The organism is Kluyvera huaxiensis (assembly GCF_040149365.1).
Lineage (GTDB): Bacteria > Pseudomonadota > Gammaproteobacteria > Enterobacterales > Enterobacteriaceae > Kluyvera > Kluyvera intermedia_A.
The window spans coordinates 288,358-346,028 of sequence record NZ_JBEFLV010000002.1 but is presented as its reverse complement, the minus strand read 5'-3'; the positions used below and the strand labels follow the sequence as shown (position 1 = coordinate 346,028).

At 54.0% G+C, this 57,671-nt stretch carries 48 protein-coding genes and 1 tRNA gene (2 of these 49 only partly in view); 20 read left to right on the top strand and 29 right to left on the bottom strand.

Annotation, left to right across the window (positions count from 1 at the left end):
- Positions 1–29, top strand: partial view of a microcin C ABC transporter ATP-binding protein YejF gene (gene yejF, locus ABOC97_RS03765; RefSeq protein WP_349594245.1) — the end only. It extends 1,561 nt beyond the left edge of the window; 29 of the gene's 1,590 nt are visible here — the last part of the coding sequence; the start codon falls outside the window, past its left edge; the stop codon is at positions 27–29.
- 3 nt (positions 30–32) lie between these two features.
- On the opposite strand, the gene ABOC97_RS03760 is transcribed toward yejF, so the two are convergent.
- The 3 genes from ABOC97_RS03760 to rsuA all read right to left on the bottom strand — a co-directional run bounded on the left by ABOC97_RS03760 (position 33) and on the right by rsuA (position 2,613).
- The gene (locus ABOC97_RS03760; protein ID WP_234504183.1) at positions 33–374 is read right to left on the bottom strand and encodes a YejG family protein; all 342 of its coding nucleotides are present in this window, start codon (positions 372–374) and stop codon (positions 33–35) included.
- Positions 375–689: 315 nt separating this feature from the next.
- On the bottom strand, positions 690–1,886 hold the full coding sequence (locus ABOC97_RS03755) for a Bcr/CflA family multidrug efflux MFS transporter (protein WP_349594242.1): 1,197 nt from the start codon (positions 1,884–1,886) through the stop codon (positions 690–692).
- Between the two features lie 19 nt (positions 1,887–1,905).
- Positions 1,906–2,613, bottom strand: a complete 708-nt coding sequence (gene rsuA / locus ABOC97_RS03750; RefSeq protein ID WP_349594239.1) for a 16S rRNA pseudouridine(516) synthase RsuA — start codon at positions 2,611–2,613, stop codon at positions 1,906–1,908.
- Between the two features lie 153 nt (positions 2,614–2,766).
- Here rsuA and ABOC97_RS03745 point away from each other — a divergent pair, with 153 nt between their 5' ends.
- The gene (locus ABOC97_RS03745) at positions 2,767–4,524 is read left to right on the top strand and encodes a DEAD/DEAH box helicase (protein WP_349594236.1); all 1,758 of its coding nucleotides are present in this window, start codon (positions 2,767–2,769) and stop codon (positions 4,522–4,524) included.
- Here the strand turns inward: ABOC97_RS03745 and ABOC97_RS03740 are convergent.
- Complete coding sequence (locus tag ABOC97_RS03740) at positions 4,521–5,054, bottom strand: lipocalin family protein (protein WP_349594233.1); 534 nt, start codon at positions 5,052–5,054, stop codon at positions 4,521–4,523. The genes ABOC97_RS03745 and ABOC97_RS03740 overlap by 4 nt on opposite strands.
- Before the next feature lie 113 nt (positions 5,055–5,167).
- On the opposite strand from ABOC97_RS03740, the gene ABOC97_RS03735 reads away from it, so the two are divergent.
- Together ABOC97_RS03735 and rplY are read left to right on the top strand one after the other, a co-directional pair.
- On the top strand, positions 5,168–6,127 hold the full coding sequence (locus tag ABOC97_RS03735; RefSeq protein ID WP_349594231.1) for a YbgA family protein: 960 nt from the start codon (positions 5,168–5,170) through the stop codon (positions 6,125–6,127).
- Between the two features lie 186 nt (positions 6,128–6,313).
- Positions 6,314–6,598 carry a 50S ribosomal protein L25 gene (gene rplY, locus ABOC97_RS03730; protein ID WP_061279436.1) on the top strand — a complete coding sequence of 95 codons (285 nt, stop codon included), beginning with the start codon at positions 6,314–6,316 and terminating at the stop codon, positions 6,596–6,598.
- Positions 6,599–6,651: 53 nt separating this feature from the next.
- Here rplY and ABOC97_RS03725 read toward each other — a convergent pair whose 3' ends face one another.
- Both ABOC97_RS03725 and yejK read right to left on the bottom strand, forming a co-directional pair.
- Positions 6,652–8,616, bottom strand: coding sequence for a glycosyl hydrolase family 28 protein (locus tag ABOC97_RS03725; RefSeq protein ID WP_349594226.1), 1,965 nt, complete (start codon positions 8,614–8,616; stop codon positions 6,652–6,654).
- Positions 8,617–8,895: 279 nt separating this feature from the next.
- Positions 8,896–9,903, bottom strand: a complete 1,008-nt coding sequence (gene yejK, locus ABOC97_RS03720) for a nucleoid-associated protein YejK (protein ID WP_234504206.1) — start codon at positions 9,901–9,903, stop codon at positions 8,896–8,898.
- A gap of 183 nt (positions 9,904–10,086) precedes the next feature.
- On the opposite strand from yejK, the gene ABOC97_RS03715 reads away from it, so the two are divergent.
- The 3 genes from ABOC97_RS03715 to ABOC97_RS03705 all read left to right on the top strand — a co-directional run bounded on the left by ABOC97_RS03715 (position 10,087) and on the right by ABOC97_RS03705 (position 12,239).
- On the top strand, positions 10,087–10,314 hold the full coding sequence (locus ABOC97_RS03715) for a YejL family protein (RefSeq protein ID WP_234504208.1): 228 nt from the start codon (positions 10,087–10,089) through the stop codon (positions 10,312–10,314).
- Between the two features lie 18 nt (positions 10,315–10,332).
- On the top strand, positions 10,333–12,087 hold the full coding sequence (gene yejM / locus ABOC97_RS03710; protein ID WP_349594221.1) for an LPS biosynthesis-modulating metalloenzyme YejM: 1,755 nt from the start codon (positions 10,333–10,335) through the stop codon (positions 12,085–12,087).
- A gap of 75 nt (positions 12,088–12,162) precedes the next feature.
- Positions 12,163–12,239: transfer RNA gene (locus ABOC97_RS03705), tRNA-Pro, on the top strand.
- Between the two features lie 94 nt (positions 12,240–12,333).
- Here the strand turns inward: ABOC97_RS03705 and ABOC97_RS03700 are convergent.
- The 4 genes from ABOC97_RS03700 to ABOC97_RS03685 form a co-directional block, all read right to left on the bottom strand.
- Positions 12,334–12,972, bottom strand: a complete 639-nt coding sequence (locus ABOC97_RS03700) for a CatB-related O-acetyltransferase (RefSeq protein ID WP_349594218.1) — start codon at positions 12,970–12,972, stop codon at positions 12,334–12,336.
- A 323-nt stretch (positions 12,973–13,295) separates the two neighbouring features.
- On the bottom strand, positions 13,296–13,928 hold the full coding sequence (locus ABOC97_RS03695; protein WP_349594216.1) for a hypothetical protein: 633 nt from the start codon (positions 13,926–13,928) through the stop codon (positions 13,296–13,298).
- A 360-nt stretch (positions 13,929–14,288) separates the two neighbouring features.
- Positions 14,289–14,621 carry a hypothetical protein gene (locus tag ABOC97_RS03690; protein WP_349594213.1) on the bottom strand — a complete coding sequence of 111 codons (333 nt, stop codon included), beginning with the start codon at positions 14,619–14,621 and terminating at the stop codon, positions 14,289–14,291.
- 36 nt (positions 14,622–14,657) lie between these two features.
- A complete protein-coding gene (locus tag ABOC97_RS03685; RefSeq protein ID WP_349594210.1) occupies positions 14,658–15,158 on the bottom strand; it encodes a phospholipase D family nuclease in 501 nt (166 codons plus the stop codon).
- Positions 15,159–15,337: 179 nt separating this feature from the next.
- Between ABOC97_RS03685 and eco the strand changes: the two genes are divergently transcribed.
- The gene (gene eco, locus ABOC97_RS03680) at positions 15,338–15,829 is read left to right on the top strand and encodes a serine protease inhibitor ecotin (protein WP_234504219.1); all 492 of its coding nucleotides are present in this window, start codon (positions 15,338–15,340) and stop codon (positions 15,827–15,829) included.
- A gap of 78 nt (positions 15,830–15,907) precedes the next feature.
- On the opposite strand, the gene mqo is transcribed toward eco, so the two are convergent.
- Positions 15,908–17,560: a malate dehydrogenase (quinone) gene (mqo, locus tag ABOC97_RS03675; RefSeq protein ID WP_349594206.1), complete on the bottom strand. Its 1,653-nt coding sequence runs from the start codon at positions 17,558–17,560 to the stop codon at positions 15,908–15,910.
- Positions 17,561–17,833: 273 nt separating this feature from the next.
- Here mqo and ABOC97_RS03670 point away from each other — a divergent pair, with 273 nt between their 5' ends.
- On the top strand, positions 17,834–19,063 hold the full coding sequence (locus ABOC97_RS03670; protein ID WP_349594204.1) for a SulP family inorganic anion transporter: 1,230 nt from the start codon (positions 17,834–17,836) through the stop codon (positions 19,061–19,063).
- Here ABOC97_RS03670 and mgtE read toward each other — a convergent pair.
- From mgtE to ABOC97_RS03640, 6 genes are all read right to left on the bottom strand, one after another.
- Positions 19,026–20,462, bottom strand: coding sequence for a magnesium transporter (gene mgtE / locus ABOC97_RS03665; RefSeq protein WP_349594201.1), 1,437 nt, complete (start codon positions 20,460–20,462; stop codon positions 19,026–19,028). The genes ABOC97_RS03670 and mgtE overlap by 38 nt on opposite strands.
- Before the next feature lie 128 nt (positions 20,463–20,590).
- Positions 20,591–22,234 (bottom strand): multidrug ABC transporter permease/ATP-binding protein, encoded by a 1,644-nt coding sequence (locus ABOC97_RS03660; RefSeq protein WP_349594199.1) that lies wholly within the window; start codon positions 22,232–22,234, stop codon positions 20,591–20,593.
- Between the two features lie 84 nt (positions 22,235–22,318).
- The gene (gene alkB, locus ABOC97_RS03655) at positions 22,319–22,960 is read right to left on the bottom strand and encodes a DNA oxidative demethylase AlkB (RefSeq protein WP_349594196.1); all 642 of its coding nucleotides are present in this window, start codon (positions 22,958–22,960) and stop codon (positions 22,319–22,321) included.
- Positions 22,960–24,015, bottom strand: coding sequence for a bifunctional DNA-binding transcriptional regulator/O6-methylguanine-DNA methyltransferase Ada (gene ada, locus ABOC97_RS03650; RefSeq protein ID WP_349594193.1), 1,056 nt, complete (start codon positions 24,013–24,015; stop codon positions 22,960–22,962). The genes alkB and ada overlap by 1 nt, the downstream gene beginning before the upstream one ends.
- Positions 24,016–24,088: 73 nt before the next feature.
- Positions 24,089–25,141, bottom strand: coding sequence for an FAD:protein FMN transferase ApbE (gene apbE / locus ABOC97_RS03645; protein ID WP_349594190.1), 1,053 nt, complete (start codon positions 25,139–25,141; stop codon positions 24,089–24,091).
- Positions 25,142–25,242: 101 nt separating this feature from the next.
- The gene (locus ABOC97_RS03640) at positions 25,243–26,412 is read right to left on the bottom strand and encodes a porin OmpC (RefSeq protein WP_349594187.1); all 1,170 of its coding nucleotides are present in this window, start codon (positions 26,410–26,412) and stop codon (positions 25,243–25,245) included.
- Between the two features lie 832 nt (positions 26,413–27,244).
- On the opposite strand from ABOC97_RS03640, the gene rcsD reads away from it, so the two are divergent.
- A complete protein-coding gene (gene rcsD, locus ABOC97_RS03635; RefSeq protein WP_349594184.1) occupies positions 27,245–29,920 on the top strand; it encodes a phosphotransferase RcsD in 2,676 nt (891 codons plus the stop codon).
- Positions 29,921–29,935: 15 nt separating this feature from the next.
- The gene (gene rcsB / locus ABOC97_RS03630; RefSeq protein ID WP_061284000.1) at positions 29,936–30,586 is read left to right on the top strand and encodes a response regulator transcription factor RcsB; all 651 of its coding nucleotides are present in this window, start codon (positions 29,936–29,938) and stop codon (positions 30,584–30,586) included.
- Between the two features lie 128 nt (positions 30,587–30,714).
- Here rcsB and rcsC read toward each other — a convergent pair whose 3' ends face one another.
- Together rcsC and gyrA are read right to left on the bottom strand one after the other, a co-directional pair.
- Entirely contained in the window at positions 30,715–33,561 is a 2,847-nt protein-coding gene (rcsC, locus tag ABOC97_RS03625) for a two-component system sensor histidine kinase RcsC (RefSeq protein ID WP_349594180.1), read from the bottom strand.
- 187 nt (positions 33,562–33,748) lie between these two features.
- A complete protein-coding gene (gyrA, locus tag ABOC97_RS03620; RefSeq protein ID WP_234502628.1) occupies positions 33,749–36,385 on the bottom strand; it encodes a DNA topoisomerase (ATP-hydrolyzing) subunit A in 2,637 nt (878 codons plus the stop codon).
- A gap of 160 nt (positions 36,386–36,545) precedes the next feature.
- On the opposite strand from gyrA, the gene ubiG reads away from it, so the two are divergent.
- From ubiG to glpC, 7 genes are all read left to right on the top strand, one after another.
- Positions 36,546–37,274: a bifunctional 2-polyprenyl-6-hydroxyphenol methylase/3-demethylubiquinol 3-O-methyltransferase UbiG gene (gene ubiG / locus ABOC97_RS03615; protein ID WP_349594176.1), complete on the top strand. Its 729-nt coding sequence runs from the start codon at positions 36,546–36,548 to the stop codon at positions 37,272–37,274.
- Between the two features lie 447 nt (positions 37,275–37,721).
- Positions 37,722–40,007 (top strand): class 1a ribonucleoside-diphosphate reductase subunit alpha, encoded by a 2,286-nt coding sequence (gene nrdA / locus ABOC97_RS03610; protein ID WP_349594173.1) that lies wholly within the window; start codon positions 37,722–37,724, stop codon positions 40,005–40,007.
- Between the two features lie 216 nt (positions 40,008–40,223).
- Complete coding sequence (gene nrdB, locus ABOC97_RS03605; protein ID WP_234502623.1) at positions 40,224–41,354, top strand: class Ia ribonucleoside-diphosphate reductase subunit beta; 1,131 nt, start codon at positions 40,224–40,226, stop codon at positions 41,352–41,354.
- Entirely contained in the window at positions 41,354–41,608 is a 255-nt protein-coding gene (yfaE, locus tag ABOC97_RS03600; RefSeq protein WP_052285100.1) for a class I ribonucleotide reductase maintenance protein YfaE, read from the top strand. Before nrdB ends, yfaE begins: the two co-directional genes overlap by 1 nt.
- Positions 41,609–41,823: 215 nt before the next feature.
- Entirely contained in the window at positions 41,824–43,452 is a 1,629-nt protein-coding gene (gene glpA, locus ABOC97_RS03595) for an anaerobic glycerol-3-phosphate dehydrogenase subunit A (protein ID WP_349594168.1), read from the top strand.
- Complete coding sequence (gene glpB, locus ABOC97_RS03590; protein WP_349594165.1) at positions 43,442–44,701, top strand: glycerol-3-phosphate dehydrogenase subunit GlpB; 1,260 nt, start codon at positions 43,442–43,444, stop codon at positions 44,699–44,701. Before glpA ends, glpB begins: the two co-directional genes overlap by 11 nt.
- Complete coding sequence (gene glpC / locus ABOC97_RS03585) at positions 44,698–45,888, top strand: anaerobic glycerol-3-phosphate dehydrogenase subunit GlpC (protein ID WP_349594162.1); 1,191 nt, start codon at positions 44,698–44,700, stop codon at positions 45,886–45,888. The genes glpB and glpC overlap by 4 nt, the downstream gene beginning before the upstream one ends.
- A gap of 157 nt (positions 45,889–46,045) precedes the next feature.
- Here the strand turns inward: glpC and ABOC97_RS03580 are convergent, their stop codons facing one another.
- From ABOC97_RS03580 to ABOC97_RS03535, 10 genes are all read right to left on the bottom strand, one after another.
- A complete protein-coding gene (locus ABOC97_RS03580) occupies positions 46,046–46,570 on the bottom strand; it encodes a hypothetical protein (RefSeq protein ID WP_349594159.1) in 525 nt (174 codons plus the stop codon).
- Between the two features lie 321 nt (positions 46,571–46,891).
- Positions 46,892–48,088, bottom strand: a complete 1,197-nt coding sequence (locus tag ABOC97_RS03575; RefSeq protein WP_349594156.1) for a nicotinamide mononucleotide deamidase-related protein YfaY — start codon at positions 48,086–48,088, stop codon at positions 46,892–46,894.
- 95 nt (positions 48,089–48,183) lie between these two features.
- Positions 48,184–48,726 (bottom strand): YfaZ family outer membrane protein, encoded by a 543-nt coding sequence (locus tag ABOC97_RS03570; protein ID WP_349594153.1) that lies wholly within the window; start codon positions 48,724–48,726, stop codon positions 48,184–48,186.
- Positions 48,727–48,904: 178 nt separating this feature from the next.
- A complete protein-coding gene (gene menE / locus ABOC97_RS03565) occupies positions 48,905–50,263 on the bottom strand; it encodes an o-succinylbenzoate--CoA ligase (protein WP_349594151.1) in 1,359 nt (452 codons plus the stop codon).
- Positions 50,260–51,225 (bottom strand): o-succinylbenzoate synthase, encoded by a 966-nt coding sequence (menC, locus tag ABOC97_RS03560; RefSeq protein ID WP_349594148.1) that lies wholly within the window; start codon positions 51,223–51,225, stop codon positions 50,260–50,262. Before menC ends, menE begins: the two co-directional genes overlap by 4 nt.
- A complete protein-coding gene (gene menB, locus ABOC97_RS03555; RefSeq protein ID WP_234502605.1) occupies positions 51,225–52,082 on the bottom strand; it encodes a 1,4-dihydroxy-2-naphthoyl-CoA synthase in 858 nt (285 codons plus the stop codon). The genes menC and menB overlap by 1 nt, the downstream gene beginning before the upstream one ends.
- Before the next feature lie 14 nt (positions 52,083–52,096).
- On the bottom strand, positions 52,097–52,858 hold the full coding sequence (gene menH, locus ABOC97_RS03550) for a 2-succinyl-6-hydroxy-2,4-cyclohexadiene-1-carboxylate synthase (RefSeq protein ID WP_349594145.1): 762 nt from the start codon (positions 52,856–52,858) through the stop codon (positions 52,097–52,099).
- Positions 52,855–54,525 carry a 2-succinyl-5-enolpyruvyl-6-hydroxy-3-cyclohexene-1-carboxylic-acid synthase gene (gene menD, locus ABOC97_RS03545; RefSeq protein ID WP_349594142.1) on the bottom strand — a complete coding sequence of 557 codons (1,671 nt, stop codon included), beginning with the start codon at positions 54,523–54,525 and terminating at the stop codon, positions 52,855–52,857. The genes menH and menD overlap by 4 nt, the downstream gene beginning before the upstream one ends.
- Before the next feature lie 79 nt (positions 54,526–54,604).
- Positions 54,605–55,897, bottom strand: coding sequence for an isochorismate synthase MenF (gene menF, locus ABOC97_RS03540; protein WP_349594139.1), 1,293 nt, complete (start codon positions 55,895–55,897; stop codon positions 54,605–54,607).
- Positions 55,898–56,088: 191 nt separating this feature from the next.
- Positions 56,089–56,550 carry a GNAT family N-acetyltransferase gene (locus tag ABOC97_RS03535; protein ID WP_349594135.1) on the bottom strand — a complete coding sequence of 154 codons (462 nt, stop codon included), beginning with the start codon at positions 56,548–56,550 and terminating at the stop codon, positions 56,089–56,091.
- 43 nt (positions 56,551–56,593) lie between these two features.
- Between ABOC97_RS03535 and rnz the strand changes: the two genes are divergently transcribed.
- The gene (gene rnz, locus ABOC97_RS03530) at positions 56,594–57,514 is read left to right on the top strand and encodes a ribonuclease Z (RefSeq protein ID WP_349594133.1); all 921 of its coding nucleotides are present in this window, start codon (positions 56,594–56,596) and stop codon (positions 57,512–57,514) included.
- Positions 57,515–57,578: 64 nt separating this feature from the next.
- Positions 57,579–57,671 carry the 5' end (the start) of a chemotaxis protein gene (locus ABOC97_RS03525; RefSeq protein ID WP_349594328.1) on the top strand. It continues 903 nt past the right edge of the window, so 93 of the gene's 996 nt are visible here — the first part of the coding sequence; the start codon lies at positions 57,579–57,581; its stop codon lies beyond the right edge, outside the window.

Sequence of the window (57,671 nt, the reverse complement as noted above, 5' to 3'; positions counted from 1 at the left end):
ATACGCGTCAGCTCATTGCATTGAGCTGACGGTTAAAACGGGTTGTTGCCAGAAAATGGTTCGGCTATTGCCACACCAAAATTCTTCAGTCGACAGGTTGCCGCAAACTCGTCCTGGCGCTTTACGAACAGGCACGGCTCGCCTTCGCACTCGAGCACCGAGCAGTCGACGGAGATATCGGTTAATGCCTGGCTTAACGAGTGCATTACCGGCCACGCCTTATCGCCGTCTGGGCTCAATAATTTAAGCGCCACCAGCGTGTTGTCATTTGACGTGCCGTTTTGCGGAATCGGTTCAACCTTCGAACCTGCAAAACCCGCAGACCAGCGATAGTCCTGCGGCAGTCGATGTACGATTGAGAGCTGAAATGTCATTACGTTCTTTCCCCGGAAGCAAAGGTGCTTCACAATTATTTCACATCCATATTAACACATTGTTGACAAATCGTCCTGTATCCCGAAAAAAAACGCCAGCATTCAACATTCTTCCTACGACATAGTTCGGTGTACTGATGCGTTTTCGCGCTATATGTACCCGTTTCTGTGATCTAACACAACCTTTTTATCTACAACAATGTGACTTTTTACACAAATGGATTTTACATAAAAGAAACATTACACCCTATCGGAAATGCAATTTCTGTTGATGTTTATCAAAAAAGGGACGTAATTCGCCCCTGGGATGAGGGATTATTGCGCGGTTTTTCGTGGGCGGCTGGCGTAGCGGTAGAAGAAAATCGAGCCGGTGGCACATAAAGCAATGGAAATGAGCATTGGCCAGGCGGTAGTAAAGGTCGCCATAGAGAGTAATGCGCCAACAATCGCGCCGATACCGAAGCGGAAGGTGCCTGCCAGCGACGACGCCGTCCCGGCCATATGCGGAAACTCATCGAGGATCACCGCCATTGCGTTGGAAGAGACCATCGACACGCAGCCGATAAATACCGCAATTCCCAGCACCAGCGACCAGAAGCCGACGTCCAGCAGCGCACACGCCACCATCCACACCGCCATTAAAAACTGAATCGTCAGCCCGGCACGGAACATCCACAGCGCTCCCATCCGGCGAACGAAGCGGCTGTTAATGGTGGTCATGATAAACAGGAAGACAATATTCAGCGCAAAGTAATAGCCAAAATGCTGTGGCGAAACGTGGTTCAGTTCAATGTAAACAAACGGGCCGGCGCTTAAAAACGAGAACATGGCGGCAAAGCTGAAGCCGCTGGCGAGCATGTAGGAGAGGACACGTTTATGGCGGAACAGCGAGGCAAAGTTGCCCAGCGTGGTGCGCAGGTGGAACGGTTGGCGTTTTTCGACGGCCAGGGTTTCATCAATAAAGAAGTAAACCATCGCCGAAGCTAATAGCGCCGCCACTGCCAGGATCCAGAAGATGGCGTGCCAGCTAAACCACACCAGCACCGCCCCACCGACGATAGGCGCAACCAGCGGCGCAATGGTGGTTACTAACATCACGAACGACATCATGCGCGAAAACTCTTCTTTCGGATAGATATCGCGCATTAAGGCGTTGATTACCACGCTTGCTGCCGCGGCCGCCAGGCCGTGGAAGAAGCGGGTCACGATGAGGTAGTCGATGGTCGGCGCCAGCGCACAGGCCGCCGCAGCGGCGGCGAATATCAATGTACCGCCGAGAATAACCGGCTTACGCCCAAGGCTATCCGCCATCGGCCCATACAGCAACTGACCGACAGCAAACCCAAGAATATAGGTGCTGAGGGTCATCTGTGCGCTGCCTGCCGGTACGCCGAATTGTGTTGAAATAACCGGCAGCGCCGGAAGGTACATGTCTATCGATAACGGCATCAACATGGCCAAAAGACCAAGGATAAACACGATACGTAACGATGAGCGCGGCCTGGACGTCACAATCTACCTCTGTGGTTTGTTAGCGCTCTGGCGCACCAACGCTGGCAATTTCTTCTTCGGTTAACGGGCGGTATTCCCCCGGTTCCATGTCTGAATCAAGAGCAATCGCACCGATACGTTCACGGTGTAAACCAATCACACGGTTGCCCACGGCGGCAAACATGCGTTTCACCTGGTGATAACGCCCTTCGGTAATGGTTAGACGCACTTCAGTCGGGGTGATAACTTCCAGCACCGCCGGTTGGGTCAGATCTTTCTCGTTGTGCAGCTGAACGCCTTTCGTGAACTGCTCGGCGGTATCATCGCTGACCGGGTTCTCCAGCGTCACCAGATAGGTTTTCTCGCAGTGATGGCGCGGCGAGGTGATACGGTGCGACCACTGGCCGTCATCGGTCATCAGGACCAGACCGGTAGTATCAATATCTAAACGCCCGGCGGCATGAAGCTTGTACGCAACCGGCTCATCAAGGAAATAAAGCACCGTTGGATGATCCGGATCGTCGGTCGAGCAGACGTAACCCTGAGGTTTGTTCAGCATAAAGTAGCGTGGGCCGTTCTGCTGCGTCAGCGAGTTACCTTCATAGGCAACCTCGTGTTCAGGTAGCAGTTTAAATGCCGAATCGCGCACCACTTCGCCGTCGATGGTCACGTGGTTGCCGCGGATCTGACGCCCGGCAATAGCACGGCTGACGCCGAGTTGCTGAGCGATAAACTTATCAAGTCGCATGAAGTATTTTTAGCCTGTAATAGTGCCGGGTGTCGGACTCAGCGTCCGAAAAAAGGGGTAGTAACAACCGGTAAGTATAACGGGCTTGTCATGTCACTCAAGTGAAAAGATTCATGGCATACTATTTGGCAGTTAAGGACAATCATCACGCTAATGACTTTTACACTACGCCCATATCAACAGGAAGCGGTTGACGCCACCCTGACCTATTTTCGTCGCCATACCCAACCGGCGGTTATCGTTCTGCCGACGGGTGCGGGAAAGAGCCTTGTTATTGCCGAGCTGGCGCGGCTGGCACGCGGCCGCGTGCTGGTGCTGGCACACGTCAAAGAGCTGGTTGCACAAAACCATGCGAAATACCTCGCGCTGGGTCTCGAGGCCGATATCTACGCCGCGGGTCTGAAACGCAAAGAGAGCCACGGTAAAGTGGTGTTTGGCAGCGTGCAGTCCGTCGCCCGGAATCTTGACCATTTCCAGGGAGAATTTTCGCTGCTGATTGTCGATGAGTGTCATCGAATCAGCGACGACGATGACAGCCAGTATCAGCAAATCCTGACTCATCTGGGGAAAGTAAACCCTCACATCCGCCTGCTGGGTCTGACGGCCACGCCGTTCCGCCTGGGCAAAGGGTGGATTTATCAGTTCCACTATCACGGCATGGTGCGCGGCGATGAAAAAGCGCTGTTCCGTGATTGTATCTACGAACTGCCGCTACGCTATATGATCAAACACGGCTATCTCACGCCGCCGGAGCGTCTGGATATGCCGGTGGTACAGTATGATTTCAGCCGTTTGCAGGCTAACAGCAATGGCTTATTTAGCGAAGCAGACCTCAACCGCGAGCTGAAACAGCAGCAGCGCATTACGCCGCATATCATCAGTCAGATTATGGAATTTGCCGAGGCGCGCAAAGGGGTGATGATTTTTGCCGCCACCGTCGAGCACGCCCGCGAAATTACCGGCCTGCTGCCCGCCAACGATGCGGCGCTGATAACCGGTGAAACGCCCGGCCCGCAGCGCGATGAGCTGATCGAAGCGTTCAAGCAGCAACAGTTCCGCTATCTGGTTAACGTTTCTGTGCTGACCACCGGTTTCGATGCCCCGCACGTCGACCTGATTGCCATTCTGCGTCCGACCGAGTCCATCAGTTTGTATCAACAGATTGTCGGCCGAGGTCTGCGTCTGGCACCGGGGAAAACCGACTGCTTAATTCTCGATTATGCCGGTAACCCGCACGATCTTTACACGCCGGAAGTCGGCTCGCCGAAGGGCAAAAGCGATAACGTCCCGGTGCAGATATTTTGCCCCGGCTGTGGTTTTGCCAACACCTTCTGGGGAAAAACGACCGCCGACGGCACTCTTATTGAACACTTTGGCCGCCGCTGTCAGGGTTGGCTGGAAGATGACGACGGCCACCGCGAGCAGTGCGACTACCGGTTTCGCTTTAAAAACTGCCCGCAGTGTAATGCCGAAAATGATATTGCCGCCCGCCGCTGCCGCGAGTGCGACACGGTGCTGCTGGACCCGGACGATATGCTGAAAGCCGCGCTCAAGCTAAAAGATGCGCTGGTATTACGCTGTAGCGGAATGACGCTTCAGGACGGGATGGATGAGAAAGGCGGCTGGCTGAAAATCACCTACTACGATGAAGATGGCGCCGACGTTAGTGAGCGCTTCCGCCTGCATACCCCCGCGCAGCGAATGGCCTTTGAGCAGCTATTTATCCGCCCTCACACCCGCACACCGGGTGTGCCGCTACGCTGGATTACCCCGGGCGACATCATCGCTCAGCAAGCGCTGCTGCGCGCCCCTGATTTTGTCGTCGCCCGCCAAAAAGACAGATACTGGCAGGTGCGCGAAAAAGTGTTCGACTATCAGGGGCGCTTTCGCCGTGCGGGCGAGCTACGCTAGCCGCCGGACTGTTTCACCCACAGCAGTTTGTCGGTCGGGAAGCCGAGACCCCGTGCGATGCTCAGGTAATTCTGCCGCACCTGGGGCGGCAGCGTTGGCGTGCGCGCTAAGATCCACAAGTAGTCGCGATTCGGCCCGCTAACCAACGCGTACTGATAGTCATCATCCAGCGCAATGACGTTATAGCCTCCGTAAAACGGCCCGAAAAATGAGACTTTTAGCGCGGCGGTGGTCGGTTCGCCGGTGAAATAAGCCTTGCCTTCGCTCTCTTTCCAGACGCCTTTTTGCGGGTCAAAACCACGATTTAACACCGAAATACCGCCATCCTGACGCTTACCGTAGGTAGCCGTCACCTGCTCTAGTCCCCGCTCGAAACGATTCTCCAGACGTGCAACTTCATACCATTTACCTAAATAGCGGCTGGCATCGAAATGGTTTATCGGCGTGACGCCTTTCGGCGGCGTGGGCGCACGACAGGCCACCAGCGCCAGTGAGATAGCAACCCCGGTCACAACGGGCCATAACTTCATGTAACCTCCCCTGCGGATTATTAATTTGTTAAGTGTAGAGGATAAAAAACTGACGCTAGCAGAAACAGAAGAATCTATGCTGTAGATATCACGCACGGTAAACGGAAGGGATCATGAACAATAAACCGACACTCGGGATTAGCGGTTGCCTGACCGGCGCGGCGGTGCGCTTTGACGGTGGGCATAAACGAATGGGATTCATCATGGATGAACTCGCCGAATGGGTGACATTCAAACCAGTCTGCCCGGAGATGGCTATCGGCCTGCCAACGCCTCGTCCGGCTCTAAGGCTCGTCAATACGACTGCCGGGGATACCCGATTACGCTTTAGCCTCGACCTGGATAAAGATATTACCGAGAAAATGCAGCATTTTACTGACGGCTACCTACCCAATGCCGCGGATTTTTCCGGCTTCGTGGTTTGCGCCAAATCCCCGAGCTGCGGCATGGAGCGGGTGCGGCTCTATGATGAACAAGGAAATCGGGGAGCCAAAGAAGGCGTTGGCTTGTTTACTGCGGCTCTGCGCCAGCGCTACCCGTGGCTCCCCATTGAAGAAGACGGGAGACTTCACGACCCTATTCTGCGCGAGAACTTTGTGGCGCGCATTTTTGCCCTGCATGAACTCAATGTGCTACGCCAGGATGGCCTGAGCCGCGGCGCCCTATTGGCGTTTCACAGCCGCTATAAACTGCATCTGCTGGCACACAGCCAGCCGGGATATCGCAAAATCGGTCCGTTTATCGCGCGTATTCATGAGTGGGATGATCTGGAGGCTTTTTTTGTCGTGTACCGGGAAAAGCTGATGGAGATTTTGCAGCAGCCCGCCTCGCGCAAAAACCACACCAACGTGCTGATGCATATTCAGGGGTACTTCCGCGAGCAGCTAAATGTGCGCCAGCGGGCCGAACTGCGCGATGTAATTGTGAACTACCACGCAGGGCGTCTACCGATCCTCGCTCCTTTAACGCTGCTACAGCATTATCTGGCTGAGCATCCCGACGATTACCTGCTGACGCAGAAGTATTTCGCACCTTATCCCGATAGCCTGCGGTTGCGCTTAACGGCCAACTGACCCACCCTACGCAAGCTATATCGCTGCCCAGCCTTTACTGGGCAGCCTCTCCTCCCGGCCAATTCGATGTTTTCATTGCCCGACAGGCAATTGGAGGCTATAATGCCGCCCGCTTTCACATCCGTGAAGCAGATCAATTGCCTGCTGCTGGGTCGCCTGTAGCAGGATTTATATAGAGAGCTATCAATGTTTACTTTCAATGCAGAAGCACGTAAAGAGCAGGGTAAGGGTGCGAGCCGCCGCCTGCGCGCAGCTAACAAGTTCCCAGCTATCATTTATGGTGGCGAAGCAGCTCCGGTTGCTATCGAACTGGATCACGACAAGCTGTGGAACCTCCAGAACAACGCTGAATTCTACAGCGAAGTTCTGACCATCGTTGTTGATGGTAAAGAAGAAAAAGTTAAAGCTCAGGCTGTACAGCGTCACCCGTTCAAGCCAAAGCTGGCTCACATCGACTTCGTTCGCGCTTAATCGCAGACGAGTCGACGTGACGGAAGAACGGCTCCTTACGGAGCCGTTTTTTTTTACCTTGTTGCCGCCTCCCGCACTACCGTTTCCTTCCCTGTTGCCGAAATTTTCTCGTTATTCACGCTGTCTGAAAGCGTCACTCCGCTGACCTGTGCAAAATTCCAGGCTTTGTCGGTATTTTCAAATGTGACGTGGTTAAACGGGCTATCGTGCAGGAACGTTATGTTGCTCGCCTGCACGTTACGGAACTTCACGTTACTAAACATCAGATTCTGATGATACGCATCGCGCGAATAGGTCATTCCGTACGCTGCCGTCATCTCCTGCATCGTCATCCCATCGACCATAATGCTCTTCTTCGCCGCCGTGCCATCGACGCTCACGTCCTGCACGGTAACATCGCGAAACTGCGCCGGTTCAGCCGCAGGCGTCGTATCATTGACGTCCGCGCTGTACTTGATGGTGAAGACAAACGGCTCCTTGGCCAAATCTTTCATCGCATTACTGCGGAACACCACGTCACGCGCGCCGCCGCCGTAGTAAGGACGACTTTTCATGCGCAGGCCAACGTCGGTGAGGTACATGACGTTATCTTCGGCGATGATCTTTTCGATCCATGCACCGGTATGGCTACCGGTCACTACCGCGCCGTGCCCTTTACGGAAATAGTTATTGAAGATCCACGCGCCGCTTTGCGCTTTCTGGCCAAAGGTTTCCACGCCTTTGCCAAAACCTGCCGCAAAGTTCATGCCGTCATCACCGGTATCAAAGAAGTTATTGAATATCAGGCCATTCTGGCTGTTGCCCAGCTCAATACCGTCGGCATTGTTGCCATCGAAGGTTTTATGCACCAGCGCATTCATGGTGATGTTTTCCGACTCTAGTACCATCACGCCGTGGAACGCCGGGTTGAGAATGGTCAGTCCTTCGATGTAGAGGTTGCTGACGCCACGCAGGGTCATCAGGCTGGAGCGGCGGTTTTTATAGGCGCTATCGCGGTCCATACCCTCAGCTACCGCCAGTTCAGTTTGGTTTTTCGCCAGAATGCCGTCATCGCCAACCTTTTTGGCGTTACTGGCGCGATACTGTGGCAGCGAGTTACCTAGCTCGTCGACAATAGACTCGGCTCCGCCATGCTTCACCCCGCGCGTCCAGCCATTACCATCGATAGTGCCTTTACCTACGATCCGAATATTACGGAATGTTCCTGCGTGCGAGCTCCCCTTATCATCGTCAGCCAGGGCGTTGATAAGCGATGGCGGACGCTTCGGCAGCGGGTTATCGGTATAAGGATAGAGATAATAGCCTTTGTTCAGCGGATACTGCGCGGGGTCTTCTGAGCCGAGCAGCGTTGCGTCTTCAGCAATTTCTAGCGTCATATCGCTGTGCAGGAACAGCGCGCCGGTTTTAAATACGCCGCCCTGTACGCTAACCTTGCATCCCTGCGGGTAACTGGCAATCGTACAGCTATCAATCGCTTGCTGTAAGGCAGCGGTATCGAGCGTTTTCCCGTCACCCACGGCGCCGGTCGTTTTCACATCCACTACATGAGGTTCCTGAGTGGTATGGAGAGTCACCGGCACACTGTCAATGGACTCATTACCATCGGAATACACCGCCCGCACGGTAAATTGATATTCGCTATCCGCCTTCAGGCCATCCACCGTAAAGGTGCGCAGATCGACTCTGTGCTGCCAGTTATCGCTATCCAGCGTCTGGTAGAAATTGTCGATATAGGGTTTGGCGGGGGAAAAGCTATCCTGATTATCCCGCGCGCTGCCAAGAAGCTGCCCGCTACGGTAGACATGGTAATCCACCACCTTATCAGCCTCCGCTAGCGGTTTTTCCCACACCAGCACCACTCTGTCGTCATCGGCGGATAGTACCGGTGACTGAACATTTTGTGGCGCAGCCGACGCCTCGCGCTGTGCGGCTGCACTATCATCGCAGCCGCTTGCGGCTCCTGCGAGCATGACCGTGGTTGCCAGCATAAGTCGGGAGGGTCTGAAGGTATTGTGCATATTTTATTTTTCCTCTCTGTTATTCGCGGTCGCCTGCAAATACCGCGTCCATGAGCCTCTTCCAGCAAGGTTCAGCTCTCTATTAAAAAATCAAAATATTTTTGCATTTAAAATGAAACGCATTTTTATTTATTTTTATAAGGAATAACTGAGAGTCAGGTCAAGATTTGACCCGTGTAAAAAATAGTCGATAGCAGAAATGAGAGTGGCGTCACCCAAAACAGGCGATAGCGCTGATAGACAAAGCCCGCTCAGTGCTGAGCGGGCTTTAGCGGTAAGTTAGCTTTTACCGGAGGTGCGGCGCTGCAGCTGGTCGCGTAGATTCGGTGGCGTACCTTTGATGGTTAAGGTATCAGTGGCCGGATCCCAGTAGATTCGTTCGCCCAGCAGCATGGCATCGAAATTAATCGTCAGCCCGCCACCGCTACCGGCAAATTTGGTCAACTGGCGCAGCGTGCTGCGGTCTGCCGGGAAACTCTCTTCCAGCTCGTAGCCTTTCTCTGCGGTAAACTCGCTGAAGCTCACTTCGCTGACGCCGGAAAGTTCCTTCGACAGTGATTCCAGTTCAATCTCTTCACCCGCCTGTAGCTGTTCGTTGCAGTAGCTGTAAACCTGCTGGCGCACGTTCTGGCGTTCGTTTTTATCGAGCTGGGCTTCGGCTGCAAAGTCATCGACGGCCTGTAACAGGCCTCGGTTTTGCACCTTGGCGTTCAACCCTTCGCTTGCGCCGAGGAAGTCCATAAAGAAATCAGCCACTTTGCGCCCAACGCGTCCTTTCAGGAAGGTCAGGTAACGGGTTGATTCCGGGTTGGTTTCCCATTCGGTGAGGTCAATACGTGCCACAATATCCGCATGGTTGATATCCAGATAGTGGGTGGCGCTGATATCTAATTGCTCATTCACACGCATGCTATTGAGGTTGTTTAGCACCGCCACCAGCAAATATTCGACTGCCAGATAGCGGTAGTGGCAGAACAGAACGATACCGCCGTCAGCAAACGGGTATTTCGCCAGCTCATCGCGTAGACGACCCGTCGCCGCACGGCTGAACGCGAGGAAATCTTCCTCGCCCTGACGCTGCAACTTAAGCGCCTGCGCCAGTTCACTCTCTTCGGTAAACAGACCGTACGCTTTGTTTTTCGCGCTATACACCCGATGTAGCTCAGCCATCATTTCTTCAACCGGCGCGGTGGGCTCCAGCAACGAATCGCGCAGCACAACATCCAGGTTTTGCTCGTCGCGTTTGACGAGCTGATGCAAAGCAATCTGGTCGATATCCAGACTCATGTTAAACTCTCCTTTAAGATCGGGTGTATTCAACCACCCCCGATGCAACAGTGCAACTCGCACATTACCGCGGTGGTGGCAGTATAATGGCGAAAGGATAACGCGTTACGCTGAAAAAAAGCGGAAAAAATACTGCTGCTACGGTAATATACTGCCCTTTAATGAACGGACCGATTTCGATTTATGCCACAACAATCCCGCTATAGTGATGAACACGTCGAACAGCTGCTGAGCGAGCTCGCCAACGTACTGGAAGAACATAAGACCCCAACCGACCTGTCGTTGATGGTGCTGGGTAATATGGTCACCAACCTGATTAACAGCAGCGTAGCTCCGGCTCAACGCCAGGCTATCGCACGTTCTTTCGCCCAGGCGCTGCAGTCTTCTATTGACAGCGATCCTGCGCACTAAGGGTACAAGCAACAGTTTATGGTGACACATCGTCAGCCTTATCGAGAAAAAGTCTCCCAGATGGTTAGCTGGGGGCACTGGTTCGCCCTGTTCAACATGCTGTTGGCTATGGTGCTCGGTAGTCGCTATCTTTTTGTCGCCGACTGGCCGACGACGCTGGCAGGTCGGATCTTTTCCTACATCAGCCTTGTCGGGCATTTCAGCTTTCTGGTGTTCTCCACCTATCTGCTGATCTTGTTCCCCCTGACCTTTATCGTCATGTCCCAGCGCCTGATGCGCTTCCTGTCAGCCATTCTGGCGACAGCGGGCATGACTTTGCTGCTTATCGATAGCGAGGTCTTTACCCGTTTCCACCTGCACCTCAACCCGGTGGTGTGGGAACTGGTGATAAACCCCGACCAGAATGAAATGGCGCGCGACTGGCAGCTGATGTTTATCAGCGTGCCGGTGATTTTGCTGGTCGAGATGCTCTTTGCCACCTGGAGTTGGCAAAAACTGCGCAGCCTGACGCGCCGCCGCCACTATGCGCGGCCTGTCGCCTGGTTCTTCTTCGCCTCATTCATCGCCTCGCACGTGATGTACATTTGGGCGGATGCCAATTTCTATCGTCCGGTGACTATGCAGCGCGCCAACCTGCCGCTCTCTTATCCAATGACGGCTCGCCGTTTTCTGGAAAAACATGGTCTGCTTGATGCTCAGGAGTATCAGCGCCGCCTGATTGAACAAGGCGATCCTGAAGCCGTTACCGTCCAGTATCCGCTAAGCGATCTGCGCTACCGCGATATGGGTGCCGGGAAAAATGTGCTGCTGATTACCATCGACGGGCTGAACTACTCGCGCTACGAGCAGCAGATGCCGTCGCTGGCGAGCTTCGCCAATGACAACGTGAATTTCACCCAGCATATGAGCGCCGGTAACACCGCGGACAACGGCATTTTTGGCCTGTTCTACGGCATTTCTCCAGGCTATATGGATGGTGTGCTCGCTGCGCGTATGCCTGCGGCGCTAATTAGCGCCCTCAACCAACAGGGCTATCAGCTGGGTTTATTCTCCTCTGACGGCTTTACCAGCCCAATCTATCGTCAGGCGTTGCTATCCGATTTCTCATTGCCGCCAAGCAAGTCACAGAACGATACGCAGACTGCCAGCCAGTGGATAAGCTGGCTGAATAATAATGCTCAGGATGAAAACCGCTGGTTCTCATGGGTTTCGTTTAACGGCACCACGGTCAACAATACTGAGCTCAGCGATCGCCAGTACTCCCGTGCAGCAGCTGACGTCGACACGCAGATTGGTCGCGTGTTGGATACGCTGCGTGAGTCCGGCAAGCTTAACGATACGGTGGTCATTATTACCGCAGGCCACGGCGTTGCGCTGAACAACCAGAAGAGCAATTCCGACTGGTCGCGCGCGCGACTGCAGGTTCCGCTGGTCATCCATTGGCCGGGTACACCGGCGCAGCGTATCGATATGCTGACCGACCATAAAGATATTATGACCACCCTGATGCAACGCCTGCTGCATGTCAGCACCCCGGCGAATGAGTACTCTCAGGGTCAGGATCTGTTCAGCGCCACCCGTCGGCACAATTGGGTCACAGCGGCGGATAACAGCACGCTGGCGATTACGACGCCGACCATTACTGTGGTGCTAGACCACAACGGCCACTATAAAACGTGGACCGCCGCGGGTGAGAAGGAACACGATCCAAAACCGCAGCTCAGCTTGCTGCTACAGGTACTGACTGAAGAAAAACGCTTCATCGCTAACTGATTGATTAATTGTGAATCAGTCGACAGTTGCCCGCTTGCAATCAGCGATAAAAGCAGTAGTATTTCTGTCATATGTCGGCACGTAGCGCAGCCTGGTAGCGCATCGTCATGGGGTGGCGAGGGTCGAGAGTTCAAATCTCTCCGTGCCGACCAAAAGTTAACAGAAACCAGCCTTTTCGGGGCTGGTTTTTTTATGTTTGCTGATCTGTGCATCAAGACCGATATGGCGCATTGATTCGCTGAAATTTTAGTCAGGATATTTTCGTAGCTGCTGTACTGCTTTTTCAAGCCCGTTAATATCGGTACTGGAGAGCAGTGGCTGAAGGGAAAGGATTTCATCTTCGTTCAGTTCATAGAGATTTAATGCCCGTATACGTGCAACGTCCGGTTCCGCGAAACGATATTTAATAAACCTTGCCGGATTTCCGCCATATACCGCATACGGCGGGACGTCTTTAGTGACCACCGCCCCTGCGGCAACAACCGCGCCCTCACCTATCGTGACGCCAGGCATGATCATGGCGCGCATACCAATCCAACATCCATCTTTTAGCACGGTATTACCGCGCTCCTGATAACACGCTTCAATGGACTCCGCAAAAGGGTAAAGGCTAATCCAGTCCATCCGATGAGTATGATTTCCTCCCATCAGGATAACTGCCTCGGCCGCAATACAGACAAAATTACCGATTATCAATTGGTCCACGGGCCCTAATGGCGGCCACTGCTGACTCAACGCGCTGCCGTGCAGGTAACGCACGACTGAGCGTTCAAAGCCGTGATCCCAACAGTCGCTGTAGTAGCTGCGAGTCCCTTTAATAATAATGTTTGGATTGGTGACTGTTAGGTGCAAATACTCAACTTCTGTCCAGTGTTTATCATTCATTTTTTTTCGTAACTCGATGAATTGAGGTTAGTTTGTCGTCATGAAGGGGTATTTTACTCTTAAAGGTAGAGAGGCGGTCAACCTGAAGTTTTCACAATAACTATTGATACGTTCACTCATACAGTCAAATATCAATCCAGATTCGTTGAGAATGACTTTCATGCGATTTGAGTCGTTTGATTATTTTTACGTTAACTTAACAGACATGAAGCAATCAATAATAATTATTGCCTTTATTGTTTTACAGAATAGATATATCCGGCATGAAAACAAAAATAAAAAAGGAGCTATCAAAGCCCCTTAATATTTGAAATAGTTCTCAATTAATAGTGATATCCACCACCGCTACGACCACCGCCGATATGGTCGCCGCCACCTAAACCATGCGCACTGTTAGAGTTAGCCGCATTATTTTCGCCGTTACCTGTGCCAGCGTGTTCATGAGTTCCATTATTATGGTTGTTATGGTTACTCCATGCATCACCAGCAAAAGGAGGATGCTTAGTAACAACATAGCCTGGAACATTAACACCAGTCGCAGGACGTGTCGAAGTACCGGAATAGATAGGTGTCTGAGTATTGTTAGTTGGGTTCACCTGTGAAACTAAACCGGGGTTATTTTTGGTTCCGTAATTATTCACTTGTGAAGTCAGGCTAGGGTTTCCCTTAGTGCCGTAGTTAGCAACTGACTGAGCAGCAGCATTAGCAGCCGCTTGTTCTGCACTGTTTAAATCAGCACTAGCTTGAGCACGTTCTGAATCGATACCATTAACCGTATCGACCATTGAATCAGCATCACGGCCTTGAGAATTTTTAGCATCTTCATAACCATTATTAACAGCATCGCCGTAACGATCCATATGGGCCGCATGTTCTTGAGCCTGAGACAAATCAACAGCACTAGCAGTAAAAGAAGACGCTGTTAAAATAATTAAAGAAACGATTGAAAGTTTCATATGAAATACCATCACCCAGAGTTAAATATTTGTATAAATATAAAATAAATTAGAGAGCTATCAGCAGGGGAAAGGAATCTATTACTACTTATAAAGAATTACAATAGTTAAAACAAAATTCACTCTGTTTTTATGTTGAGGTAATACCACTTACTCCTTGTTATAAATTCAAAATGATTATTTTAGATTTAATTTTTAATAATATGTATCACTATTGTTTTTTAATAACAGTTGATACGTAACGTATACTTTATGAACAGTATGCAAGTACGCTGTAGAAAGAGGCGCAGAGGTTTCTCCAGCAGAGACTTATCTTAAGGCGGTAAACTGCAGGGCATATCCTGGCTGCCCTGCTGCCCTTTATTCCTTCACCTTTTGGAAAACATCGACCCAACCGGTTGAACCAACGTGATGTACCTCAACCACGTCACCTTTAAATAACAAATAGTTGCGATCATTACTGATGATTTTATAGCGGCCGGGCTTCACTTTCTCAGCAACGTCATAAATGCTGCGGCTACCCTTGTCGTCGACAAACCAATAGCGGATGCGGTTTTGGAAGGTGTCAGGACCAACCACCAGCGTCTTGAAGCTGTACTTTGTCTCCACTGCTTTGTAAGTGCCTTCATAGCCGTTGGCATAGGCGGTTGCACTACAAATAAATAGGCATAACAAAAAAAGAAGACGTTTCATAAAGTGAATCCCGGTAAAAATCTCAGTATTGCGCCATTATTTTGCTATCCGCCAGCGGCTATCAAAATGCGCCTGATACTGGCCAATAACGGCGGGTTCATCACGGATAAGCAGAACATTCTCGGAGTTAGCCACCTCGGCAGATTTAGCAAAGTTAAACGAACCCGTTTCCAGCGTATTGTCATCAATAATCATTAGCTTGTCATGCTGAAGGTGGTAGTGATCGTCAAGGCGAAGCTCAACGCCATTTGCCTGAGCCAGCGCGATGGCCTTCTGACTCACGCGACCTTTATTGCGCCGTTTATCAATCACCGCCCTCACCTTTACGCCGCGTTTTTCGGCACGAACTAAAGCTTCGACAATATCCTGCGCCTGGAAGGAGTAGGCCATCATATCAATCGACCGCTGGGCCTGATTGATTGACGCAAGCACCAGTGCGCGAGCAGAGCCTTCTGGGGAAAAGCCCACCTGTACCGAAGCGTTCGCCGCAGAGATAGAAACCAACATTGTGGCTATAATTACCAATCGTTTGATCATGAATCACTCCGCGGAATGTCCGGACAGCATCGTTAATAGAACGAAGTGATAATCGCTACAATTATTAACTAACTCAATATATAGAACTATTCCTAATGCAAAATTCAGTAAAATACGATTACCATTGATGTCAGGAATGATATTCTCCTCTTGTTGCATACTGATATAAAGGATGAACAGTGAAAAACACACATAAACTTGCCGCTTCATTACTCGCCATTGCCTGTGCCTCCAGCACCGCCTGGGCTGCAGAACAGCCGCTGGAAAAGGTCGCCCCTTATCCGCAGGCGCAGAAAGGCATGAAGCGTCAGGTCATTCAGTTGCCGGTACAGAAAGATGAATCTACCTATAAGGTAGAGTTATTGATTGGTCAGACGCTGGACGTCGACTGCAACCACCATCGCCTGGGCGCTAAGCTGGAAAGCAAGACGCTGGAAGGCTGGGGTTACGACTACTACGTCGTTGAGAAAGTCAGTGGGCCAATGTCCACCATGATGGCTTGTCCTAACCAGAAGAAAACCAAGCAATTTGTTAGCGCAACGCTGGGTGATGATGGCATGCTGCGTTACAACAGCAAACTGCCAATCGTGGTCTATACCCCGGATAACGTCGACGTGAAATATCGCGTGTGGCAAGCACAGGAAACCGTGCAGGATGCCGTTGTGCGTTAATCGCAAAATCCAGAGCCCTTCCCCTGGAATTTAGAAACAAAAAACCGGCCCGCAGGCCGGTTTTTTTATGCCATAAACTTACAGCGCAATATCCGCGACTTCTTTCACTTCGAGCGGCTTCGCTGGGACCTGCACCGCCGGGACCGGATCGGCCTCACGCGCAACTTCATGACGCAGCCCCAGTACTTCACTGGTGTAAGCCAGCGTTTTGTCGATCAAATGCGGATTCTCGGTGAGCGTCGAGCCATAAGTAGGCACTACGGCGCGGATCTTCTCCTGCCATTCGGCGGTCTGCATTTTGTCTTTAAACACTTTTTCCAGCAGATCCAGCATGATCGGCGCCGCCGTTGATGCGCCTGGAGATGCCCCTAGCAGCGCGGCAACGGTGCCTTCATCATCACTCACTACTTCGGTGCCCAGACGCAGGACGCCGCCAATACGCGCATCACGTTTGATAATCTGCACGCGCTGGCCCGCCTGCCATAGGCGCCAGTCCTGTTTTTTCGCCATTGGATAGTAAGCACGCAGCGCTGCATGGCGATCTTTATCCTTCTGCAGCACCTGGCCGACCAGATATTTGACCAGGTCAAAGTTATCCAGCCCCACGTTGAGCATCGGCAGAATATTTGATTTGTTGGTGGATGCCAGTAGATCCCACAGCGACCCATTTTTCAGGAAACGGGTTGAGAAGGTGGCAAACGGCCCAAACAGCACCACACGCTTCCCGTCAATGATACGGGTATCGATATGCGGCACCGACATCGGCGGTGCACCAACCGAAGCCTGGCCGTAGACTTTCGCCAGGTGGTGATTTACCACCTCAGGGTTGTCGCACACCAGGAACTGGCCGCCAACCGGGAAGCCCGCATACTCTTTGGCCTGCGGGATTTTGGTCTGCTGCATCAGCTTCAGCGCTGCACCACCGGCGCCAATAAAGATGAATTTCGCTTTGATGGTGCGTTTTTCGTGGCTGTTGTTGGCATCAGAAACCGTGACGTTCCAGCTGTTATCCGCATTGCGACGGAAACGGCGGACCACGGTGTTGAGCTGTAACGTGAAACGGTCGTGTGTTTTGAGCGCGTTAATCATCTGGCGGGTGATCTCGCCATAGTTAACGTCGGTGCCTGCTTCAGTACGGGTGGCGGCAATTTTCTGCTGCGGATCGCGCCCTTCCATCACCAGCGGCGCCCACTGTTTAATCTGTTCGTGGTCTTCAGAGTAGCGCATGCCGTTAAACAGCGGGCTCTTTTGCAACGCACGATAACGCGCGCGTAGGAAGTTAACGTTGTCATCGCCCCACACAAAACTCATGTGTGGCACGGTGTTGATAAAGCTTTTCGGCTGCGTCAGCACGCCGCGGGTCACCTGGTGCGCCCAGAACTGACGGGAAATCTGGAAGGCTTCGTTAATATCAATGGCTTTTTCAATGCTGACCGAGCCATCGGCTTTTTGCGGGGTATAGTTGAGTTCCATCAACGCCGAGTGGCCAGTGCCAGCGTTGTTCCAGCCGTTAGAGCTCTCTTCCGCCACGCTCTCCATCTGCTCAACCATGGTAATCGACCAGTCTGGCTCAAGCTCCTGCAGCCATGTACCCAGCGTGGCGCTCATAATTCCGCCACCGATCAGCAATACATCTGTCTCGTGCACCTCACGAGTCTTCGCCTTAGTCGCCACAGAAACCGTCTCGGTACCCGAGTTCTGTGCGTTGGGTACAGCTTTGTTTTTTTTCATCGTAGGGGGCCTTACTTGACTTGCGATTTGTTACATGCAGGTAAAAACATCCGTACGGTTACGTTACCACCAGGCGGGTTGAATTTAAATATTGTTTAAAATTTAAGTTGAGTTTTGAGATCTGTTATTAAAATGTTTAATAAATGTGTACAGAAAATGAGATTTGGTACTGGTAGAGTGTGACGGGAAGCGGTATTATTCTCCCCTTTGTGATGGTACGCACGGAAGCAGTGGCTTATGGAAAACCGGCCATCGATAACCTGCGAATAACCTATGTCAAACACCTCTCCTGGCAGTTCCTTCGTTACAATTTTACAATCGCCTACGCTTTTGACCCGTGAAGTACTGGCTGGCGTCATCACCGCCCTTGCGCTGATCCCAGAAGTTATCTCGTTTTCAGTGATTGCTGGCGTCGACCCCAAAGTCAGCCTGATTGCTTCCGTGGTGTTATGCCTGTCGATGTCGTTTCTCGGCGGTCGCCCGGCGATGGTCACTGCGGCAGCCGGTTCGGTGGCATTGGTTATCGGACCAATGGTACACCAGCACGGGGTGGCATACATTTTGCCAGCTGTGGTCATGGCGGGGTTGATTCAAATTCTATTTGCGCTGTGCGGCATGGCAAAACTGATGCGCTTTATCCCCGCATCGGTAATGAGCGGTTTTGTTAACGCGCTGGGTATCCTCATCTTCTTCGCCCAGGTGCCCCACTTCTGGAGCCGCAGCCCGCTTATCGTCGCGCTCTTTGCCGCCACTATCTTGATTGTGCTGTGGCTACCAAAAGTCGTGAAAAGCATCCCTTCGCCGCTGGTTGCGGTGGTTTTATTAACGCTATATACCGCGACGAGTGGGCAAATTCTCCCGACCGTTGGCGACGAAGGCTCCATGACAGGCGGTTTACCGGGCTTCACCCAGTGGTTGGTGCCGTTTAACCTCGATACGCTGCAGATTATCTGGCCATGCGCGCTGAGCATTGCTTTTGTCGGGCTGATGGAGTCGCTACTCACCGCCAAACTGGTGGATGATTTGACCCACACGCCGTCAAACAAAACCCGCGAAAGCGCCGGCCTGGGCATCGCCAATATCCTGGCGGGCTGCTACGGCGGTATCGCGGGCTGTGCGATGATTGGTCAAACCATCGTTAACGTTGAGATGGGCAAAGGCCGCAGCCGTGTTTCCACCCTCGCTGCCGCGCTGGTGCTGCTGCTGTTGGTAACCGCCTTAAGCGAAGTGATGGCGATGATCCCAATGTCGGTACTGGCGGGGATTATGGTGATTGTGGCGTTTAAGACCTTTAGCTGGCAGAGTCTCCAGCCCGCGACGCTTAAACGCACGCCGTGGCCGGAAACGCTGGTGATGATAGTCACCGTCGCCGCGACGGTCAGCACCGGTAATCTGGCCATCGGCGTACTGGCAGGGATCGTAATGATGCTGTTGGTACCCGCCCGTTTGAAGCAGCGGGCAAAGCTTAAAGCAGAAACACCGTCGCCAGTCCGAGAAAAATAAAGAAGCCCCCGGTGTCGGTGATCGCGGTGATCATCACGCTTGAGCCGACCGCCGGGTCGCGGCCAAACTTGACCATGATCATCGGGATCAGCACCCCCATGACCGAAGCCACCAGCAGGTTTAAGATCATCGCCAGCGACATCACCGCGCCCAGATGCATGTCGTCATACAAGAACCAGGTCACGCCGCCCATAATCCCGCCCCAGACGACGCCGTTAATCAGCGCTACGCCCATTTCTCGCAGGATCAAGAACGAGAAGTTACCCGGCTGAATGTGCTGCAACGCCAGCGCACGTACAATCATGGTGATGGTCTGGTTGCCGGTGTTACCGCCAATCCCCGCGACGATAGGCATCAGCGAAGCCAGCGCCACCAGTTGCGAAATAGTGTGTTCAAAACCATCGATCACTCGCGAAGCGATAAACGCGGTGCAGAGGTTAATAGCCAGCCACGCCCAACGAGTTTTCACCGCTTTCATCACCGGAGCATAGACATCTTCATCGCTGCTCAAGCCCCCCATTCGACGTAAATCGCTGTCGGTCTCTTCATAAACCACATCAACGATCTCATCGATGGTCAAACGTCCCATCAGCTTACCCTGAGTATCAATGACCGCGGCGCTGATCAGGTTGTCACGTTCGAAGGTACGCGCAACGCTCTCCGACTTCTCCTCCGGATGGAAAGCTACCGGATCCGCTTCCATCACCTCATGCACGAGGCGATCGGCCGGATTAAGCAGAATCGTTTTCAGCTCCAGTTCACCAATCAGCGTTTGGTCGCGTTTGATAACAAACAGCTTATCGGTGTTCTCCGGCATTTTGCCCAGCCGACGCAGGAAACGCTGCACCGAAGCCAGCGTGACGTCAGGCCGAATGGTGATCACCTCAAACTCCATGATCGAACCAACGCGGTCGTGGGCATAGTTCATCACCTGACGTACGCGCGCGCGTTCTTCAGGGGTCATTGAGGCCAGCAGGCGTCCGGTCAGGTCGCGCGGCAGGTGCTGAACGAGGTAGATCTGTTCGTCAATATCCAGCGTTTGCAGTGCATCGAGCAACGCCCGGTCGCTCATATCTTCGATGAGGTCATCCCAGACGTTCTCCGATGCTTCCAGCAACACCTTCCCGCGACGATCGTCTTCGATCATGTTCCACAGAGCATGACGCTCTTCTGACGGCAACGCTTCCAGGGTATCGGCGAGATCCGGCGGCTGAAGGTGGGCCACCAGCATGCCGACCTCCGCAAGATCGTCAGCCAGCGCGCTTTCATCATACTGCTCGGCTAGCGTCAGTTTGCCCAGTAGCGCTGAGGTAATGGCCTTATCGGTGGTGAGCAACCAGATAAGGCGCATACGCTCTTCATCGCGCAGCCGGGCGCTGTTCTTCTTCAACAGAGACATGAATAATCCTTATTCGTGAAGGTTCGCCCAATCGAATGACTGGGCGCTCTAAGCATAGCGCGGGGTGATGTAAAAAAGGTTAAACCGGCCGCTCAAGCGTTGAAAAAAACAGCAGAGCGGCCAAAAAATCACGCAGTACGGGCCACAGCATCTCGCGAGGCGCGTTCACGCTCTTCACCCACCAGCTCACTGAGCTGGCCGTTGCGCATCTCCAGCAGGCGGTCCGCATGCACAAAGTAGTGGTCGTCATGGCTGATGGCGAAAATGGTTTTGCCCATTTGCTGCATCAGCGGCAGCAACACCTGATAAAACTCGCGGCGGAAGTGCGGATCCTGATCGGCGGCCCATTCATCCAGCATGATGATATCTCGCTCTTCCGCCAACGCCAGCAGCAACGCCACACGCTTCTTCTGGCCCTTGGATAATTTCAGGTCCAGAATGCGGCCATTATCGAGTTTGACCTTATGGGTCATCTGCAGCTGAGTCAGCCATTTATCGACCAGTTGAGGATTCGCCTGTTGACCATCCGGTCCCAGTAAATGCTCAAACAGCCAGACATCGGTAAACACCGCCGAAAAGAGCTTGCGATAGTCCTCCGGTTTCTCCGCCGCCAGCGGTTGGCCGTCGAGAAGGATTTGCCCCGAAACCGGCTGATAAAGCCCGGTAAGCAGCATTGCCAGAGTGGATTTACCGCTACCGTTGCCGCCAATCAGGAACACCAGTTCACCGCGTTTTAGCGTCAAATTCAGCGGGCCAACGGCAAAGGTATTGTCTTCATAGTGGAAGCTCACATCGCGCAGCTCAAGGGTCTGCCAGTTCGGATGTGCCACGGGCTGCGGGAAATCTTCCTGATACGGCGCCAACGAGAATTTATTCAGCTTGTTGAATGCCACCTGCGCGCTTAACAGCGTCGGCAGTGCGCCCACCGCCGACAGCAGCGGTGTACGCAGGAACAACAGCGTCAATGAATAGGTGGCGGCAACGTTGGTATCAGCCCAGCCCAGGCCGTTGGCCATCCAGAACACCAGGCCAATAGCGCCAAGCATCATAATATTCGACCAGTTGACCGCGCTCAGGTGGAAGGTATCCGCCCGCACAATATGGTGACGATAGGCTTTCGCATCCGGTGTGAACTGTTGTTCAAACACGTACTCCGCGCGCTCGCGGTTGAGCGTCAGCTCTTTGCGCCCTTCCAGCACCGTCTGATAGTCGTTGTACAGCCGGTCTTCGGTTTCACGCAGCGTCGCCATATGTTTATACACACGTGCCACCAGCAGAAAACCGCCCCAAATGGTCAGTGCCACCCACAGCGCGGTGATCAGCAGCATTTTGGTCGACAGCACTGCCAGATAGGCGGCAGAACCGAAAGTCAGAATAATCCCCTGCACCAGTTCAGGCAGGCGCACAAAGGCGATGGTGATAGCCCGAATGTCGCTGGTCAGCCCCGCCAGCAAAGAAGCGCTGCCAAGCTTTTCTACCCGCTCAATCTGCGTATCGAGGATACGTTTGATAAATTCGCGACGCAGCCGATAAACAAAGTGATGTCCCAGCGTCGTCAATGCCAGCTGAGAGCCGAGCGTGACCGCCATCAGCAGTAGCAACAGACCAAGAAATTCCGGCAGTACGGTGAAAGTGGTATCTGCCGTCTCAATCAGACGGACGTTGATAAAGGCGATAAGCCCGATACCCAGCGCCGCGCTGAGCAGACTCAGGGCCATCACGCCAATAAAAGGCCAGCGGTATTGACGCCAGACGAGTAACAGAAGTTCCATAGCAGCAACCAGGCAAGAAAAAACAGCCCGCAGTGTAAACTGCTCAGAGGTTACATCAAGAATAATTCTTATTTTTATTCGTTATCAGGTGGCACAACGAAAGGTCAGATTATAGCGCCAGGGGCCAACCTGTGGATGGTTTCCCGCCTTAAGCGGTAGAACTGCGTGATAAAATAGTCGAGATTCGCCGCCCCACACCACCACATCACCGTGCTCAAGCCACACGCGCTGTAGCGGATCTGTACGTTTCAAACCACCAAACTGGAAGGTGGCGGGCAAACCGAGTGAGACGGAGACAATCGGCGCATCCAGTAATGCTTCATCTTTATCCTGATGCAGCGACAGTTTAGCCCCAGGCTGATAGCGGTTGATCAGGCAGGCATCTGGGCTAAACGTTGGGTAGCCCGCGCGGGCGGCAGCGCTCTGTGCCAGCCTGCGAAAACACTCCGGCATCGCAGGCCACGGCTTGCCTGTCAGCGGATCAATAGCGGCATAACAGTAGCCGTGACGGTCTGTGCTCCAGCCATATGGACCGCAGTTGGTCATCGCCACGGACATCGTGTAACCGCCCGGGGTCACCATCTGGCGAAAAGGAGAAATAGCCGCCACCTGTTCGATTGCAGCCAACAGCACCGCGCTTTGTTCACGCGCCTGGCGGCGAAGAATCACCGCGCCGGGTGCCAGCGGCTCAGACCACGGCGATTCATCAGCAAACAGATCCAGCATCAGCGCTCCTTTTCACGTTGCAAGAGTGCCGCTTTCCGCGCCACGCCCCAGCGGTAGCCAGAAAGTGAACCATCGCCGCGCACAACCCGGTGGCACGGCACCAGGATAGCCAGCCGGTTTGCCGCGCAGGCGCTGGCGACCGCGCGCACCGCTTGCGGATTACCAATACTCTGCGCCACCTGCTGGTAGCTGCGTGTTTCACCCACGGGTATAGCGCGCAGCGCCTGCCATACCTGCTGTTGAAACGCGGTGCCGCGAATATCTAAAGGTAAAGATAACGCTGTCGTCGGTTGATTGAGACTGGCGACAACAGCGGCAATTTGCTGGCTAAAGGCGGCATCAGCCGGCAGAAAACGCGCTGCCGGGAAGCTGCGCTGTAATTCATCTATCAGGGCAGACTCATCATCGCCCAACAGCACCGCACAAATTCCGCGCTCGCTTATCGCCACCAGGCAGCGCCCCAGTGAGCACTCACCTGTCGCATAGTGTATCTCTGTCGCCTTTCCACCCTGCCGATAGGTTTTCGCGCTCATACCAAGCATCTCATCCGCGTGCCGATAATAGCTGCTGCTGGTTGGAAATCCGGCCGCCAGTACCGCCTGGGTAACTGTTTCACCTTCACTTAATGATTCACGTAACCGCCGCGCTCGCCAGGCCTGCTGCCAGGCTTTCGGCGTCATGCCAGTGACCGATTTGAACATCCGATGAAAATGATACGGGCTGACCGCCACTGCCTGCGCGAGCGCATCCAGCGTGATGGGCGATTCCTGTTCCAGCAATCGACAGGCATAGGCGACTTTGTCGATTTTCTGCTGCTCAGGTGCCAGCGCGTTGGGCTGACAGCGTTTGCACGGGCGAAATCCCGCTGCCTGCGCCGCATCAGCATCCGGATAAAAACGGACATTGTGCCGCAGCGCGTGGCGGGCGCGACAGGATGGACGGCAAAAAATACCGGTAGTCTGTACGGCAAAAACAAACTGGCCGTCGGCCTCGGCATCGCGATTGAGCACCGCTTGCCAGCGATCCTCATCGGTATGTAATGTCTGAGATGTCATAACGGGCTCCTCCCTTGAGTGTAACCATCACTGTGCCCAAAGGGAGGAATTAAAAAACCCGCAATCTTGCTTTTTAATTTTTCCAGCTAACCAGGAAGGCCTCGAACTGCGGCGACATCCAGGTGGTGAAGCCGTCGCCTTCTTTCATAATCATGTACACCGCCAGCCCCTGCTCACGAACAACCTGCTGGGCTTTTTGCGGGCCTAATACCATCAGGCCGGTATCCCAACCATCGGCTTCCAGCGCGGTAGGCGCAATCACGGTGACTGAGACCAGTTTATGGGTGATTGGCCTCCCGGTTTGCGGATCGATAACGTGAGAGATCCGCTGGCCGTCCAGTTCATAGTAGTTACGATAGCTGCCGGATGTACTGATACCGTGACCATTAATATCGACAATGGCCTGTACCGCATTTTCCCGGTCCGTCGGTTTTTGAATTGCTACTCGCCACGGCTGACCATCGGCATTCATACCGCGGCTCACCAATGCGCCGCCCACCGAAACCAGGTAGCGAGAGATCCCCTCTTCGGTCATTAAGCGCGCCAGATGATCGGCAGCATAGCCCTCGCCGACGGTGGAAAGATCAACGAACAGGTCGGGGATCGATTTTTGCAGATACTGTCTGCCCGAGCGGTTGATAACGGAGAGAAAAGCCAGCCCGGTACGGGCTTTGGCGACGTCAATTTGCGCCTGAGTTGGCGTTTTGACCGGCTGTTTATCCGGGCCAAAACCCCATAAATTGACCAGCGGGCCCACGGTAATGTCCATGGCGCCCTGGGTTTTGTAGCCGATGCGCAGCGACTCGGTGACGATATCCGCCATCGCTTCATTAACAGGCCATGGCGTCAGGCTGCTTGAATGGTTAAAACGCATCAACGCCGAATCATTTTTCCACGTTGATAGCAGCTGATCGTCAGCGTCGAGCTGTTGTTGCACTTTTTGACGCAGCTGATCGGCCCGCGCATTATCAATACCAACAACGCTTACCCGCCAGAAGGTCCCCATGGTTTTGCCTTCAAGTACCGTCGCCGCCGCTTTTGGCGCGACGGGAGTGCTGGCGTTATCGCAGCCAGCCAGCAGTAAAACGACGCTCACCAGCGCCATACGTAAAAATGTCATTTCCATCCGTTATTACCCTCCTGCAATCGGCGCAAGAGTACACTAATTGATTTAATTTCGGCACAAAAAAAGGGGCCATATGGCCCCTTTTCGCGGTGTTAACAGTATTAGAACTGGTAAACCATACCCAGTGCAACGATGTTGTCGGTAGAGATACCGGCTGCAGTGGTGAAGTCGTTTTTGTCCAGCAGGTTGATTTTGTAATCAACGTAGGTAGACATGTTTTTGTTGAAGTAGTAAGTCGCGCCTACATCAACATATTTCAGCAGATCCTGGTCGCCGAAGTCACGAACACCGTTGTTGATGTTTTTGCCTTTGGACTGCAGGTAAGCGATGGATGGACGCAGACCGAAGTCGAACTGGTACTGTGCAACCACTTCGAAGTTCTGAGCTTTGTCAGCATAGCCGTAAACGCCAGCGTTCGGGGAACCACCGAAACGAGTTGCGTTGTAGGTCTGGGTGTACTGAGTCGCCAGGTAGATGTTGTTTGCGTCGTATTTCAGACCACCGGAATAGGTTTCAGCACGATCGCCGCTACCGTAAATTTCGCTGGTGCCAGTCTGAACGCCAGCATCATCTTTGATAGCAAAGGAGCTGTTGTTCTGATCGGTAGTGCGTTTGGAGGAGGAGATTGCACCACCAACGCTGAAGCCTGCACCGATATCATAAGTGATGGAACCGCCGAAGCCGTCACCGTTCTGTTTCAGAGCCTGACGACCGTTAGCCGTTGAGCCTTCACCAGAAACGCTGCCGTTTTTACCCTGATACTGCAGAGCAAAGTTCAGGCCATCAACCAGACCGAAGAAGTCGGTGTTACGGTAGGTAGCAACGCCGTTAGCACGGGATTGCATGAAGTTGTCAGAACCGTAGGTGTCGCCGCCGAATTCTGGCAGAACGTCGGTCCAGGAAGTTACGTCGTAGACAACGCCGTAGTTACGACCGTAGTCGAAAGAACCTGCGTCAGCAACACGGATACCTGCGAAGCCCACACGAGTCCACGCCTGGTCAGAAGAACCTTCGGTGTTGTTCGCCTGAACGTTGTATTCCCACTGGCCGTAACCGGTCAGTTGATCGTTAACCTGAGTTTCGCCTTTGAAGCCCAGACGAACGTAGGACTGGTCGCCGTCGTTGCCGTTGTCACTAGAGAAATAGTGCAGGCCGTCGACTTTACCGTACAGATCTAATTTGTTGCCATCTTTGTTATAAATTTCAGCCGCATTTGCTGCGCCCGCTACCAGCAGTGCTGGTACCAGGAGGGACAGTACTTTAACTTTCATGTTATTAACCCTCTGTTGTTATATATATGCCTTTATATATGCCACTGCTTACTGATTAACCCTCATTAATCAGTCGGCAGACCCATTGTGCTGTAAAAATTAGAATAATCCAATAGGAATATGATACGAAAACCCTTGGAATGTTTCATTTATACGCAAATATGTTTCTAAATGTAAATTTAAGGGAACTTTTATTAGCACAAAAAGCCAGGAAAAATAGCACTAATAATCAAAAACCAAACAGATAAATTCATTAAATCAATAAGTTAAAAAACATGCCAGGTATAGCACTGAATGGTAAAACAAAACCTTCACCCACAACTAAAATAGTGACTGCTATCATCATTAACTTTATTTATTACCGTCATTCAGTTCTGAATGTCTGTTTACCCATATTTCAACCGGATGCTTCGCATCCGGTTTTTTTTACCTTTCTTTACGTAAACTCAATCAATTTGTGCTACCCACTGTAAATTATAACGATTATTAATTAATCAGCTTGCATACAAAATAAATTCACTGCTCACTTATTAATTATAATGTCTTGTTATTTCGTGCTATTTTTTCAATATATCCAGCCAATTTTTGTACAATATATGTTTCATTGTACACATTGCCCGCAATCTCAATTCCCCGCCGAAGATAACAATGAAAGTCCGTTTCATTTTTTGGCGGCACCGACCTTAGGTGGGACGAATTTGCCGCGTGACTGCATCTTGTTGGATTTTTTGTATATACTGCCAGCAGAGTAAAACAAGGTTTTACGCCTCAATGCATTTTACGCTTGAGCATATCCTCATTCAGATGCCGTTATGATGGGTTACACACGCCAATGAGTCAGTCCGACAAGATGAACCCGACGAAATTCTCCCTCCTTCCTGGGAGCATCACACGTTTTTTCCTCCTTATGATAATCGTGCTTCTGGTGACCATGGGCGTGATGATTCAAAGCGCGGTTAACGCGTGGCTAAAAGATAAGAGCTATCAGATTGTCGATTTGACGCACGCGGTACATAAGCGTATCGATACCTGGCGCTACACCACCTGGCAAATTTACGACAACATTGCCGCCTCAAGCAGCAATGCGACGCCGATTGATGGTCTGCAGGAAACTCGCTTAAAGCAGGATGTTTATTACCTTGAGAAGCCGCGGCGTAAAACCGAAGCGCTGATTTTTGGTTCGCACGATAGCGCAACGCTGGATATCACTCAGCGAATGTCGACCTATCTGGATACCCTGTGGGGCGCAGAAAACGTGCCGTGGTCGATGTACTATCTTAACGGTCAGGATAACAGCCTGATCCTTATCTCTACGCTGCCGCTCAAAGATCTCTCGTCAGGGTTCAAAGAATCGACCGTCGGCAGTATTGTCGACTCACGCCGCGCTGAGATGCTGCAGCAGGCGAATACGCTGGATGAGCGTGAAACTTTCTCTTCATTGCGTCGTTTAGCCTGGCAAAATGGCCGCTACTTTACCCTACGTACCACCTTTAATCAGCCGGGGCATCTGGCGACCGTCGTCGCCTTCGATTTACCAATAAACGATCTGGTGCCGCCAACAATGTCGCTGGATAGCTTCCGCCTTGAACCTGATCCTGCACAAGCCTCCCCGCGTGGCCAGGAAAAAGATCCTGGCGACAGCGTAGCGATTAATTTTAATAGCTCGCGCATTGAAATCACTTCCGCGCTCAATACCACCGGTATGCGTTTAGTATGGCAAGTGCCATTTGGTACCCTGTTGCTTGATACCTTCCAGAACATCATGCTACCGCTGCTGTTGAATATCGGCCTGTTGGCGCTGGCGCTATTTGGTTACTCTACTTTCCGTAACCTGCCTACGCGCAGCAGCGCACACACGGCACCGGCCTCTGGAACCAATAACGAACTGCGGATGCTGCGGGTCATCAACGAAGAGATCGTCTCTTTATTGCCGCTTGGGCTATTGGTTCACGACCAGGAGTCGAATCGCACCATTATTAGCAATAAGATTGCCGATCACCTGTTGCCACATCTGAACCTACAAAATATCACCAGCATGGCGGACCAGCATCAAGGGGTGATTCAGGCCACCATCAATAATGAACTGTATGAAATACGTCAGTTCCGCAGCCAGGTTTCGCCGCGTACGCAGATCTTCATCATCCGCGATCAGGACCGTGAAGTGCTGGTCAATAAAAAGCTTAAACAGGCTCAGCGGCTCTATGAGAAAAATCAGCAGGGTCGCGCGGCCTTTATGCAAAACATTAGCGACACGCTGAAACAGCCAATCAAAGCGCTGGCGGCTGAAGCGACAACCCTCGATACCCCCGAGGGTCAGAAACTGGCTAACCATGCCGATCTTCTGGTGCGTCTGGTGGATGAAATCCAGCTCGCCAATATGCTGGAAAATGACAGCTGGAAAGGCACGTCAACGCAGTTCTCGCTTCAGGAGCTGATCGATGAAGTGGTGCCGGAAGTGTTGCCATCAATCAAACGTAAAGGGTTACAGCTGCTTATCAACAATGCGTTGCCGGCAAAAGAGCAGCGTTTTGGCGATCGTGATGCCCTGCGGCGTATTTTGCTGTTGCTGATCCAGTATGCCGTCACCACTACGCAGATGGGTAAAGTGACCATTGAGGTGAGTGCCGACGAGTCGGCGGAAGATCGCTTGACCTTCCGCATCCTCGATACCGGCAACGGCGTCTCGCATGGTGAGATTGATAACCTGCACTTCCCGTATCTCAACGATACTCAGTCAGACCGCTATGGCAAAGCGAACGCCCTCACCTTCTGGCTGTGCGATCAGCTCGCCCGTAAGCTGGGCGGACACCTGAGCATTAAAGCGCGGGAATCGCTGGGGACGCGCTATACGCTGCACGTCAAAATGGCGGTGAGAGAGGAAAACGCCGAGCCGGAAGAGCAACTGCTGGATGATGTGGTGGCAATGATCGACATCACCTCCAATGAAATCCGCAATATTGTCACCCGTCAGCTCGAAAGCTGGGGAGCCACCTGTATCAATCCGGATGAACGGGCAACGAGTCAAGAATATGATCTGTTTTTAACAGATAATCCGTCTAATCTTACTGCTTCGGGCTTGCTTTTAAGCGATGATGAAGCTGGAATACGCAAAATTGGCCCAGGCCAGCTGCGTGTGAACTTTAACATAAGTAACGCAATGCAGGACGCCGTACTCCAACTGATTGAAGAGCAACTGGCACAGGAAGAAGTTACGGAATCGCAGCCCGGCAGCGATGAAAATGCCGAACTTCAGGCTAGTGGCTATTATGCTCTGTTTGTGGATACGGTACCGGAAGATGTTAGCAGACTGTATACTGAATCCGCGGCGAAGGATTTTGCCGCTCTGGCACAGACAGCTCACCGCCTTAAAGGGGTGTTTGCCATGCTAAATCTGGTACCTGGCAAGCAGTTATGTGAAACGCTCGAACATCTTATTCGTGAGAAAGATGCTTCCGGCATAGAAAAATACATCAGCGACATTGACGTCTACGTCAAGAGCTTGCTGTAGCAAGGTAGCCTTTACATGAACAATATGAACGTAATTATTGCTGATGACCATCCGATTGTACTGTTCGGGATTCGTAAATCTCTGGAACAAATTGAATGGGTGAATGTTGTTGGCGAATTTGAAGACTCCACCGCGCTAATTAACAATTTACCTAAACTTGATGCCCACGTACTGATAACCGATCTCTCCATGCCAGGAGACAAATACGGTGACGGTATTACGTTGATTAAATACATCAAGCGCCACTTCCCCGATCTGTCGATTATCGTGTTGACCATGAACAACAACCCGGCGATTCTTAGCGCCGTGCTGGATCTCGACATCGAAGGGATTGTGCTGAAACAGGGTGCACCAACCGACCTGCCGAAAGCGCTGGCTGCGCTGCAGAAAGGTAAGAAATTTACCCCGGAAAGCGTCTCTCGCCTGCTGGAGAAAATCAGCGCTGGCGGCTACGGCGACAAACGTCTGTCCCCGAAAGAGAGCGAAGTATTGCGTCTGTTCGCAGAAGGTTTCCTGGTGACAGAGATTGCCAGAAAGCTCAACCGCAGTATTAAAACCATCAGTAGCCAAAAGAAATCGGCGATGATGAAACTGGGCGTCGAAAACGATATCGCCCTGCTGAACTACCTCTCTTCGGTAACGCTTTCCCCGTCAGACAAAGACTAACGTCTGTGCAGGCCGGGGCTGACAGCACGTCAGCTCCGGCGCATATCCAGGTTACACACTATCTTCCGCCTTCAGAGTTATCGCCCAACCGAAGCTGGGCCAACTCTCTAAACGCCTTCTGCTGATGTTTATTCCCGCGACTTGCGTACTCTTGCCGCATAGACCGTCAAGGTCTGTTTAAGTACGTCCAGCGTGACCGGTTTCGACAGACAGCTATCCATCCCCGACTCCAGACAGCGCTGCTTCTCTTCCGCCAGCGCGTTGGCCGTTACGCCGACAACCGGCAGCGTCAGCCCCAGTTGACGAATACGCTGGGTCAGACGATACCCATCCATATTCGGCATGTTGACGTCACTCAGAACAATATCGATATGATTTTTGCTCAACACGTTCAGCGCATCAACGCCATCGTTCGCCGTTTTACACTGATAGCCCAGCGATCCCAGCTGATCCGCCAGCAGGCGACGGTTGATAGGATGATCGTCAACGACGAGGATCATCATGTCATCGTTACTGTTTTCCGCCACCTCGTGCGCGGCGAGCGACTCGATGGCGTCACCGGTCCCTATCTTCACGCGGTAAATACGGCCCAACAGCGTCATTAATTCATGTGGGGAAACGATGCTGTGTATCCATTGACCCGGCGCATACTCCTGCGGAATACCGATATGGCGGCGACAGAAGACCACCGTAGCGCGACCAGCCCATTGCTGGGTGATTTCATCATCGGTTATCAGCAGATCGTCCGGCTCAGGCGCTTCACCGTCATACAGACGAACGTCCATTCCGTGATAGGTCAGCAAGGTCTGAATAAAATTGGACAACGCTACATTGCGTACCGCCAGCCAGCAGCGAACGGCCGCCAACCCGCCTATCATCAATGGCGTTTGATTCTGTTCGCCATACAGCGGGATACGCAGGGAAAACTGGCTCCCCATACCCGGCTCGGTATCCACCGCGATATCACCATCCATCATATTGACCAGCTTTTCGCAAATCGCCAGCCCCAGGCCGGTGCCCTGGAAGTTGCGCTGCACGCCGGTACCCACCTGGAAGAACGGGTCAAACAGACGCACCACCTCTTTCGCTGGAATACCAACGCCGGTATCGCGAATGCTGATACTGAGGTAATACCCTTCCCGCTTGAGATGCAAAACGATGCAGCCAATGTCGGTAAACTTGATGGCATTACTTAGCAGGTTGGAGATAACCTGCTGAAGACGCATCGGGTCGCCCATCATTTTCAGCGGCACGTCCGGCTCGATAAAGCAGTACATCCCCAACTGTTTTCTCACCACCAGCGGCAAATAGTTGGCGGTGATATGGTTCATCACCTCTTTCGGTGAAAATTCGCTTGGCTCAATTTTGAGCTGTTCAGACTCAATTTTTGAGAAGTCGAGAATGTCGCTGATAATCTTCAGCAGCAGCGCCGACGAGTTGTTCATGGCCGTCACCAGGCGGTCAACGCCCTTCGGCAGCTCTTTGGTTTGCAGTAAATCGAGATTACCGATAATCCCGTACAGCGGCGTGCGCAGCTCATGGCTCACCGTTGCCAGGAACATGGATTTTGACTGGCTGGCCTGCTCCGCCGCCTGCGCCATCTCCTGCAACGACTCCTCCATTTTGACGCGCGAACTCACGTCAACCAGCACGCAAATTGCCACGTTCTCGTTGCGATAGCGCGAATGAACAAAGCTTATCTGCAGGTTGGTATTGTTACTGGTCAGCACATCAACGAAATTCACCTGCTGGCCGCAGATAATCTGCGTAAGCCGCTGCCGGTCTTCGTGAGTCAGCATATTCAGGTAATTATGCGCCAGTTCATTACTCAGAATATTGGTGCCATCCTGAGTCCTCAGGATACAGATCCCAACCGGCGCCGAGGCGACGATTTTACGGTTAAACTGCTCATGCTCTTCCAGACGTAGCGCGTCCGACTCTGCGGGCAGGAAGATACGGCGCTCATACATCCGCGCCATGGTAAACAGCGCAATCCCGGTTAACAGGTTCAGCAGCAGGGCATTGAGAACCAGAATACGAATACGTTCCAGCACCGCATCCAGCGGTACCGAGTAGACAATACTCAACGATGAAGGTGAAAGGGTCTTCTTCAGCACCAGCTCGCGATAGCCAGCGGTATAACCAAACCACAGGCGTTCCTGTAGCGCCCGCGAACTGATATGCAGTTTGTTGTCCGGCCCTGAGAGCGAAATCAGCGTATTGCCATTGTCATCAAGAATCGATACCCCCATTGGCATGCTGCCTGGGGTGAAGAAGTTCTCCATGCGAATGGTCTGTTCAACGCCGAGCAGCGCCTGCAGGCGGTTCGCCAAATACACAGGAGTCAAAGCATAGAAATAACCGACGCTGTGACGCGGCCCCTGCCCAACCCAGAACAAGTTGCCGCCACGCTCATCCTGCGGCGCATCGCGATAGGCCATAATGCGTTCGTGCAGCGAGTTAAGGGCTTCACTCCGTTCAACCGGCATTTCACGCAGGCCAAAGTTGGCCATGCAAAGGTTATCGCTGCCGATTAAATAGACGTGGTTAAGATCGTAGGCAGCGGAGAAATTCTCCCGCCAGTAACGCAGATACCACGACAGCGACTCCAGCGGGCCACGCCAGGTGGTATCGAGGCTGCCGCAGTCTGAATCCGGGAACAGCGGCTCAAAGTCAGGGATGTCGGCGCTATCTTTGATAGCACCGGTCGGCAGCGTACCATTGTCCGAGGTCAGCCGGTTTTCGGCAATATACTTCAGCTCCTTAATCACATCGGAGGTTCGCTGGAAATAGCGCTGGGCCTGATCGGAGTTAAGATTAAATTCCTGGCGGATTTCCGACTCTTTCTGATGCAGGGCATTCACAATATAGAATACCGAAATCAAGGCGATAAGCAGCCAAAGCAGCAATGCCAACGCGCGGAACAGGTAGCGTGAAACTTTCAGCGTGGTGCGAAAGGAGACAAGATATTTCAAAGTGGCGAAACTCCGCCGTCAAAGGCTAACAGGATGTGGTTAAGGTAGCGGGAAAAGCCCTTTACCGCAATGTTAATACATACAGAACAGCCGCCCGGACGCACGCTGCAATGCCGAAAACAGCCAAACCGCAGATAAAAAAAGAGCCGGTATTCACCGGCCCTTTCATGCGACATAAGACGACGAATTACTCGTCTGCGTCTTCCGCAACATCATCATCGCTTTCGGTTTCCGGCGCGATATCGTCATCGCCTTCCGCCACGCTACCGTCGATAGCGTCCAGCTCTTCGTCATCCACTGGCTCAGCAACACGTTGCAGACCCACTACGTTCTCATCTTCCGCAGTACGGATGAGGATAACGCCCTGGGTGTTACGTCCAACCACGCTGACTTCCGACACGCGGGTACGCACCAGAGTACCGGCATCGGTGATCATCATTATCTGGTCGCTGTCATCAACCTGTACCGCACCAACAACGGAGCCGTTACGCTCGGTCACTTTGATGGAGATAACGCCCTGAGTTGCACGCGACTTAGTTGGATACTCTGCCGCAGCGGTACGTTTACCGTAACCATTCTGCGTCACGGTCAGGATTGCACCTTCACCACGTGGAATAATCAGAGACACCACTTTGTCTTCGCCCGCCAGTTTGATACCGCGTACGCCGGTCGCAGTACGACCCATGGCACGAACGGCATCTTCTTTAAAGCGAACCACTTTGCCTGCGGCAGAGAACAGCATCGCTTCGTCAGAACCGGAGGTCAAATCAACGCCAATCAGCTCATCGCCTTCGTTGAGGTTAACCGCAATAATCCCGGCTGAACGCGGACGGCTGAACTCAGTCAGCGCGGTTTTCTTCACGGTACCGCTGGCGGTTGCCATGAAGACGTTCACGCCCTCTTCATACTCGCGTACCGGCAGAATCGCGGTGATACGTTCGTTAGCTTCCAGCGGCAGCAGGTTGACGATAGGACGTCCACGCGCACCACGGCTAGCTTCCGGCAACTGATAAACCTTCATCCAGTACAGGCGACCGCGGCTGGAGAAGCACAGGATCGTATCGTGGGTGTTGGCCACCAGCAGGCGGTCGATAAAATCTTCTTCTTTAATACGTGCCGCTGACTTGCCTTTACCGCCACGACGCTGTGCTTCGTAATCGGTAAGCGGTTGATATTTGACGTAACCCTGGTGAGACAAGGTCACAACAACATCTTCCTGGCTAATCAGGTCTTCGATATTAATATCGGCGCTGTTGGCGGTGATTTCAGTGCGACGCGCGTCACCGAACTGTTCACGTACCAGTTCCAGTTCTTCACGGATCACTTCCATCAGGCGCTCTGCGCTACCGAGGATACGCAGCAGTTCAGCGATCTGCTCCAGCAGCTCTTTGTACTCGTCGAGCAGTTTTTCATGCTCAAGGCCGGTCAGTTTCTGCAGACGCAGATCCAGGATAGCCTGGGCCTGCTGCTCAGTCAGATAGTACTGACCATCGCGCACGCCGAATTCAGGTTCCAGCCATTCCGGACGCGCTGCATCATCGCCCGCACGTTCCAGCATCGCAGAAACGTTGCCCAGATCCCATGAACGCGCAACCAGGCCTGCTTTCGCTTCAGCCGGAGTTGGTGCATGACGGATCAGTTCAATGATCGGATCGATGTTTGCCAGCGCAATCGCCAGTGCTTCAAGGATGTGCGCACGATCGCGAGCTTTACGCAGTTCAAAGATAGTACGGCGTGTCACCACTTCGCGACGGTGACGTACGAAGGCGGCGATAATATCTTTCAGGTTCATGATCTTCGGCTGACCATGGTGCAATGCCACCATGTTGATACCGAAGGAAACCTGCAGCTGAGTCTGGGAATAAAGGTTGTTCAGAACCACTTCCCCGACCGCGTCGCGTTTCACTTCAATCACGATGCGCATACCGTCTTTATCAGACTCGTCGCGCAGCGCGCTGATGCCTTCAACGCGTTTGTCTTTTACCAGCTCGGCGATTTTCTCGATCAGGCGCGCTTTGTTCACCTGATAAGGAATTTCGTGAACGATGATGGTTTCACGACCGGTTTTCGCGTCAGCTTCGACTTCCGCGCGAGCGCGAATGTACACTTTGCCACGACCGGTACGGTAGGCTTCTTCAATGCCGCGACGACCATTGATGATCGCAGCCGTTGGGAAGTCCGGACCCGGAATGTGTTCCATCAGACCTTCGATGGTGATGTCTTCATCATCAACATAGGCCAGGCAGCCGTTGATCACTTCCGTCAGGTTGTGCGGCGGGATGTTGGTTGCCATACCTACCGCGATACCGGAGGCACCGTTAACCAGCAGGTTAGGAATTTTGGTTGGCATCACATCTGGAATACGCTCGGTGCCGTCGTAGTTATCGACGAAATCTACCGTTTCTTTTTCCAGGTCAGCCATCAGCTCGTGGGCGATTTTCGACATACGGATTTCCGTATAACGCATCGCTGCGGCGGAGTCGCCATCGACAGAACCAAAGTTGCCCTGGCCATCTACCAGCATGTAACGCAGCGAGAATGGCTGTGCCATACGGACGATAGTGTCATAAACCGCGGTATCACCATGAGGGTGATATTTACCGATTACGTCACCCACGACACGGGCTGATTTTTTATAGGCTTTGTTCCAGTCATTGCCCAATACGTTCATGGCGTAAAGTACGCGACGGTGTACCGGCTTCAGGCCATCTCGGACATCTGGCAGCGCACGGCCAACAATGACCGACATCGCATAATCCAGATAAGAGTTCTTTAACTCTTCCTCGATGTTGACCGGTGTAATTTCTCTCGCAAGGTCGCTCATCTAACCGCTATCCCTCTACTGTGTCCCGGATTCAAAGGTCGCAAATTATAACACATCCGCGTAAAGACAGGTAAACCCAATAGCACCCGCCTGACGCTTTATTCGCTCGTCGGTGCTGATATACTCGCAGACAATAATGAAATAAGGAGCAGGAACACCCATGAATGCCGAAAAAGCTGCGGTAGCGCACAACGTTGACCACGAAGAGATTGCCAAATTTGAGGCCGTCGCGTCACGTTGGTGGGATCTGGAAGGTGAATTCAAACCTTTGCACCGTATTAACCCGCTACGCCTGGGCTATATCGCCGAGCGCTCCAACGGTCTGTTCGGCAAAAAAGTGCTCGATGTCGGCTGCGGTGGCGGCATTCTGGCGGAAAGTATGGCCCGTGAAGGCGCAACGGTCACCGGGCTGGATATGGGCTTTGAGCCGTTACAGGTCGCCAAACTGCACTCTCTGGAAACCGGTATTCCGGTTGATTACATTCAGGAAACGGTAGAGCAACATGCGGCGAAGCACGCCCAGCAGTATGACGTCGTCACCTGCATGGAAATGCTTGAGCACGTTCCCGACCCGCAGTCGGTGGTGAAAGCCTGCGCCCAGTTGGTCAAACCCGGTGGGCAGGTCTTCTTTTCAACCCTGAACCGCAACGGCAAGTCCTGGCTGATGGCGGTCGTTGGCGCGGAATACATTCTGCGCATGGTGCCAAAAGGCACGCACGACGTGAAAAAATTCATCAAGCCTGCTGAGCTACTGAGCTGGGTTGACCAGACCGTGCTGAAAGAGCGTCACATGACCGGCCTGCACTACAACCCGCTGACCAACAGCTTCAAGCTCGCACCGGGCGTTGACGTTAACTATATGCTGCACACCACCGCCAAAAGCGAATAGCCCGCAGGGGGTGTAGGCCGGATAAAACGCGCTGGCGTCGCCATCCGGCCACTATGCCCGATGGCGCTTCGCTTATCGGGCCTACGCGTCACCTACTAATGATCGGGATATTGCCACAACAAAATTGCGCTACATCATATTGCGCAACAGCGCCCTTCGACGAAGAAATCAGCACTCGATCAAATTTTCATTTTTTTTTGCAAATTATTGACATCCTCGCCAGCCCTTACGTGCCGTGGACTTAGCGTTTTTTACCCTTTCACAACCTCAATTCAACATCAAAATCAACTCTTGTACTCAAAAGAATCCCTACTAGAATAACTCACCATATAGCGTTCAATTAATCAACGACCCCCTACATATAGTATTTATCCACAGGTTTTCACACCACTGGTAATTGTGGATAAGCAGGGGACATTTTTCTTTTCACGGACAGGTATAAATCACATGAATCAGAGTCTGCTGGTGACTAAGCGTGACGGCCGCACAGAGCGCATTAACCTCGACAAAATTCATCGCGTGCTGGATTGGGCTGCGGAAGGGTTGCATAACGTTTCCATCTCCCAGGTTGAGCTGCGTTCCCACATCCAGTTCTACGACGGGATGAAGACGTCCGATATTCATGAAACCATTATCAAGGCCGCCGCAGACCTGATCTCTCACGATGCACCGGACTACCAGTATCTGGCAGCACGCCTGGCGGTATTCCACCTGCGCAAAAAAGCCTACGGCCAGTTCGAACCACCGGCGCTGTTCACCCATGTCAAACACATGGTAGAACTGGGTAAATACGACAATCATCTGCTGGAAGACTATACGGAAGAAGAGTTCAAGCAGATGGACTCGTTTATCGTTCACGACCGTGACATGACCTTCTCCTACGCTGCCGTGAAACAGCTGGAAGGTAAATACCTGGTACAGAACCGTGTGACTGGCGAAATTTACGAGAGCGCTCAGTTCCTCTATATTCTGGTGGCCGCGTGCCTGTTCTCTAACTATCCACGTGAAACGCGCCTGAGCTATGTCAAACGCTTCTATGACGCGGTCTCCACGTTCAAAATCTCGCTGCCAACGCCAATTATGTCCGGCGTGCGAACCCCAACTCGCCAGTTCAGCTCCTGCGTTCTGATCGAGTGTGGCGACAGCCTCGACTCCATCAATGCCACCTCCAGCGCAATTGTGAAATACGTTTCCCAGCGCGCCGGTATCGGTATCAACGCCGGTCGCATTCGTGCGCTAGGTAGCCCAATTCGCGGCGGTGAAGCCTTCCATACCGGCTGTATCCCGTTCTATAAGCACTTCCAGACCGCGGTGAAATCCTGCTCTCAGGGCGGCGTGCGCGGCGGTGCGGCCACCCTGTTTTACCCAATGTGGCACCTGGAAGTCGAAAGCCTGCTGGTACTGAAAAACAACCGCGGCGTTGAAGGCAACCGCGTGCGTCACATGGACTATGGCGTACAGATCAACAAACTGATGTACACCCGTTTGCTGAAAGGCGGCGACATCACGCTGTTCAGCCCGTCCGACGTCCCAGGCCTGTACGACGCGTTCTTCGCCAATCAGGACGAATTCGAACGTCTGTACACCCAGTATGAAAACGACGACAGCATCCGTAAGCAGCGCGTGAAAGCGGTTGAGCTGTTCTCGCTGATGATGCAGGAACGTGCCTCAACTGGCCGTATCTACATTCAGAACGTGGACCACTGCAACACCCACAGCCCGTTTGATCCAACCATCGCACCGGTACGCCAGTCTAACCTGTGCCTGGAAATCGCCCTGCCGACCAAACCGCTGGACGATGTAAACGACGAAAACGGTGAAATCGCCCTGTGTACGCTTTCAGCGTTCAACCTTGGCGCGATTAAGAGCCTCGATGAACTCGAAGAGCTGGCGGTGCTGGCAGTACGTGCGCTGGATGCCCTGCTCGACTACCAGGACTACCCAATCAAAGCGGCAGAACGCGGCGCTATGGGCCGTCGTACCCTCGGTATTGGCGTCATCAACTACGCCTACTGGCTGGCGAAAAACGGCAAGCGCTACTCCGATGGCAGCGCCAACAACCTGACTCACCAGACTTTCGAAGCGATTCAGTACTACCTGCTGAAAGCCTCTAACGAGCTGGCGAAAGAACAAGGCGCGTGCCCGTGGTTCAACGAAACCACCTATTCCCAGGGTATCCTGCCGATCGATACCTACAAGAAAGACCTGGATGCGATTACCAGCGAACCGCTGCACATGGATTGGGAAGCGCTGCGTGAGTCGATTAAGACCCACGGCCTGCGTAACTCCACGCTCTCTGCCCTGATGCCGTCCGAGACCTCTTCGCAGATCTCCAACGCCACCAACGGCATCGAGCCGCCGCGCGGCTACGTCAGCATCAAAGCATCGAAAGACGGTATTCTGCGTCAGGTTGTTCCAGACTACGAACATCTGAAAAACGCCTACGAACTGCTGTGGGAAATGCCGAACAACGACGGCTACCTGCAGCTGGTTGGCGTCATGCAGAAGTTTATCGACCAGTCTATTTCGGCGAACACCAACTATGACCCGACGCGCTTCCCGTCTGGCAAAGTGCCGATGCAGCAGCTGCTCAAAGATTTGCTCACCGCCTATAAATTTGGCGTGAAGACCCTGTACTATCAAAACACCCGTGACGGTGCGGAAGATGCGCAGGATGACATGGTGCCGTCCATTCAGGACGACGGCTGCGAAAGCGGCGCATGTAAAATCTGACAACGATTGCCGGGCAGCGCTACGCTGACCCGGCCTTTGATTTCCGTTATCACCGGGTAGCGCTGTAAAAACCTTATCCGGAACGCGGATTTATACACTCAATCATGCGGGTTGCATTAAAATGCCGCAGACAAGATGACGTGTATATTTGCAACGATATTGTAAGCAGGTAAGTAAACGCCATCCGGCATTACTCTCCAGACAGGATTGACATCAATGGCATACACCACTTTTTCACAGACGAAAAACGATCAGCTCAAAGAGCCGATGTTCTTTGGCCAGCCGGTCAACGTGGCACGCTACGACCAGCAGAAATATGACATTTTCGAAAAGCTGATTGAAAAGCAACTCTCCTTCTTCTGGCGTCCGGAAGAAGTGGACGTTTCCCGCGACCGTATCGATTACCAGGCGCTGCCGGAACACGAAAAGCATATCTTCATCAGTAACCTGAAATATCAGACCCTGCTGGACTCCATTCAGGGCCGCAGCCCGAACGTGGCGCTGCTGCCGCTGATATCCATTCCAGAGCTGGAAACCTGGGTGGAAACGTGGGCGTTTTCTGAAACCATCCACTCACGCTCTTATACGCATATCATCCGTAACATCGTCAACGATCCGGCGATTGTGTTTGACGATATCGTCACCAACGAACAGATCCAAAAGCGCGCGGAAGGTATCTCCAGCTATTACGATGAGCTGATTGAGATGACCAGCTACTGGCATCTGCTGGGCGAAGGTACGCACACCGTGAACGGTAAAACCGTCACCGTGAACCTGCGCGAGCTGAAAAAGAAACTGTATGTCTGCCTGATGAGCGTCAATGCGCTGGAAGCGATTCGCTTCTACGTCAGCTTCGCCTGTTCTTTCGCCTTCGCCGAGCGCGAACTGATGGAAGGCAACGCCAAAATCATTCGTCTCATCGCTCGCGATGAAGCTCTGCACCTGACCGGCACCCAGCATATGCTGAACCTGCTGCGCAGCGGCGTGGATGATCCGGAAATGGCGGAAATTGCCGAAGAGTGCAAACAAGAGTGTTATGACCTGTTCGTGCAGGCGGCGGTGCAGGAAAAAGAGTGGGCCGACTATCTGTTCCGCGACGGTTCGATGATTGGCCTCAACAAAGACATTCTGTGTCAGTACGTTGAGTACATCACCAACATCCGTATGCAGGCCGTTGGGCTGGATCTGCCATTCCAGACCCGCTCTAACCCTATCCCGTGGATCAACACCTGGCTGGTGTCCGATAACGTGCAGGTAGCGCCGCAGGAAGTGGAAGTCAGCTCGTATCTGGTTGGGCAGATTGACGCGGAAGTCGATACTGACGATCTCAGCAACTTCCAGCTCTAATGAGCCGCGTTATTCTGCGCATCTCTGGCACGCGCCTGCTGTGCCAGGATGAACATCCATCACTGCTGGCAGCGCTGGAATCTCACAACGTTGAGGTCGAATACCAGTGTCGCGAAGGCTACTGCGGCTCCTGCCGTACCCGGCTGGTGTCCGGCCAGGTTGACTGGCTGACCGAGCCGCTGGCCTTTATTCAGCCGGACGAAATTTTGCCCTGCTGCTGCCGGGCAAAAGGTGACATCGAAATAGAGATGTAACGGTGAGCGCGCCATGCGTGCGCTCACTTCCACTTCAATCCTTCCTTCAACTCATCCCCCAACGAAAAATCACCGCAATAACCGCCGGCAAAAGGCGATATACGCCACAAAACCCGGCATCATATTTTCGATTAACGCGCGAATATGTTCGATATCAAACAAAAATACGCATTCATGTGACTTAATGATCTCAAAACGAACATTGAGGACACAAAATGGACAGCGCCTCTGCACATGAATATGACGCGATTATCATCGGTGGCGGTGCTACCGGTGCCGGGATCGCCCGCGACTGCGCGCTGCGTGGCCTGAAGATTGCTCTCGTTGAGCGCTTTGATATCGCCACCGGCGCAACCGGCCGCAATCACGGCTTACTGCACAGCGGCGCGCGGTACGCAGTGACCGACGGTGAATCCGCCCGCGAATGCATCAGTGAAAATCAGATCTTACGCCGCATCGCCCGCCACTGCATTGAACCCACCAGCGGCCTGTTTATCACTCTGCCGGACGATGACTTCGGCTATCAGCAAACCTTTATCAATGCCTGCACCAGCGCGGGCATTCAGGCCGAAGCGATTGATCCGGCGTTGGCTCGGCGTATTGAACCGGCGGTCAATCCCGCGTTGGTCGGCGCCGTTCGCGTGCCGGATGGCACCGTCGATCCTTTCCGCCTGACCGCCGCCAATATGCTCGACGCCCGCGAACACGGGGCCACGATTTTCACCGGGCATGAAGTCACCGGCCTTATCCGCCAGGGCGATCGGGTACGTGGCGTCACGCTGTATCATCACGCCAATGGGCAAACGCGCGATCTGTATGCACCGGTGGTAGTCAACGCCGCCGGGATCTGGGGGCAACGCATTGCCGAATATGCGGATCTGAAAATCCGTATGTTCCCGGCCAAAGGCTCGCTGCTGATTTTCGAAAGCCGCATTAACCAGCACGTTATCAACCGCTGTCGCCCTCCGGCCGACGCCGACATTCTGGTGCCCGGCGATACCATTTCGCTTATCGGTACCACTTCCACGCACATTGACTACCAGGACATTGACCGCTGCCGCGTCACTGCCGATGAGGTCGATATTCTGCTGCGCGAAGGTGAAAAGCTGGCACCTGTCATGGCCAATACACGTATTTTGCGTGCCTACTGCGGCGTCCGTCCGCTGGTTGCCAGCGATGACGACCCAAGCGGACGCAACGTCAGCCGCGGCATCGTGTTGCTCGATCACGCCGAGCGTGACGGTCTGGAAGGCTTTATCACCATTACCGGCGGCAAGCTGATGACCTATCGGTTAATGGCCGAATGGGCCACCGACGCCATCTGCCGCAAGCTCAATTACAACCGCCCTTGCACCACCGCCGACACGCCGCTGCCCGGCTCGCAGGAACCGGTCGAGAAAACGCTGCAACGGATGATTTCCCTGCCCGCACCGCTGCGCGGCTCCGCTGTCTATCGTCACGGTGACCGCACCCCAACATGGCTGGGCAACAGCCGTCTGCATCGCAGCGTGGTCTGCGAATGTGAAGCCGTCACAGCGGGAGAAGTTGAGTATGCGGTCGAAAATCTGGCGGTGAACAATCTGCTGGATCTGCGTCGCCGCACCCGCGTCGGCATGGGCACTTGCCAGGGAGAGCTGTGCGCCTGTCGGGCCAGCGGTTTGCTGCAGCGCTTTAATGTCACCACCTCGACGCAATCTCTGGCGCAGCTTTCAAACTTCCTCAATGAGCGCTGGAAAGGCGTGCAGCCGATTGCCTGGGGCGATGCGCTACGCGAAAGCGAACTGACCCGCTGGGTTTATCAAGGGTTGTGCGGGTTACAAAAGGAGCCTGAAGATGAAATTTGATAGCGTTATTGTCGGCGGTGGCCTTGCCGGGCTGCTGTGCGGACTCCAGTTGCAAAAATCCGGCCTACGCTGCGCCATCGTCAGCCGGGGCCAGAGCGCGCTGCACTTCTCTTCAGGTTCTCTGGATCTTCTGAGCGCCCTGCCCGACGGGAAACCAGTCACCGATATCGCCCAAGGGCTGACGGCATTGTCGCAACAATCCCCCAATCATCCTTACGTCCGCGTGGGTACCGACAATGTGCGGCACTATGCTCGTCAGACGCAGACGCTGCTGAGGGAATGCGGAGTCAACATGCACGGCGATGTCCAACAGGTTCATCAGCGCATCACGCCGCTAGGTCTACAGCGCGCCGCCTGGCTAAGCCCGCTAGAGGTCCCCGTCTCACCGCTGTCTCAGGGGCATATCCGGGTGGTCGGTATCAGTGGTTTTCTCGACTTTCAGCCCCATCTTGTCGCCGGTTCACTGCAACAGCAGGGGCTAAGCGTCGATATTGCCGAAATAGATTTACCGGAGTTGGATGCCCTGCGTGAGAACCCGACCGAATTTCGGGCGGTGAATATAGCCCGCGTGCTGGATGAGAAATCGCTGTGGCAGCCGCTATATGAAGCGCTGCTGCCGCTGTGCGAAAGCTGCGATACGCTGCTGATGCCGGCCTGTTTTGGCCTGCGCGATAGTTCGCTGTTTGACTGGCTTAACGCTCATCTTCCCTGCTCATTGTCTCTGCTCCCCACTCTGCCACCTTCAGTACCGGGAATGCGTCTGCACTCGGCGCTACAAAGGCAGTTTATCGCCCAGGGCGGCACCTGGATGGCGGGTGATGAAGTGGTTCGCATAAGCCATTGCGACGGTGACATTAGTGAAATCTGGACCCGCAACCACGGGGATATTCCGCTGCGCCCGCGCTTTGCCGTACTCGCCAGCGGCAGCTTCTTCAGTAACGGCCTGACCGCCGAGCGCGAACGCATTCGCGAAACGATTCTGGGGCTGGATATTCTCGCGCCTTCGCCGCGCGCACAGTGGTATCACCAGGACTTTTTTGCCTCACAGCCGTGGCAACAATCCGGCGTCGTTGTCGATGATGCCCTGCATCCTTCACTGCACGGGGTTACGCTCTCCAACCTGTTTGCCATCGGTTCAGTGCTGGGTGGGTTCGATCCTATCGCGCTGGGCTGTGGCGGTGGGGTCTGCGCTATCAGCGCCATGCATGCCGCGCAGCACATTATTGAATTAGCGGGAGGTCAGGCATGAGCCAGCAAAGTTTCGAAAACTGCATTAAATGCACCGTCTGCACCACCGTTTGTCCGGTGAGCCGCGTCAATCCACGCTATCCGGGGCCGAAACAGGCCGGGCCGGACGGTGAACGTCTGCGGCGTAAAGACAGCGGACTGTACGATGATGCGCTGAAATACTGCATTAACTGTAAGCGCTGTGAAGTGGCGTGCCCATCCGATGTCAAAATTGGCGACATTATACAGCGCGCCCGCGCCGATTATGGCCACGCGAAACCGGGACTGCGCGATGCCATCCTCAGCCACACCGACCTGATGGGTACGCTGTCCACGCCGTTTGCCCCCATCGTTAACGCCGCCACCGGCTTGAAACCGGTACGCCAGCTGTTGGATACGGCGCTGAAAATCGACCATCGCCGCAGCCTGCCCAAATATTCCTTCGGCACTTTCCGTCGCCGCTATCAGCGCATCGCCAAAAGCCAGGCGCAGTATGCCGAGCAGGTCGCCTTCTTCCACGGCTGCTATGTGAATTACAACCACCCGCAGCTGGGGCTGGATATGATCCGCGTGCTCAATGCGCTAGGCATTGGCGTCCAGCTATTGAGTAAAGAGAAGTGCTGCGGCGTGCCGTTAATTGCCAATGGTTTCTTCGAAAAGGCGCGGCGTCAGGCGCAAAGTAATGTGACATCGCTGCGGGAAGCGATTGTTGAAAAGCACATTCCGGTGCTGGCGACTTCTTCCACCTGTACCTTCACGCTGCGGGATGAGTATCCGCACCTGCTGGAGGTCGATAACCACGATCTGCGCGACAGCATCGAGCTCGCTACCCGCTGGATTTGGCGCAAGCTGGATGCGGGTGCAGAGCTGCCGTTAAAGCCGTTGCCGCTCAAAGTGGTCTATCACACGCCGTGTCATATGGAGAAGATGGGCTGGTCGCTGTATACGCTGGAATTACTACGGCGCATTCCGGGGCTGGAACTGCAGGTGCTGGAGTCGAACTGCTGCGGTATTGCCGGGACCTACGGCTTTAAATCCGAAAACTACCCAACATCGCAGGCGATAGGCGCTCCGCTGTTTGCGCAGATTGAAGACAGCGGTGCGGACCTTGTGATAACGGATTGCGAAACCTGTAAATGGCAGATTGAGATGTCCACCAGCAAGCGCTGTGAACATCCCATTTCGTTGTTGGCGCAGGCATTAATTTAAACGTTTCCGTTAGCATTACGCAGTGTATTAATCGCAGTTTTCATTAAATGCTAAAAAGGCTCTTACGTAGAGCCTTTTTTTTGGTACGTTATATCACAACTAACTTAACGTAAATTAATATTGGTCACGAGACCCGATACCTAAGAAATAACGTCAGCTAGCGCTTGGTAACGTCAGTAATCACAACATCATTTTCATCTGAACCGCCACCAATAGTCACTTCATATGTATGCCCGGCTTCCGGCGTCACCGACGCCGTCCATGTGCGATCGAAGCTGTTGTACATTCCCTTTTCTGTAAAGACCCATTTTACAGAGTATGTCTCACCTGCTTTCACCCTGTATTCCATAAAACTTCTATCCGCAAATTTTGAGGAGACAGGCGCGCTACCTTCGACTTTTTTCCCATAGCTAGACTTAATCCCCATGATCGAGAATCGAGCATTGACGCTGTACTCTTTACCAGGTTCACCTGACCATTTCACAATATAAGGGACCGGCTGTAGCAGTTGGCCCGATGCTTGTCGAAGGCTGGTATAAACAGGGCTGTTATCAAAGCGTAAATAGGCCGCATTTGACCCATTATAATCCGGTAACGTGGGCTGAAAAGATGCTGCACATCCTGCCAAAAGAAAAGTGGGAATAACGGCCATAAGAGCAGTAGAAATTGAAGGCACTTGCATATAACACATCCATGATATTGAAAGTTTAAAATTATACTTTTCGCTCTCGCCACTTGACCACTCCCTTAATTAGGGGGCTAAGGCATTATATTGGGTGTGGATAAACTAAAGACAACATCTTCAATTATCGTCTTAATATAAATTTTAAGACATGATGACTTACTGGAATCAGTACATTCGGTAAATGAGGGATAAATTATAAAAGGTGTGGCATTTCGTCGTTATGTGGGCTACCAGAAAAATAAGTTCATGATTGTGGCGATAAACCCCGATTGAGTTGTACTGAAACAGGGGAAGGCCGGAAAACCTTCCCACCAGGAGCTACAAACTGAGCGAATCAACCACGTTAATCCAGCCGTGTTCGCTGGCGACCGGGCGACCGTTCAGCCAGCGGCGCAGCATGTTTAACGCCATCATGGCGCACACTTCCTGACGCACCACTAAACCGTGGCGCGTGTTGCTGAACTTCAGCTGGAGCGCGTACGTTTTGTCAGGAGTGGAGAGCGCCACGTTGATGTGCTCTGACTCCAGGCCACTGACCGCCAGCGCCAGTCCGGCGAAGTGGTTGGTGCGCCGCTCTTCCGCCCAACGCGCGGTTTGTGCCAGGGTTTCATCCTGCGCGGGAACCACTTCACTGGCCAACAGCGGCGCACCGGCACGGGAAAGTTGAAGCGCCAGTAACCCGCTGGTGAACTGCTCGCTCAACGTCAGGCTCAGCTGTTTTTCTTTTAGCACGCGGGCAATCTGCGCGGGCAAGCCTTCAATACCTTCAAAAATCAGACTTTCGCCAGCGACCTTCTGTACTTCAGGCCATAGCGCCAGCATCGCTTCACGATGTTCGGCAGGCCCGGTAAGCTTCAATTCGATGATCGGCATTGACGAGCGGTAGCCCATGGTAACACCCGGCGGCAGGTCCAGATGTTGCAGACTCTGGGCGAGGTCGCTTTCGGAACGCCCAAAGGTGGTCAGACGCAGGCAGACCGGCGGTTCCCCTACGGGATAACGCTGGCGAATACGCGGCAGGATCTCTTTTTCGACCATCACTTTAAATTCGGACGGTACGCCAGGAGTGAAGAACATCAGGCAGCGATTGAGCCGTACGGCAAAACCGCAGGCAGTACCAACAGGGTTATCGATAAATTCGGCGCTGGCAGGAATTTCCGCCTGCTTGCGGTTGCTTGGCGCCATCACACGGCCACGCTCGGTAAAAAAGCGTTCCATGCTGGCCAGCCATTCTTCATGCAGAATCAGCGATTCGCCCTTCGCCGTCGCGGCGGCCAGCGCGCTTAAGTCATCGCTGGTTGGACCCAGACCGCCATTGACAATTAAGACATCAGCCTGCGTGCTACGCTCCCGCAGGATAGCCACCAGATCATCCAGGTTATCGCCTACGGTGTTACGCCGTGACAATGGAATGCCCTGCTGAAAACAAAAATCGGCAAGCCAGGCAGCGTTTGTATCGACAATCTGTCCCGATAAAACTTCGTCGCCCGTTGACAGCATCTCAACCGTTATCATTACTTACTCCAGTAAAAAGAGAACGGTTTACTATAGCGCAAGGTAGGGATTTAAAAAGGGAAAACTGGCGCAGCAGTGCGCTGCGCCGGGTGAGATTAGAACGACGCGCTCACGCCAACATAAGGGCCATCGGCCACTGCGTTGTCACGATTGCCGTCTTTACCGGCGAGATTCAGGTAACGGTAACCGGCTTCAATGCTGATTGGACGCATGATGGTGTAGCGTGCGCCAGCATTCGCTTCGGTGTAGCTTTCGATGCCGCTGGAGAGTGAGTCTGGAGAGTAGTAGTACTCACCAAACAGACGCAGGCTGTCGCCGATTTTCCACTGCAGGCCGCCGCCGACCGCGGCCGCATAGCCGGAATCGCTGTCGTTCGGATCGGTGTAAAGCGCCTTACCACCAACCGTTGCCATCAACGGCCCCAGAGGGATATTCAGGCCCAGCCCCAGGCCGGCAACGTCGCCGTCATCGTCGCTGTGCGTCCAGTTACCGGTTAACGCCAGGCCCGATGTTTCGGTGCCAACGCCAAAGCCGAGGTTGGTATAATCTTTACCGGCCTGGCCATTAAAACTGATAGCACTCGCCGACGCTGAGACAAACATCAAACCTGCGAGGCCAAATAACACGCTCTTTTTCATCTTAATCCTTTCACGCAAACGCAAAAATAAATGCCCATAAACAGCTGAATTGTACTGGGATACAGTCAGGATTCAATGTCCTGAACGGGCAATAAACGATGGGATTGTAACCAAGTACAACCCCATATACGGGACAATGATAATTGATATTTATTCAATAATGCAGAACTATTATACGCTACGGGATTTGCTGACTAACCCACAGCTTAAGCTGATGGCGAGAGACCTTGATTCCCGTTCCCTTCATCGCGTCGGGTAACACCAGCCAGCGGTAAGGTTGCTGAAACCCTGCCAGCTTGTCCTTCACCCATATGGCCATTTCGGGCAAATCCAGCGTAGATTCAGCATCGACGATGGCAACCGGGCGCTGCCCGAATTCAGGGCTGTCAACCGGCACCACAAAGACCTGCGATACCGCCGGATGCTGAGCAATCACCTTCTCCACCGCTTCGGGCTGAATGCCTTCGCCGCCGCTGAAAAAGAGGTTATCCAGCCGCCCTATCACCCGCAGCTTACCCTCGGACATCTCACCGCGATCGCGAGTGGCGAACCAGCCTTGTTCATTCAGCAGCGAGACTAACTCACCGCCACGCCAGTAGCCTGCCGCCATGCTCGTCGCCCGCAGCCAGATTTCGCCGTTAACCAGTCGCAGTTCGCGCCCCGGAAGCGGCGTACCCACATCGTCGCCGCCGTTGGCTTCCCGCGCGCATACGGTAGAGGCAAACTCGGTCAGGCCATAGCCGCAAAAGGTGCGAATCCCCTGCTGTGCTGCCCGTGTGGTTAGCTCAGCAGGAATGGCGGCCCCGCCAAGCAGTACGGCTTTCAGGCTTAACGGCTGGTTATCGTTGAGCAACCGCCACAGCTGCGTGGGTACCAAAGAGGCATGAGAACAACCGGCCAGCGCCTGCGCCAGCGGATGTTCGCTTATCGCCATCTGCCCGCCCGCCAGCAGCCAGCGCCAGAAAATACCCTGCCCGGAAACGTGGAACAGCGGCAGCGACAGCAGCCAGCAGTCGCCTGGACCAAACGGCATCAGGCTTAACACCCCATCCGCGCTGGCAAGATGCGCCGCAGCGCTGTGCACGGCGGCCTTGGGTAGCCCCGTCGAGCCGGAGGTGAGCGTCATAGAAACATAACGCTGCGCCTGCCAGTCAACATCGACATATCCGGATGCCAAATGCAGGCGTAACGGAGCCAAACCGTAGTGCTCGTCTGCTTCAAGGTTCAGAAAATGATGCAGCGTTAAACCCGGCAGCAGCTCACTGACCAACGCCGACGGTAAACGTGGATTCAGCGGTAGGATACGCGCCCCACACTGCAACAGCGCGAGCCAGGCCAGCACCGCTTCAGGACGGTTTCGCGCGCACAGCGCAACGCCATCGCCAACGTTAACGCCTTGCGCCTGAAAACCCGCAGCCAGCTGGTCGATGTGCTGGCATAGAGTCGACCAGCTTAGGGTTTCATCATCCAGACGTAGCGCTGGCGCATCGCCGCGTAGGGCTCGCCAGTGCCGCCACGGCCAGGTCGCAAACATCACAGTAACGGCTCCATATCCTCAATCGCCCCGCACGGCAGCGCGCTTTCCGGCCAGCAGCGAATCAGCTGCGTCTGCATCAGATTCAGCGTATCCAGGCCGGGCATGGTCTGCGGAGTTAACCAGGCGGCAATACGCGCCAGTTGGGTTAAGCCAAGGCTCGATTCAAGGGAAGAGCTGATAACCGCCGTCAGCCCAAGCGCATGCGCGGCCGCCACCTGTACTTTTACGCGCGCAAGGCTACCGGTGAGCGTGGGTTTTATCACCACCGCCCGAAGGCCCGGTTCGGCCTCAAAGCGGAAATCCGCTTCACGCAGGCTTTCATCCCAGGCGATAGCGATACCCGTTTCACGGGCAAACGCGCGGGAATCGTCGCGGGTTTTGCACGGTTCTTCGAGGAAGGCAATACGTGCGCGGTAATCCGGGTTGACGTATTTGGCGAACTGCTGGGCCTTCAGAGGCGTCCAGGCGCGATTAGCGTCAAGACGCAACGTCAGATCGGGAATCGCTTCCAGCAGCAGGTTCACCACCATGCCGTCACGCACCGCTTCATAAAGCCCAACTTTAACCTTGGCCACCTTTTCACCGGACATTTCCGCCAGCCTAATCACCAGCTCATCCGGATCGCCCGTACACAGCGGCGCGGCGCGATAGTCTGCCGCCTGCGGTAGCTCATCGTTGAGCTCCGCCAGCGCACAGCTGATACCGAAGGCCACAGAAGGTTGCGCGGGGAATTCGAGGTCTTCGCCCTGACGCCAACGATGAACCCAGGCGAGCAGCACCGACTGCGCATCGTCCAACGTCTCGTGGCTAAATCCCGGCAAGGGGGAGATTTCTCCCCACCCATCACGTTCGCCATCACGCAGGTAGACGAATAGCCCGTCGCGGGTTTTCAGCCGCCGTTCACGCAGAACCACACCCGCGTCCATCGGGATCTGCCAGCGGTAAACCTGCGCGCTACGCATTACGGATTCCGTTTGTATTTGCTGAAGTCCGGCTGGCGTTTTTCGTTGAACGCATTACGCCCTTCCTGGCCTTCTTCGGTCATGTAGAACAGCATGGTCGCGTTACCGGCCAGCTCCTGAAGACCCGCCTGACCATCGCAGTCGGCGTTGAGCGCCGCTTTCAGACAGCGCAGCGCCATCGGGCTGTTTTGCAGCATTTCGCGACACCAGCGCACGGTCTCTTTTTCCAGATCTGCCAATGGAACTACGGTGTTCACCAGGCCCATGTCCAGCGCGGCTTTCGCGTCGTACTGACGACACAGGAACCAAATCTCACGGGCTTTTTTCTGGCCGACGATACGCGCCATGTAGGAAGCACCCCAGCCGCCGTCGAAAGAGCCGACTTTCGGGCCGGTCTGACCGAAGACAGCATTTTCCGCCGCAATCGTCAGGTCACACATCATATGCAGCACGTGGCCACCGCCGATGGAGAAGCCAGCCACCATAGCAACAACTGGTTTTGGACAGGTACGAATCTGACGCTGGAAGTCGAGCACGTTCAGGTGATGCACGCCGCTGTCGTCCTGGTATCCGCCGTAGTCGCCGCGAACTTTCTGGTCGCCGCCTGCGCAGAAGGCTTTATCGCCAGCACCGGTTAAGATAATCACCCCGATGTTATCGTCATAGCGCGCATCGGACATCGCCTGAATCATCTCTTTCACCGTTAGCGGGCGAAACGCGTTGCGTACCTGCGGGCGGTTAATAGTGATTTTGGCAATGCCGTCGGCGGATTTTTCATAAAGGATATCGGTAAAACCTTCAGAACAGTCGTGCCACTCGGCAGGGGCGTACAGCATAGCTTCATCAGGATAAATCATAACGTGTCCTATTATCAGAGAGGCAAAATCTGCGCCAGGCACGCGACCACGCCAGCGGGATTTTCCCGGTGCGCGTTGTGCCCGGCATCACGAATAATGCGGCAAGGGAGCGAGAGTTCCTCCGCGATGGCGCGAAACTTAGCGTCACGCTCACCGCAGAGATACCAGAAAGGTGTATGGCAACGACGCAGCGCCGGACGCAGATCGTCCTGCACCGCCAGCGACGTCGCCAGCAGCATCGTGGCCAGAGAGCCGCCGTCGTTAGCCTGACGCAGCATTACCAGCGCATCACGCTGAGCCGCCGTCAGGCTGGAAAATACCGGCTGTTGATACCAGTCATGGAACACGTCCGCCAGCGGCTGAGTGGCAAAGCGCTGCGCCCAAAGTTGGTCGCTGTGCAGACGTTGCTGACGTGCGCTGGCATCCGTCAACCCAGGGTGAGCCCCTTCGACAATTACCCCTGCCAGGCCTTCTGGCCGCGAGCAGCAGGCGTAATACATTGCAATCCGTCCGCCCAGCGAGTATCCCACCAGCCAGTAATTGAGTATGTTGTAACTAAGCAGCGTTGCTTTGAGCATTTCTGCCACGCCGTCAAAGCCGTCAACCCGCAGAGAGGAAGATCCGCCGTGTCCGGGCAGGTCGACATACAGCCGGTTGGCGCGGGGAAATGCCTCGCCGACCGGCTGCCATTCGCGATGATCGCCAGAAAAACCGTGCAGGAAAACCAACCATGGCTGCGTCGGCTCTCCGCGTTCGGCGACGGCGTGCAAAATCATAGCTGGCTGACCTGCGCCAGAAGATGCTGCAAGGTTTGCGCGCCGTCGGTGTCGTTCACCACCAGTTCAATCACCGTGGTCGCCGGTGTGCACCACGCGGTGCTCAGCGCTGACTCCAGCGCGTCCCAATCCTGCGGCTGCTGGTAGCGTAAGCCAAACATCTTTGCCGCATGTTCAAAATGCACGTTCTGCGGCATGGCGTAAAAGCGTTCACGCTCAGATACCGGGGTTGGCAGCAGGGAGAAAATCTGCCCGCCGTTGTTGTTGACGATAATCAGCACCATCGGCGCCGAGACCTGACGCAGCAGCGCCAGCGCGTTGAGATCGTACAACGCAGAGAGATCGCCGACGATAGCCAGAGTCGGCCGGGCGCTGGCACGCTGCACGCCCGCCGCGGTCGAGATCAGCCCGTCAATACCGCTGGCACCGCGGTTGCTGTATACCGGATAACCCGCAGGAAGTTGACCCAGCGCGTCAATCAGGCGGACCACCAGGCTGTTGCCAACGAAAAGCTGCCCCTGATCCGGCAGGTAGCGGCGAATACGGTGCGCCAGCTGCGCTTCACCAAAGTGGTCGCTCTGCTCGGCCACCGTTTGCCAGGCCTGCTCGGCAAGAGTGGGAATGATTTTGGCCCACGGGGTGCGTTTCTCCGCCGGGTGTTGCTCCAACCAGCGGTCAATATGGCACACCAGTCGGCGTCCGCGATGATGCGCCGGGTCAAGGCGACCGGGGAGATTATCCACCAGCCAGTATTCATCGGGCTCACATGACGACTGCCATTGCAGCACCCGTTTGCCGGTTAAGCTGCTGCCGAGCTGCACCACAATCTGCGCCTGCTCCAGTTCGCTTATCGCGGCGGGATTCCCTAACCACAAATCAGCGCACGGCAGCGGCTGCCCGGTTTGCGAAAGCACATCGCCAATCAGCGGCCAGCCTAGCGTTTTCGCCCAGTCGGCAACCTGTTTGCCCTCTTCCGCACTCATGCGCCCGGCAACCACCACGCCGCGCTTCTGTCGCCAGAAGAACCAGTCACGCTGTGCGGCGCTCTCCTGATGCAGCGCTTCGCGCAGCCAGGGTTTATCGCTCTGCCACCAGTCGCCCAGCGCCTGCTGCCAGCTTAAACCGGTCTCATCCATATCGCCGTACAGCGGTTCAGCAAACGGGCAGTTGATGTGTACACCGCCGCTGTGAAGGGAACCTAATGCGCCATCCACCACCGAGACCAGCCAGCGAGCCGGAATGTCATGGCTTGGGCGCGGCAGCGATACGGTTTGTGAGGGATGAGAAGCAAACATGCCCGGCTGGCGAATGGCCTGGTTCGCCCCGCAGTCAATCAGCTCCGGCGGGCGATCCGCAGTCAGTAGAATAATTTTTTCACCGGTTAAACCCGCTTCAATCAGCGCGGGATAAAGATTGGCGACAGCCGTACCGGACGTGACAATCACCGCCACCGGCTGCTGGCTGACTTTGGCCAACCCTAATGCCAGGTGCCCCAGACCGCGCTCGTCGAAATGGGTGTGGTGAATAAAAGTGCGATTCTCCGCCGCCGCCAGGGTAAGTGGCGTCGAACGTGATCCCGGCGCAATGCAGATATGCCGCACGCCGTGACGGGTTAATGCTTCAAGGATCACCGCCGCCCAGCGTCGGTTAAATGCGCTTACTGACATGAAATTGTCCGGTATCAAATATTGCGGCTCAGTATAAGTTCTACGAAAGAGTAGGATCTTGATATGAGTCGATAATGTTTTATTCAGAGAACAGTAATGAACGGAGTCCCGCCGCTTTGTTTTCGATTTCCTGCCATTCCTGTTCGGGATCGGAGCCTTCCACGATACCGGCGCCGGCATACAGCCGTAGCGTATTACCTTCGACCATCGCCGAGCGCAGCGTGACGCAAAACTCGCTCTGACGACGGGAGAGAATTCCAGCCGACCCGGCATACCATTGCCGGGTAAAGGGTTCTTCGCGTTCGATAAAGTCCAGCGCCGCCGCTCTGGGCAGCCCCGCCACCGCCGCGGTAGGCTGCAATTGCAGCAAACAGCGCGTGTCATCCGCCGTATCCAGTTCGGCCTGAATACGGCGACGCAGATGCTGGACCTTGCGTAGGCGCACAATTTCAGCCGGTAACACATCCAGCGTTTGCGTCATGCCCTGCAGGCGCTGACAAATATCGTCCACCACCAGGCCGTTTTCACGCTGATTTTTATCATCTGCCATCAACCAGTTGCCTAAACGCTGCGCGGTGGCGTCATCATCATGCCCGGCCACGGTGCCAGCCAGCGCTTCGGTATCAAGCTGAAGTCCGCGCCGACGCCATAAACGCTCCGGCGAGGAGCCGAGAAATGTCCGCTGGGCATCAAAGGCCATATAGAAATGATAGCAAGAGAAATTGACCCGGCGGCTTGCAGCCATGAGTGCACCGGCGTTAGGCGCACTGGCGAAAATAAGATCCGTTGCCCGTGCCAGCACCACTTTACTGAATTCGCCGCTGCGAATCGCCTGCGTGGCCTGAGTAATCAGTCGGCACCAGCCCGCTTTGTCAGGACGATTAATTTCGCCTTCCTGCTGCAAGGTGAGTTCGGTCGAGGAGTGCTGTGCAGAGAGTGCGACCAGGCATTGACGGGCGTGTTCAGCATCTTGTTGTAGCGACGTGGCGCTCCACAAATTCAGCCTAAGTACCGCGCGCCCTGCTTCCCGTCGCCAGGTCAGTCGCGGCAAAAACAGCATGCCGTGCTGCGGGTCAAAGGCATTGACGCCGCACAGTCGAATATCGTCGCGTTCCTGCGTCGCCAGAAAATCGTTGGCCTGCGCCAGCGACGAGAAGGTTTTCACCGCGCCAATGGCGGCTATTTCTTCGGAGCCGCTGCGCTGCTGCCAGTAAAACTGCGGCCACAACGACTGGGCGGTCAGCCAGGCCAGCGGGTCGAAAGCATCGCTTAAAGGGAATGAGACTTCAAAAATTCGCGTACCGGGCAATGCTGGAAAATCGTCTGTCAGATGCCCTGACAGGCTCTGCAACGCCGCTAATATCGATCGCACGCGAACCTCCCTATCATAAAAACCACATAGTATACGGGGTACTAAGGATAAAAAGCAGTACCCACGATGAGGGAGCGAAGGACTAATAAGGCAATATCGCACTGAAAAACAACGCTCTTTGCCTTTACTATAGACGCTAATAATTCGGGTTGCCGGATGGCGGCAAGGATAATTATTAGGGGGCTACGCGCTTAGGCTTGCTGAGCCTCGCGCGCCATCCCAACATGCGCTATGCCGTCTTCGTCATAAACGTCGGTCACGGTAACAAAACCGAAATGGGCATAGAAACCGCTAAGATGCGCCTGCGCACCGAGATAAACGGCGCGGTTTGGCCAACGCTGCTGGCAGGTAGCAAGTGCGCGTTCCATCAACTGATAGCCCAGCCGTTCACCGCGCACCGCGGGGCTGACGATCACCCGACCAATTGTCACCGGTTCAACCTCTTCTTCACTGACCAGAATACGGGCGTAGGCCACCAGCGTATCGCCCTGCCAGCCGAGAATATGGCGATTCTCACCGAGCAGATCGTCGCCATCGATATCGAGATAGATACAGGTCTGTTCGACCACGAAGACTTCGCTACGCAGCTTCAGCAGGGCGTACAGTTCCGGGACGGTGAGTTCAGAATGGTGCAAATCTTGCCAGCGAATCATGGTAGGCTCCTTAGACCTTTTTTACCGCCAGGGGCGCGGCACTATGCAATTGACGTTTTTAGGCACATCCGCGGGCGTGCCAACCCGAACCCGCAACGTAACAGCAATGCTGCTGCATCTGCAACATCCGACGCAGCCGGGGCTGTGGCTTTTTGACTGTGGCGAAGGTACCCAGCACCAGTTGCTGAACACCGCGTTTCATCCGGGAAAAATCGAGCGTATTTTTATTAGCCATTTACACGGCGACCATTTGTTTGGCCTGCCGGGTTTAATCTGTAGCCGTTCCATGGCGGGCAACGTCCAGCCGCTGACGATTTACGGCCCAAAAGGGATCAAAGAATATGTCGAAACCAGCCTGCGGCTAAGCGGTTCATGGACCGACTTCCCGCTGGAGATCGTTGAAATTAGTCGCGGCGCTATCCTTGATGACGGCCTGCGTACGGTCACGGCTTATCCGCTAAATCATCCGGTGGAGTGCTACGGTTATCGTGTCGAAGAGCACGACAAACCCGGCGCGCTCGATGGCAAACGACTGATTGCCGCCGGCGTCCCGTTCGGCCCGCTATTTCAGCGGCTCAAAGCCGGTGAGTCCGTCACGCTGGCCGATGGGCGTACGATTGATGGTAAAGACTTTATCGCCCCGGCAACGCCCGGCAAAAAGATCGCCATTTTTGGTGATACCGCCCCCTGCGAGTCCGCGCTGGAATTGGCCCGCGATGTCGATTTGATGGTGCATGAAGTCACCCTCGAAGCGGCGATGGCAGAAAAAGCCAACGGTCGCGGCCACTCATCAACCGAGCAGACCGCCCTGCTGGCGCGGGCCGCCAACGCTAAACGACTTATCGTCACCCACGTCAGCTCACGCTACGATGCTGAAGGCTGTCGCCGACTGCTGGCCGAATGCCGCAACTATTTCCCGGAATGCGAACTGGCGGAGGATTTTGCCACCTTCACGCTGGCATAACGTTTTGCCCTTTGGTGCCGATAACTCTGCTATCGAGATTACGCTTTACCACGCTGAGGGCACCATGGATAACTTCCAGAAAGAGATCGACGACCGGGCTAACCTGACGCTGTCCAACCGTTTTGAGCTGTTGCTCTTCCGGCTGGGCGCAGCGTCA

Coding starts and splice junctions, on each gene's coding strand:
- glpB (WP_349594165.1), top strand. CDS start 43,442: ATGAAATTTGATAGCGTTATTGTCGGCGGTGGCCTTGCCGGGCTGCTG.
- ABOC97_RS03725 (WP_349594226.1), bottom strand. CDS start 8,616: ATGCACAATACCTTCAGACCCTCCCGACTTATGCTGGCAACCACGGTC.
- ABOC97_RS03570 (WP_349594153.1), bottom strand. CDS start 48,726: ATGAAAAAGAGCGTGTTATTTGGCCTCGCAGGTTTGATGTTTGTCTCA.
- yfaE (WP_052285100.1), top strand. CDS start 41,354: ATGAGCCGCGTTATTCTGCGCATCTCTGGCACGCGCCTGCTGTGCCAG.
- yejK (WP_234504206.1), bottom strand. CDS start 9,903: ATGAGTCTGGATATCGACCAGATTGCTTTGCATCAGCTCGTCAAACGC.
- ABOC97_RS03745 (WP_349594236.1), top strand. CDS start 2,767: ATGACTTTTACACTACGCCCATATCAACAGGAAGCGGTTGACGCCACC.
- gyrA (WP_234502628.1), bottom strand. CDS start 36,385: ATGAGCGACCTTGCGAGAGAAATTACACCGGTCAACATCGAGGAAGAG.
- nrdB (WP_234502623.1), top strand. CDS start 40,224: ATGGCATACACCACTTTTTCACAGACGAAAAACGATCAGCTCAAAGAG.
- ABOC97_RS03660 (WP_349594199.1), bottom strand. CDS start 22,234: ATGGAACTTCTGTTACTCGTCTGGCGTCAATACCGCTGGCCTTTTATT.
- ABOC97_RS03685 (WP_349594210.1), bottom strand. CDS start 15,158: ATGATCAAACGATTGGTAATTATAGCCACAATGTTGGTTTCTATCTCT.
- ABOC97_RS03695 (WP_349594216.1), bottom strand. CDS start 13,928: ATGAAACTTTCAATCGTTTCTTTAATTATTTTAACAGCGTCTTCTTTT.
- rcsD (WP_349594184.1), top strand. CDS start 27,245: ATGAGTCAGTCCGACAAGATGAACCCGACGAAATTCTCCCTCCTTCCT.
- rnz (WP_349594133.1), top strand. CDS start 56,594: ATGCAATTGACGTTTTTAGGCACATCCGCGGGCGTGCCAACCCGAACC.
- ABOC97_RS03760 (WP_234504183.1), bottom strand. CDS start 374: ATGACATTTCAGCTCTCAATCGTACATCGACTGCCGCAGGACTATCGC.
- rcsB (WP_061284000.1), top strand. CDS start 29,936: ATGAACAATATGAACGTAATTATTGCTGATGACCATCCGATTGTACTG.
- ABOC97_RS03715 (WP_234504208.1), top strand. CDS start 10,087: ATGCCACAACAATCCCGCTATAGTGATGAACACGTCGAACAGCTGCTG.
- alkB (WP_349594196.1), bottom strand. CDS start 22,960: ATGCTGGATCTGTTTGCTGATGAATCGCCGTGGTCTGAGCCGCTGGCA.
- menH (WP_349594145.1), bottom strand. CDS start 52,858: ATGATTTTGCACGCCGTCGCCGAACGCGGAGAGCCGACGCAGCCATGG.
- ubiG (WP_349594176.1), top strand. CDS start 36,546: ATGAATGCCGAAAAAGCTGCGGTAGCGCACAACGTTGACCACGAAGAG.
- menB (WP_234502605.1), bottom strand. CDS start 52,082: ATGATTTATCCTGATGAAGCTATGCTGTACGCCCCTGCCGAGTGGCAC.
- ABOC97_RS03640 (WP_349594187.1), bottom strand. CDS start 26,412: ATGAAAGTTAAAGTACTGTCCCTCCTGGTACCAGCACTGCTGGTAGCG.
- ada (WP_349594193.1), bottom strand. CDS start 24,015: ATGACATCTCAGACATTACATACCGATGAGGATCGCTGGCAAGCGGTG.
- ABOC97_RS03575 (WP_349594156.1), bottom strand. CDS start 48,088: ATGATAACGGTTGAGATGCTGTCAACGGGCGACGAAGTTTTATCGGGA.
- ABOC97_RS03740 (WP_349594233.1), bottom strand. CDS start 5,054: ATGAAGTTATGGCCCGTTGTGACCGGGGTTGCTATCTCACTGGCGCTG.
- ABOC97_RS03670 (WP_349594204.1), top strand. CDS start 17,834: ATGTCAAACACCTCTCCTGGCAGTTCCTTCGTTACAATTTTACAATCG.
- ABOC97_RS03735 (WP_349594231.1), top strand. CDS start 5,168: ATGAACAATAAACCGACACTCGGGATTAGCGGTTGCCTGACCGGCGCG.
- yejM (WP_349594221.1), top strand. CDS start 10,333: ATGGTGACACATCGTCAGCCTTATCGAGAAAAAGTCTCCCAGATGGTT.
- ABOC97_RS03700 (WP_349594218.1), bottom strand. CDS start 12,972: ATGAATGATAAACACTGGACAGAAGTTGAGTATTTGCACCTAACAGTC.
- ABOC97_RS03580 (WP_349594159.1), bottom strand. CDS start 46,570: ATGCAAGTGCCTTCAATTTCTACTGCTCTTATGGCCGTTATTCCCACT.
- rplY (WP_061279436.1), top strand. CDS start 6,314: ATGTTTACTTTCAATGCAGAAGCACGTAAAGAGCAGGGTAAGGGTGCG.
- mqo (WP_349594206.1), bottom strand. CDS start 17,560: ATGAAAAAAAACAAAGCTGTACCCAACGCACAGAACTCGGGTACCGAG.
- glpA (WP_349594168.1), top strand. CDS start 41,824: ATGGACAGCGCCTCTGCACATGAATATGACGCGATTATCATCGGTGGC.
- apbE (WP_349594190.1), bottom strand. CDS start 25,141: ATGGAAATGACATTTTTACGTATGGCGCTGGTGAGCGTCGTTTTACTG.
- menC (WP_349594148.1), bottom strand. CDS start 51,225: ATGCGTAGCGCGCAGGTTTACCGCTGGCAGATCCCGATGGACGCGGGT.
- mgtE (WP_349594201.1), bottom strand. CDS start 20,462: ATGTCTCTGTTGAAGAAGAACAGCGCCCGGCTGCGCGATGAAGAGCGT.
- glpC (WP_349594162.1), top strand. CDS start 44,698: ATGAGCCAGCAAAGTTTCGAAAACTGCATTAAATGCACCGTCTGCACC.
- menD (WP_349594142.1), bottom strand. CDS start 54,525: ATGTCAGTAAGCGCATTTAACCGACGCTGGGCGGCGGTGATCCTTGAA.
- ABOC97_RS03690 (WP_349594213.1), bottom strand. CDS start 14,621: ATGAAACGTCTTCTTTTTTTGTTATGCCTATTTATTTGTAGTGCAACC.
- nrdA (WP_349594173.1), top strand. CDS start 37,722: ATGAATCAGAGTCTGCTGGTGACTAAGCGTGACGGCCGCACAGAGCGC.
- rsuA (WP_349594239.1), bottom strand. CDS start 2,613: ATGCGACTTGATAAGTTTATCGCTCAGCAACTCGGCGTCAGCCGTGCT.
- ABOC97_RS03535 (WP_349594135.1), bottom strand. CDS start 56,550: ATGATTCGCTGGCAAGATTTGCACCATTCTGAACTCACCGTCCCGGAA.